The sequence below is a fragment of the Ruminococcus flavefaciens genome (assembly GCF_900143025.1).
Classification (GTDB): domain Bacteria; phylum Bacillota; class Clostridia; order Oscillospirales; family Ruminococcaceae; genus Ruminococcus; species Ruminococcus flavefaciens_I.
The window spans coordinates 1-57,671 of record NZ_FRCT01000011.1 but is presented as its reverse complement, the minus strand read 5'-3'; the positions used below and the strand labels follow the sequence as shown (position 1 = coordinate 57,671).

Annotated in this window: 47 protein-coding genes, 1 pseudogene and 1 riboswitch (1 of these 49 running past the window's edge); of the genes and pseudogenes, 28 read left to right on the top strand and 20 right to left on the bottom strand. The window is 43.5% G+C overall.

Features of this window, described 5'->3' with window-relative positions; genetic code table 11:
• From BUB28_RS11675 to thiD, 3 genes are all read right to left on the bottom strand, one after another.
• Positions 1–920: the 5' portion of an NAD(P)/FAD-dependent oxidoreductase gene (locus tag BUB28_RS11675; protein WP_072951620.1), read on the bottom strand. Its footprint begins 640 nt before the window's first position; 920 of the gene's 1,560 nt are visible here — the first part of the coding sequence; the start codon lies at positions 918–920; its stop codon lies beyond the left edge, outside the window.
• Between the two features lie 825 nt (positions 921–1,745).
• Positions 1,746–3,038 (bottom strand): phosphomethylpyrimidine synthase ThiC, encoded by a 1,293-nt coding sequence (gene thiC, locus BUB28_RS11670; protein ID WP_072951679.1) that lies wholly within the window; start codon positions 3,036–3,038, stop codon positions 1,746–1,748.
• A 112-nt stretch (positions 3,039–3,150) separates the two neighbouring features.
• Positions 3,151–3,957, bottom strand: a complete 807-nt coding sequence (gene thiD / locus BUB28_RS11665) for a bifunctional hydroxymethylpyrimidine kinase/phosphomethylpyrimidine kinase (protein WP_072951618.1) — start codon at positions 3,955–3,957, stop codon at positions 3,151–3,153.
• A 119-nt stretch (positions 3,958–4,076) separates the two neighbouring features.
• A riboswitch (TPP riboswitch) is annotated at positions 4,077–4,180 on the bottom strand.
• A gap of 143 nt (positions 4,181–4,323) precedes the next feature.
• Between thiD and BUB28_RS11660 the strand changes: the two genes are divergently transcribed.
• The 4 genes from BUB28_RS11660 to BUB28_RS11645 all read left to right on the top strand — a co-directional run bounded on the left by BUB28_RS11660 (position 4,324) and on the right by BUB28_RS11645 (position 7,154).
• Positions 4,324–5,103, top strand: a complete 780-nt coding sequence (locus BUB28_RS11660) for a flavin reductase (RefSeq protein WP_072951616.1) — start codon at positions 4,324–4,326, stop codon at positions 5,101–5,103.
• A gap of 45 nt (positions 5,104–5,148) precedes the next feature.
• Positions 5,149–5,901, top strand: a complete 753-nt coding sequence (locus tag BUB28_RS11655) for an EFR1 family ferrodoxin (protein WP_072951615.1) — start codon at positions 5,149–5,151, stop codon at positions 5,899–5,901.
• A gap of 4 nt (positions 5,902–5,905) precedes the next feature.
• The gene (locus tag BUB28_RS11650; RefSeq protein WP_072951613.1) at positions 5,906–6,358 is read left to right on the top strand and encodes a hypothetical protein; all 453 of its coding nucleotides are present in this window, start codon (positions 5,906–5,908) and stop codon (positions 6,356–6,358) included.
• Positions 6,359–6,419: 61 nt separating this feature from the next.
• Positions 6,420–7,154, top strand: a complete 735-nt coding sequence (locus tag BUB28_RS11645) for a TraX family protein (protein ID WP_207647108.1) — start codon at positions 6,420–6,422, stop codon at positions 7,152–7,154.
• Positions 7,155–7,303: 149 nt separating this feature from the next.
• Here BUB28_RS11645 and BUB28_RS11640 read toward each other — a convergent pair whose 3' ends face one another.
• Positions 7,304–9,901, bottom strand: a complete 2,598-nt coding sequence (locus BUB28_RS11640; protein WP_072951609.1) for a discoidin domain-containing protein — start codon at positions 9,899–9,901, stop codon at positions 7,304–7,306.
• A gap of 292 nt (positions 9,902–10,193) precedes the next feature.
• Here BUB28_RS11640 and BUB28_RS11635 point away from each other — a divergent pair, with 292 nt between their 5' ends.
• From BUB28_RS11635 to BUB28_RS11625, 3 genes are all read left to right on the top strand, one after another.
• Positions 10,194–10,898, top strand: a complete 705-nt coding sequence (locus BUB28_RS11635; protein ID WP_072951607.1) for an ABC transporter ATP-binding protein — start codon at positions 10,194–10,196, stop codon at positions 10,896–10,898.
• A 4-nt stretch (positions 10,899–10,902) separates the two neighbouring features.
• Positions 10,903–13,623 (top strand): ABC transporter permease, encoded by a 2,721-nt coding sequence (locus BUB28_RS11630; protein ID WP_072951606.1) that lies wholly within the window; start codon positions 10,903–10,905, stop codon positions 13,621–13,623.
• 216 nt (positions 13,624–13,839) lie between these two features.
• Positions 13,840–14,298: a leucine-rich repeat domain-containing protein gene (locus BUB28_RS11625; protein ID WP_072951604.1), complete on the top strand. Its 459-nt coding sequence runs from the start codon at positions 13,840–13,842 to the stop codon at positions 14,296–14,298.
• A gap of 348 nt (positions 14,299–14,646) precedes the next feature.
• Here the strand turns inward: BUB28_RS11625 and nadE are convergent, their stop codons facing one another.
• From nadE to BUB28_RS11600, 5 genes are all read right to left on the bottom strand, one after another.
• Complete coding sequence (gene nadE, locus BUB28_RS11620; RefSeq protein ID WP_072951603.1) at positions 14,647–15,396, bottom strand: NAD(+) synthase; 750 nt, start codon at positions 15,394–15,396, stop codon at positions 14,647–14,649.
• Between the two features lie 67 nt (positions 15,397–15,463).
• Complete coding sequence (gene thrH, locus BUB28_RS11615; RefSeq protein ID WP_072951601.1) at positions 15,464–16,069, bottom strand: bifunctional phosphoserine phosphatase/homoserine phosphotransferase ThrH; 606 nt, start codon at positions 16,067–16,069, stop codon at positions 15,464–15,466.
• Positions 16,070–16,187: 118 nt separating this feature from the next.
• Entirely contained in the window at positions 16,188–17,879 is a 1,692-nt protein-coding gene (locus BUB28_RS11610) for a dockerin type I domain-containing protein (protein ID WP_072951600.1), read from the bottom strand.
• Positions 17,880–18,073: 194 nt separating this feature from the next.
• Positions 18,074–19,393, bottom strand: a complete 1,320-nt coding sequence (locus BUB28_RS11605) for a penicillin-binding transpeptidase domain-containing protein (RefSeq protein ID WP_242939989.1) — start codon at positions 19,391–19,393, stop codon at positions 18,074–18,076.
• 337 nt (positions 19,394–19,730) lie between these two features.
• Positions 19,731–21,188, bottom strand: a complete 1,458-nt coding sequence (locus BUB28_RS11600; protein WP_072951596.1) for a penicillin-binding transpeptidase domain-containing protein — start codon at positions 21,186–21,188, stop codon at positions 19,731–19,733.
• 188 nt (positions 21,189–21,376) lie between these two features.
• Between BUB28_RS11600 and BUB28_RS11595 the strand changes: the two genes are divergently transcribed.
• The 4 genes from BUB28_RS11595 to BUB28_RS11580 all read left to right on the top strand — a co-directional run bounded on the left by BUB28_RS11595 (position 21,377) and on the right by BUB28_RS11580 (position 23,053).
• Complete coding sequence (locus tag BUB28_RS11595; RefSeq protein ID WP_072951595.1) at positions 21,377–21,853, top strand: COG2426 family protein; 477 nt, start codon at positions 21,377–21,379, stop codon at positions 21,851–21,853.
• Between the two features lie 98 nt (positions 21,854–21,951).
• On the top strand, positions 21,952–22,422 hold the full coding sequence (locus BUB28_RS11590) for a pyridoxamine 5'-phosphate oxidase family protein (protein ID WP_072951593.1): 471 nt from the start codon (positions 21,952–21,954) through the stop codon (positions 22,420–22,422).
• 128 nt (positions 22,423–22,550) lie between these two features.
• Positions 22,551–22,808 (top strand): spore coat associated protein CotJA, encoded by a 258-nt coding sequence (locus tag BUB28_RS11585; protein WP_242939988.1) that lies wholly within the window; start codon positions 22,551–22,553, stop codon positions 22,806–22,808.
• Positions 22,805–23,053 carry a spore coat protein CotJB gene (locus BUB28_RS11580; protein WP_072951592.1) on the top strand — a complete coding sequence of 83 codons (249 nt, stop codon included), beginning with the start codon at positions 22,805–22,807 and terminating at the stop codon, positions 23,051–23,053. The genes BUB28_RS11585 and BUB28_RS11580 overlap by 4 nt, the downstream gene beginning before the upstream one ends.
• A gap of 124 nt (positions 23,054–23,177) precedes the next feature.
• On the opposite strand, the gene BUB28_RS11575 is transcribed toward BUB28_RS11580, so the two are convergent.
• Positions 23,178–23,435: a hypothetical protein gene (locus BUB28_RS11575; protein ID WP_072951590.1), complete on the bottom strand. Its 258-nt coding sequence runs from the start codon at positions 23,433–23,435 to the stop codon at positions 23,178–23,180.
• A gap of 274 nt (positions 23,436–23,709) precedes the next feature.
• Between BUB28_RS11575 and BUB28_RS11570 the strand changes: the two genes are divergently transcribed.
• The 4 genes and pseudogenes from BUB28_RS11570 to BUB28_RS11555 all read left to right on the top strand — a co-directional run.
• A complete protein-coding gene (locus BUB28_RS11570) occupies positions 23,710–24,270 on the top strand; it encodes an RNA polymerase sigma factor (RefSeq protein ID WP_072951588.1) in 561 nt (186 codons plus the stop codon).
• Positions 24,263–26,890, top strand: coding sequence for a dockerin type I repeat-containing protein (locus BUB28_RS11565; protein ID WP_072951587.1), 2,628 nt, complete (start codon positions 24,263–24,265; stop codon positions 26,888–26,890). Before BUB28_RS11570 ends, BUB28_RS11565 begins: the two co-directional genes overlap by 8 nt.
• Positions 26,891–27,283: 393 nt before the next feature.
• Positions 27,284–28,747 (top strand): recombinase family protein, encoded by a 1,464-nt coding sequence (locus BUB28_RS11560; RefSeq protein ID WP_072951585.1) that lies wholly within the window; start codon positions 27,284–27,286, stop codon positions 28,745–28,747.
• Between the two features lie 28 nt (positions 28,748–28,775).
• Positions 28,776–29,336 (top strand): annotated as a pseudogene (locus BUB28_RS11555) (manganese catalase family protein); the annotation flags it as partial.
• Positions 29,337–29,377: 41 nt separating this feature from the next.
• Here the strand turns inward: BUB28_RS11555 and BUB28_RS11550 are convergent.
• From BUB28_RS11550 to BUB28_RS11535, 4 genes are all read right to left on the bottom strand, one after another.
• Complete coding sequence (locus BUB28_RS11550; RefSeq protein WP_072951582.1) at positions 29,378–30,526, bottom strand: leucine-rich repeat domain-containing protein; 1,149 nt, start codon at positions 30,524–30,526, stop codon at positions 29,378–29,380.
• 197 nt (positions 30,527–30,723) lie between these two features.
• Positions 30,724–31,185, bottom strand: a complete 462-nt coding sequence (locus BUB28_RS11545; protein WP_072951580.1) for a flavodoxin — start codon at positions 31,183–31,185, stop codon at positions 30,724–30,726.
• A gap of 128 nt (positions 31,186–31,313) precedes the next feature.
• Entirely contained in the window at positions 31,314–32,603 is a 1,290-nt protein-coding gene (locus tag BUB28_RS11540) for an SGNH/GDSL hydrolase family protein (protein WP_072951579.1), read from the bottom strand.
• Positions 32,600–33,823 (bottom strand): hypothetical protein, encoded by a 1,224-nt coding sequence (locus tag BUB28_RS11535; protein ID WP_072951577.1) that lies wholly within the window; start codon positions 33,821–33,823, stop codon positions 32,600–32,602. The genes BUB28_RS11540 and BUB28_RS11535 overlap by 4 nt, the downstream gene beginning before the upstream one ends.
• A gap of 312 nt (positions 33,824–34,135) precedes the next feature.
• On the opposite strand from BUB28_RS11535, the gene BUB28_RS11530 reads away from it, so the two are divergent.
• Positions 34,136–35,545, top strand: a complete 1,410-nt coding sequence (locus BUB28_RS11530) for a GGDEF domain-containing protein (protein ID WP_072951575.1) — start codon at positions 34,136–34,138, stop codon at positions 35,543–35,545.
• A 94-nt stretch (positions 35,546–35,639) separates the two neighbouring features.
• On the opposite strand, the gene metF is transcribed toward BUB28_RS11530, so the two are convergent.
• From metF to BUB28_RS11515, 3 genes are all read right to left on the bottom strand, one after another.
• The gene (gene metF / locus BUB28_RS11525) at positions 35,640–36,515 is read right to left on the bottom strand and encodes a methylenetetrahydrofolate reductase [NAD(P)H] (protein WP_072951573.1); all 876 of its coding nucleotides are present in this window, start codon (positions 36,513–36,515) and stop codon (positions 35,640–35,642) included.
• Positions 36,502–38,775: a 5-methyltetrahydropteroyltriglutamate--homocysteine S-methyltransferase gene (metE, locus tag BUB28_RS11520; RefSeq protein WP_072951571.1), complete on the bottom strand. Its 2,274-nt coding sequence runs from the start codon at positions 38,773–38,775 to the stop codon at positions 36,502–36,504. The genes metF and metE overlap by 14 nt, the downstream gene beginning before the upstream one ends.
• Before the next feature lie 102 nt (positions 38,776–38,877).
• Positions 38,878–39,789, bottom strand: a complete 912-nt coding sequence (locus BUB28_RS11515) for a LysR family transcriptional regulator (protein ID WP_072951569.1) — start codon at positions 39,787–39,789, stop codon at positions 38,878–38,880.
• Between the two features lie 355 nt (positions 39,790–40,144).
• Between BUB28_RS11515 and BUB28_RS11510 the strand changes: the two genes are divergently transcribed.
• From BUB28_RS11510 to BUB28_RS11500, 3 genes are all read left to right on the top strand, one after another.
• On the top strand, positions 40,145–41,830 hold the full coding sequence (locus BUB28_RS11510; protein WP_072951567.1) for a bifunctional diguanylate cyclase/phosphodiesterase: 1,686 nt from the start codon (positions 40,145–40,147) through the stop codon (positions 41,828–41,830).
• Between the two features lie 298 nt (positions 41,831–42,128).
• Positions 42,129–42,908, top strand: coding sequence for an ABC transporter ATP-binding protein (locus tag BUB28_RS11505; RefSeq protein ID WP_072951566.1), 780 nt, complete (start codon positions 42,129–42,131; stop codon positions 42,906–42,908).
• A gap of 2 nt (positions 42,909–42,910) precedes the next feature.
• The gene (locus BUB28_RS11500) at positions 42,911–44,077 is read left to right on the top strand and encodes an ABC transporter permease (protein ID WP_072951564.1); all 1,167 of its coding nucleotides are present in this window, start codon (positions 42,911–42,913) and stop codon (positions 44,075–44,077) included.
• A gap of 99 nt (positions 44,078–44,176) precedes the next feature.
• Here BUB28_RS11500 and BUB28_RS11495 read toward each other — a convergent pair whose 3' ends face one another.
• Entirely contained in the window at positions 44,177–45,436 is a 1,260-nt protein-coding gene (locus BUB28_RS11495) for a TPM domain-containing protein (RefSeq protein ID WP_072951562.1), read from the bottom strand.
• 633 nt (positions 45,437–46,069) lie between these two features.
• On the opposite strand from BUB28_RS11495, the gene BUB28_RS11490 reads away from it, so the two are divergent.
• Entirely contained in the window at positions 46,070–47,671 is a 1,602-nt protein-coding gene (locus tag BUB28_RS11490; RefSeq protein ID WP_072951561.1) for a tyrosine-protein kinase domain-containing protein, read from the top strand.
• The gene (locus BUB28_RS11485; RefSeq protein WP_242939987.1) at positions 47,671–48,345 is read left to right on the top strand and encodes a CpsB/CapC family capsule biosynthesis tyrosine phosphatase; all 675 of its coding nucleotides are present in this window, start codon (positions 47,671–47,673) and stop codon (positions 48,343–48,345) included. Before BUB28_RS11490 ends, BUB28_RS11485 begins: the two co-directional genes overlap by 1 nt.
• 152 nt (positions 48,346–48,497) lie before the next feature.
• Here BUB28_RS11485 and BUB28_RS11480 read toward each other — a convergent pair whose 3' ends face one another.
• Positions 48,498–50,204, bottom strand: a complete 1,707-nt coding sequence (locus tag BUB28_RS11480) for a glycoside hydrolase family 11 protein (RefSeq protein WP_072951557.1) — start codon at positions 50,202–50,204, stop codon at positions 48,498–48,500.
• Positions 50,205–50,520: 316 nt separating this feature from the next.
• Here BUB28_RS11480 and BUB28_RS11475 point away from each other — a divergent pair, with 316 nt between their 5' ends.
• The 5 genes from BUB28_RS11475 to BUB28_RS11460 all read left to right on the top strand — a co-directional run bounded on the left by BUB28_RS11475 (position 50,521) and on the right by BUB28_RS11460 (position 54,955).
• Complete coding sequence (locus tag BUB28_RS11475; RefSeq protein ID WP_072951556.1) at positions 50,521–52,014, top strand: nucleotide sugar dehydrogenase; 1,494 nt, start codon at positions 50,521–50,523, stop codon at positions 52,012–52,014.
• 3 nt (positions 52,015–52,017) lie between these two features.
• On the top strand, positions 52,018–53,088 hold the full coding sequence (locus BUB28_RS11470; RefSeq protein WP_072951554.1) for an NAD-dependent epimerase/dehydratase family protein: 1,071 nt from the start codon (positions 52,018–52,020) through the stop codon (positions 53,086–53,088).
• An 87-nt stretch (positions 53,089–53,175) separates the two neighbouring features.
• The gene (locus BUB28_RS17090) at positions 53,176–53,352 is read left to right on the top strand and encodes a hypothetical protein (protein WP_175547849.1); all 177 of its coding nucleotides are present in this window, start codon (positions 53,176–53,178) and stop codon (positions 53,350–53,352) included.
• On the top strand, positions 53,349–54,842 hold the full coding sequence (locus tag BUB28_RS11465) for a recombinase family protein (RefSeq protein WP_072951552.1): 1,494 nt from the start codon (positions 53,349–53,351) through the stop codon (positions 54,840–54,842). The genes BUB28_RS17090 and BUB28_RS11465 overlap by 4 nt, the downstream gene beginning before the upstream one ends.
• On the top strand, positions 54,830–54,955 hold the full coding sequence (locus tag BUB28_RS11460) for a hypothetical protein (RefSeq protein ID WP_347497343.1): 126 nt from the start codon (positions 54,830–54,832) through the stop codon (positions 54,953–54,955). The genes BUB28_RS11465 and BUB28_RS11460 overlap by 13 nt, the downstream gene beginning before the upstream one ends.
• 72 nt (positions 54,956–55,027) lie before the next feature.
• On the opposite strand, the gene BUB28_RS11455 is transcribed toward BUB28_RS11460, so the two are convergent.
• Positions 55,028–55,276 carry a heavy-metal-associated domain-containing protein gene (locus tag BUB28_RS11455; protein ID WP_072951550.1) on the bottom strand — a complete coding sequence of 83 codons (249 nt, stop codon included), beginning with the start codon at positions 55,274–55,276 and terminating at the stop codon, positions 55,028–55,030.
• Between the two features lie 285 nt (positions 55,277–55,561).
• Between BUB28_RS11455 and BUB28_RS11450 the strand changes: the two genes are divergently transcribed.
• Both BUB28_RS11450 and BUB28_RS11445 read left to right on the top strand, forming a co-directional pair.
• Positions 55,562–56,875 (top strand): peptidoglycan DD-metalloendopeptidase family protein, encoded by a 1,314-nt coding sequence (locus tag BUB28_RS11450; protein WP_072951549.1) that lies wholly within the window; start codon positions 55,562–55,564, stop codon positions 56,873–56,875.
• A gap of 50 nt (positions 56,876–56,925) precedes the next feature.
• Positions 56,926–57,531 carry a nucleoside/nucleotide kinase family protein gene (locus BUB28_RS11445; RefSeq protein WP_072951547.1) on the top strand — a complete coding sequence of 202 codons (606 nt, stop codon included), beginning with the start codon at positions 56,926–56,928 and terminating at the stop codon, positions 57,529–57,531.
• Positions 57,532–57,671: the final 140 nt, after the last annotated feature.

Here is a 57,671-nt window from a genome sequence, read left to right as displayed (position 1 = left end):
ACGAGATCCTTTACAGGCATTGATGAGATAACAATGTCGCCGCTGAGTTCGATCTCCTGACCGTCCTTGACGTAGGTAACACCTGTAAGGTTGTTGTTTGCGTCCTTGTGGAGCTTCTTAACGCCAGCCTCCATGATGATAGTACCGCCAAGCTTCTTTACCTCGTCGGCAGTTACTTCCCAGAGCTGTCCGGGGCCAAGCTTAGGATACTTGAATTCCTCGATAAGTGAAGTATTTACCTTACGGTTCTTTACTTTGAAGAGCTTGCCGAAGAAGTCCTTGATGATGCCTACGATAGACAGACCCTTTGTACGCTGTGCGCCCCATGAAGCGTCTATCTCGCTTGGGTGTCTGCCCCAGAGGTTCTCGGTGTAGTACTCAAAGAACATTGAGTAGAGCTCCTTACCGAAGCAGTTGATGTAGAAGTTTTCAAGGTTGGTTTCGGGACGCTTGTGTATAGCCGCTTTAAGGTAGCTGAAGCCTACCTTGATAGTTGTGAAGAAGCCGAAATTCTTGATAGTTTCGGGCTTGAGAGAAACAGGGTAATCATAGAACTTATCATTGAAAAGGATACGTGAAACTCTGTGTCTCTTGAGCATTACGCGGTTTTCCTTCTGAGGGTCTGGACCGCCTGCCTCAACGTTTACGTGTCTCTTGAGGTACTTATCGTCAGATGAAGGAGCACCCTGTACAGGGAGCATATTGCTCCACCATGCGTTTACCTCCGGTATTTTTGAGAAGAAGCGGTGACCGCCCATGTCCATGCGGTTGCCCTTGTAATTTACAGTTTTGGAGATACCTCCGATAGCATTTGTTTCTTCGAGGACAGTTACTTCGTACTCTCCAGAGCCGTCTTTAAGCAGCTCATATGCGGCTGTAAGACCCGCAGGGCCTGCACCGATGATTATAACTTTTTTCATGCCTGTATTTCCTTTCCGCGGAGACTGATACTCCGAAATATACTACATAATATAGACGTAAAAGTTTGCAGAAACTCTCACTGAAAATGGCTCTTTCATTACAAACGAGCAGAAAAAGCCCATACTATAAATTACATTATACCACATCTGAAAATAATAATCAAGTAAAAAAGGCATTTTTTCTGCTGTGAAGCTGTTACCAGTGCATATCTGACAAAAACGAACAGAGAAAATTGTGCGTGTATACGAAGTTGAAATAATTTTTTCTGATAATCAATGGTTTTACGTTGAATTTCAAGTGCTTTCAGCCCTATAGTGAAAGGCGTTATGAAAGTCGTTAGCCATTAGCCTTTAGCTGTTCGCCCGCAAAGGGCAAATGCACTTCAAATGACACAATGTAGAGGGCGGCGTTTCGGGGGCTTGAAACGCCTGCATATAACAATAAATCCGTTATTCCTGTTGCAAATAAAACGTTTTTTGTAGGGGACGGCGTCTTCGACGTCTCATTTGATGAAATTATGTGCAACGCTGAACTCTCAACTGGCGGACGGCGAAACGCCGCCCCTACAGCAGCGTGACGCTGCACCCGTCCACGTTGTCGCTTGTTAAACGCGCTCACTTTTTACAAAATCGTTAATTGTACTTCGCTTACGGCACATTTAATTCCGCATTACGAATTAAAATGCGGCTATCGGGCGGACATTGTTCGCCTCTACATTCTTAGTTCTACTCTTTACTCACTTGCGGGCTGTCGAGGATGCCAGCCCCTACAATAAGCACTAACAACTAAAAATAGAAAAGGCGCACCGCAGTGCGCCCATAGTATTACTTTTCTGTGCAGAACTCGACCTTTTCGCCGTTGAGTATCATATTTGTAGTTCTTACAGCACACATTTTGCCGCACATTGAGCAGGTGTGTCTGTCAGCAGGAGGAGTGCTCTCGAAGTAAGCTCTTGCCTTTTCGCCGTCAACAGCTATATCGAACATCTTATCCCAGTCGACCTCGTGGCGGGCTTCAGCCATAGCGTTATCACGGTCTGTAGCGTGAGGGATACCCTTTGCGATATCAGCAGCATGAGCAGCGATAAGGCTTGCGATGATACCTTCCTTAACATCGTTTGTATCGGGAAGTCTCAGGTGCTCGGCAGGAGTTACATAGCAGAGGAAGTCTGCACCGCTTGCAGCAGCGATAGCACCGCCGATAGCAGAAGTGATGTGGTCATAACCGGGGAAGATATCGGTAACGAGAGGTCCGAGAACGTAGAAAGGCGCGTTATGGCAGATACGCTTCTGGAGCTTCATATTTGCAGCTATCTCGTTCATTGCCATATGACCCGGTCCCTCTACCATAACCTGAACGTCCTTAGCCCATGCTCTTTCGGTAAGTGCGCCAAGCTCGATAAGCTCAGCTATCTGACCGCCGTCTGTTGAGTCGTCGATACAGCCTGGACGGAGAGCGTCACCGAGAGAGATAGTACAGTCGTACTCGCGGAGAATGTCAAGGACTTCGTCATAATACTCGTAGAATGGGTTTTCGTTGCCAGTCATCATCATCCATGCAAAAAGGAGTGAGCCGCCGCGTGAAACGATGTTCATTTTTCTCTTGTCTCTGCGGAAAGCTTCTACTGCACGGCGGTTGATGCCTGCGTGTATAGTCATGAAGTCAACGCCCTCCTCTGCGTGAGCACGTACAACTCTGAGAAAGTCCTCGGCTTTTATCTCAAGGAGGTCCTTTTCAAGGTAGCCGATAGCATCGTACATAGGAACAGTACCTATCATAGCAGGCGACTTCTCAACGAGAGCCTTGCGGAAGGTGTTGGTCTTGCCGTAGTTTGAAAGGTCCATGATAGCCTCTGCTCCGAATTTGAGAGCCATATCCACCTTTTCCATTTCGATGTCGTAGTTCTTTGCGTCGCCCGAAATACCGAGATTTACGTTTATCTTGGTACGCATTCTTGTACCGATACCCTCGGGAGATATTGATTTGTGATTGATATTGCAGGGGATACAAACCTCGCCCTTTGCAACGAGTGCGCGGAGCTCCTCTGCGTCTATATATTCCTTTTTAGCGACTATTTCCATTTCGGGAGTTATGATACCCTTTTTAGCCGCTTCCATCTGTGTATAGTAATTCTTCACTTTAGTTTCCTCCGATTTTTTATATCATTTGATTTGCATTAGCAGTTATTAAGTAGGGGACGGCGTCCCTAAACAGATAATTATGAACTGCTTATTCTGCTGATTTTGCAAATTCGCCTGTAAGAGCAAATGCGTGGTTCATAGGACCGCTGCCCTTGCCGAGGTCGAGCATAGCTGCAAGTGCGCCCGAGATGTAGTCCTTAGCTCGTTCAACTGACTTCTCCAATGTGAAGCCCTTTGCAAGATTTGAAGCGATAGCACTTGAAAGTGTACAGCCTGTACCGTGGGTATTGGGATTGTCTATGCGCTTTCCCCTGAACCACGAAGTGCTGCCGTTATTCCAGAGCAGGTCGTTTGCGTCATTGAGACTGTGACCGCCCTTGCACAGTACAGCACAGCCGTATTTCTCGCCGATTACCCTTGCAGCCTTTACCATGTCGTCCTGTGAGGATATCTTCATATCCGCCAGTATCTCCGCTTCGGGGATATTGGGAGTAACGACTGCTGCAATGGGGAGGAGTTCTTTTTTAAGAGTCTCAACAGCCTCGTCTGCGATGAGTTTTGAACCGCTCGTTGCTACCATAACAGGGTCAACAACAATATTTTCAGCCTTGTATCCGCGGAGCTTTTCGGCAATAGTGCGGATAAGCTTGTCGGAGGATACCATGCCTGTTTTTACTGCATCAGGACGAATGTCCGTAAATACAGCGTCGAGCTGCATGGCTAAGAATTCAGGCGATACCTCCATAATACCTGTTACGCCGGTCGTGTTCTGCGCCGTCAGCGCGGTTATCGCGCTCATAGCAAAAACACCATTCATGGTCATGGTCTTCATGTCCGCCTGAATGCCGGCGCCTCCGCAGGAATCGCTTCCTGCGATAGTTAATGCTGTTTTCATTTACATTTCTCCTTTGAATTTATTTGGACTCCGGGTCCCAGCATTAATTTTGTATAGCGAGACAAAGTGGTGCCCCCGATGTCACGCTGCAAAAAAGGTGTGCCCACAGAGAGACACACCTACATTCCATAAGTATTTCCCTACGTTGGCATTATCCAAATCAGGTAAGGTCGGAGTTAACAACTCCCTCTCAGCCTGTTTACAAGCTCCCTTTTTCTTATACATTATATCACATTATCCGAAAATGTCAAGAAGGCAAAATATTAACAAAATATACTTGATTGGTGTTGGAATCTTTGGTAAAATTATTGTAAGATGTGAATTCCATATCACTTTATCAATTATCGAAAAACGGAGGTATCAACTATGGACAAGAAAGCAATGTACAAAATAAGCTACGGACTTTTCGTCGTTACCGCAAACAGTAACGGCAGAGATAACGGCTGTATCACAAATACTCTGGCTCAGGTAACGTCAACTCCCAACAAGGTGAGCCTTACTGTTGCCAAGACTAATCTTACTCACGATATGATAATGGCTACGGGAAAATTCACCGCTTCTGTCATAAGTACGGACGCTGATTTTTCGCTTTTCAAGCGTTTCGGCTTTCAGTCGGGAAGAGATGTTGATAAATTCGCGGACTTTTCCGACTGCAAACGTGCAGAAAACGGCACCCTGATAGTTACAAAGGGGACAAATGCGTATATATCCTGCTCTGTATGGCACAGCATTGACCTTGGCACACATACCATGTTTATTGGCAATGTTACGGACATGGAGGTGCTCAGTGATGCTCCTTCCGCTACATACGAATACTATCAGAGCAATATAAAGCCCAAGCCCGAGGCTGTGGGAACTACCTCTGACGGTCAGACAATATGGAGATGTGTTATCTGCGGATATGAGTACGTAGGAGAGGAAGTCCCCGATGATTTCGTCTGTCCTGTATGCAAGCACGGCAAGGCTGATTTTGAAAAGGTAACAGGCGGCGGACAAGAAGCTGTACCCGTAGGAAAGACCGAAAGCGGCGAGACTATATGGAGATGCATGGTCTGCGGCTATGAATACGTGGGAGAAGAAGTTCCTGCGGATTATGTCTGTCCTATCTGCGGTGTAGGTGCGGATCAGTTCGAGAAGATGAGCTGACAGGCGTTTTTCTGTAACGATAAACTATAAAGGGGAAATGAGGATATGATCGTTTATTTTTCAGCTACAGGCAACAGTAAATATGCCGCAGAGCGTATAGCGGCTGCTCTTGGTGACAGAGCTGTATCCATTGAAGAAAAATGCTATGATATCACTTTGAAGGAGGACGAGTGCTTCGGCATAGTCACTCCAACTCACTGGTGGGCACTGCCTATACCTGTCAGGGCTTTCCTGAGAAATCTCAGGCTTCACAGGAGGGGGAGCCATTATGTCTTTGTGGCTTCTACCTATGGCACCACTCCCGGTTGCAGTGCCGAGGAGACCCGTCATCTGCTGAGAGAAAGGGGCATAAGGCTAAGTGCTGCTTACAATATTAAAATGCCCGATAACTGGACTGTTACATTTGATCTTACCGATCCTGTCAAGGTAGCAAGACAGAACGAAAAGGCTGAGATCAATATCGACAGGACTATCGCAATGATACTTCATAAGAAAAAAGGCAATTTCACAAAGCTCAGGACTCCCTATGCTATATATCCTTTCACTGACAGAGTCTTTGCAAAGGTGAGAAGTACGAAAAATCTTACCGTTGACGATAATTGTAACGGCTGCGGTCTTTGTGCTAAGAAATGTCCCGTGAATGCTATAGAAATGCGCGACGGCAAGCCTGTATGGGTAAGGGACAGATGTGCGCTGTGCTTCCGCTGTCTGCACCACTGTCCGCAGTTCGCTATTCAGTTCTGGAAGGGTGCTACAAGAAAGCACGGTCAGTATACAAATCCCAATGTAAAGGTATGAATATATGCGAAATAAAATAACGGTTCTTATGAGTATTTCGGCTGCACTTGTAATGATAATGACAGGCTGCGGCGGAAAGAAAAAAGTTGAAAAGGAGATAGTTCCTGCTGTAATTAAAAGCTGTACGATGAATGTGAGTTCTCATTACAGCGGCTGGGGCGAGGACGGCGGCTTTCTCGGCGAGGGAGATTTTTCCGAAGATATTACCGTGACTTCAGGGGATATACTTTACGAGACCTATGACGGACACTGGGTAAAAAAACAGAACGACAGATATTCCTATGAAGCCATTGCTGAAATAAAGTCCGTAGACGGCAGTGAGATAGTCTGGAGCTATAACGGCAGCGAGTACCATACAAGATATGACAGATGTTCCGAGGTAAACTCTATGTATACGGTTTGTGACGGCATAAATTTTGATTATAAGGTGACTTTCTCGGATTATTCCGAACAATAATTTCAGAAAAGGTTTTTATATGACAGGAAATACACAAAAATACAAAATATTCAATCGTGACATGATGAAATGTCTTGCTGTATTCATCATGTTCTGGGGACACCTTATAGGTTGGGCAGTGCAGTACAAATACGGCGATGTCAAGGCATTTTACACCTTGCCTATGTGGCAGTATATCGTAATATACACATCACTGTTCTGTCCGCCTGTTATGTTCTTCTTTATCGCTGATGGCTACAAATACACTCGTGACAGGAAAAAGTATGCAAAGAGACTTTTTATCTTTGCCTGTATAACTCAGCCCTTTGACTGGCTGTGCTGTCAGAAGTTCAGCGGCTGGTGGCATACAAATGTTATATTTACGCTGTTTTTCGGACTCCTTGCAATAATGGCGTGGGAGAGCAAATACAAGCTGTGGCAGAGGATACTCCTTGTCATAATCTGTGACGGTGCAACTGCACTTATTATGTCGGACTGGTTGGTATTCGGGGTGCTGTTCATACTTTTCCTGCATATCTTCCGCGATAAGCCGAAGGCACGGTGTATAGCGTTTATGCTTCTTACCTGTCTGCACTTCCTGCCTAATCTGTTCAGCCTCGGCAAGGTACCCACGGACAGGCTTATCATTCAGATAGCAGTAATGATGCTCATGTTCGTGCTGGCTTATCTTTGCATGACAGTATTTTACAACGGCAGAAAGGGCAAGCACCCGATGCTGGCGAAATGGTTCTTTTACGGCTTCTATCCGCTGCATTACCTTATTATCTGGATAGTTGCTGTTGTTATAAGCCGTTAGCCTGTAAGGGCGGATATTATCGCCCGCAAGTGAGTAGTAGGGGCTGGCGTCTTCGACAGCCCGCAAGACTTTTGGGCTGACGGCAAAGGGCTAACGGCAAAATTAATATTTGCGCAAAAAGGCACTCGATTTGAGTGCCTTTTTTATAGTTATTGAGTTATAAGAAGCTTTCTCAGTGCCACAAGGTCAAATACGTCTATCACAGCGTCGCTGTTGATATCTGAATTATCGGCGCTTATTTCCTTTTCAGCTCCGAGGAGATATTTTTGCAGGCGTACAAGGTCGGCAACATTTACCGAGCCGTCGCTGTTCACATCGCCTACAGATGAAGCTCCTGCGGTGCCGTATACAGCTATTTCCGCAACGTTGCAAAGGTACACAGAGTCATTGTTCAGGGGACTTGCTGGTGCGCCTGTGGGGACTTCATATCGGATATATCTTGCTGTGATATTTTCAAGCTCGTCCGTGTAATTCATCTTGAAGGAGGGCTTCTTTTCAACAGTATAGACCTTTTTCCAGTTTGTTCCGTCAGTGGATACGCTGAAATATCCGCCTATCATACGTGCTTCGTAGCCGCTTCTCGGACAGTATCCGATATTGCCGATATTGCATATCTTTCCAAGGTCAAGCTGTACATAGCCGCCTTCCAGACCGTCAAAATAGGTATTGAGGTCGCCGTCATAAGCTTTTTCAAATGTAACGGTGGCTGTATCCTTCCAAGAGCCGCTTCCTGTACCCGAAACGGGTTCGAGCTTGTCATACTTAGGACGAGTAGAGCTCTGTCCGTGAGGGACTCCGAAAAGTGCTATCTCAGCAATATTCGCGCAGTATGCGCTGTCCTTGTTGTACTCGTTCTTAGGTGCGCCCGAGGGTACTTCATAACGGATATAACGGGCTGTTGTATCACCCGAAAGTGCGGTGACGTAGTGCATACCCGATGAGGGCTTGTCCTTGACGGTGTAGATCTCCGACCAGTTCGTACCGTCCTGAGATGCAAGAAACCTGCCGTCTGTCATGCGGTACTCATAGCCGCTTCTCGGAGCATATCCGAGAGCTGTAATGTCGTAAAGTCCGCCCAGATCAGCCTGTACCCAGCCGTCGCTGACACCGTCAAAGTAAGTAGCTGTACTGCCGTCAAATGCCTTTGCATAGGTAGTTGAGGAGTCGCTGTTCCATGAGTCCGAGCCGCTGAGCATAGACGAATTGATCTCTATCTGGTCTGTAAGAGCCTTGCCGCCTGTTACTCCTTCGATTATGTAAGTAGTAACGGACTGCTTTGCAAGAGTAGCTTCAAGTGCGCTGCCTTTGAGGTCGATAGTATTCAGCGACTTCCACGACTCGGAATTGCTCGTGCGTATGGGCTGAGCCTTTGTGCCAACTGTGTCGAAGCCCGAAAGGTCGAATACTATCTGCTTGTCAGATGAACCGTCATTTGTGGCTACGATAACAAGCTTGTCGTTCTTTTGGTCGAAGGCTGCAACGCAGTTATTGCTGGATTTCAGCATGGTCATACCTGGACGGATATAGCGTGAGAACTGTCCCATAGAGTAGTATTTCTTGGTGAGGATAATTTTGTTGTTGTCATGGTCTGCAACAGCAAGTCCCCAGTAGCCGCCCTGGGTATTTACCATACCCTTGTCCTTGTTGCCGTTCATTCCCACCTGTGAGATGTGGTTGTCAATGACCTGCCAGAGTATCCATGCAGATGAGTTGAGCTCGTTCAGGTCAAGGGTTATGCGGTCTGCGAGCCATAGACCAGCGCCCATTTCGCCTGCATTTGTGCCTGCTGTAGAACCGCCGTCAACCTCGCTCATCCAGAGGTTACGGTCTGCCTTTATGGCAGTTTCTTTCAGCTCTGCACGTTTGCTTCCGCCGTAGGTATGAGTGTCGATACGTCCTATGAGAGCTCTTGTGGCTGCGGACATATTGTTCCATGAGGATATCTGTGTATCTATGACGGACTCGTCGTTTGCGCTTATGATTATATCGTTCAGTCCGCGCTTTTTCAGGGACTTTGAAAGCTCCTGATAGATAGTGTCCATAGACTTGCCCTGGTCGAAGTGACAGCCCTCCTGCTTGTTGCTGTATGCGCCCCAGTAGTTGGTATAGGGCTCGTTCATAGGCGTTATGCTCTGTACGTGTATGCCCCAGTCCTTTTCGTAGTGGGCTGTGACCTCTGCAAGGTACTCTGCAAAATCCGTGTACTTGTCATCGCGGAGGTTATTGTTGTTTGAGTCCTTTGCGCCAGAGCTGCAACCGCTGTTTGTCATATAATAGGGGGGAGAGTTTGAGAACATTTCCACTATCATATCATCGCCTGCGGCTTTGATACATCTTTCGAGGACGTTTCTCTGGTTGTGGTCAGCGCTCCAGTCGTAGGTGACATTGCCGTTGTTATACTTTGTATAGCCCGGCATATTTGAGTCTGTACGGGTGATATGGGTGTGTGAAGGATCATCGCCTCCGCCTATGTTGAAGCGGGCAATGTTCAGACCCAGACCCTCGGGACTGAAAAAGGTATCTGCTGCCTGCTGTGCAAGGGTATCAGAGTAGCCCACTCTGTTTGCCCACCAGCAGAGCGAAGTGCCCCAGCCCTCGAACTTTCCGCCGTTTATGTCGTATACATCGTAGGGAGAAACATTTACTATGGTGGCTGCGGCTGCTTCCTGAGCAGGCATGACAGTCATCATCGTCGATAAAATAGCTGCTGCGGCAGCCGTTGAGAATATCCGCTTGAATAGCTTCATATGGATTTACCCCTTTCTGTATTGGTTATCTATCATTATACACAATTATTTTAGAAATGTAAACACAAATTTTTAGGAATATGGTGAATATATGATGTAAATTGTTTTTACGATTACGCAGGCTGCTGCTTGCTTTACAGGAAAGATAAGTTGTGATATAATCAATGTGTATTCAAAAACGCCTTTAGGCGGTTATTGCCCTGAACAAGGTTCAGGGAGCGCAAATTCTTTTATAATTTGATAAGTGAAGCTATAAGGCTGAATAAATACTGTTAACGAAGAAAGGAAAAATATGGGTTCTTACGTTGAGTTTAAAAATGTGAAAAAAACTTACAGGACAGGCGAGGTAGAGATAAACGCTCTCAGTGACGTGAATTTTGAGATAAACAAAGGGGAGTTCTGCGTAATAGTGGGCGCATCGGGTGCAGGAAAGACAACTATCCTGAATATCCTCGGGGGTATGGATACTCTTACCTCGGGAAGCGTTTTCCTTGACGGTACGGAGATATCCTCACTGAGCAAAAAGAAGCTCACTGCCTACAGACGCTACGAAGTGGGATTTGTTTTCCAGTTCTACAACCTTGTGCAGAACCTTACCGCACTTGAAAATGTGGAGCTTGCTGCTCAGATATGCCGCGATCCTCTTGATGCAGGAAAAGTTCTCGAACAGGTGGGACTTGCTGAGCGAAAGGCAAATTTCCCTGCACAGCTTTCGGGCGGTGAGCAGCAGCGAGTGGCTATTGCGCGAGCTCTTGCGAAAAATCCAAAGCTCCTGCTCTGTGACGAGCCTACAGGTGCGCTTGACTACGAGACAGGCAAGGCTGTACTGAAGCTTTTGCAGGATACCTGCCGAAAGAACGGCATGACTGTGGTTGTCATAACTCACAATCAGGCGCTTACTCCCATGGCTGACCGTATAATCAAGGTCAAGAACGGCACGGTATCAAGTGTGCGTATGAACGAGAATATTGTTGATATCGAAGATATAGAGTGGTGACGGTATGGGCTCGGCAGTAAGAAAAACTACTCTCCGCGAGATACGCGGAACATTCGGAAGATTTTTTGCCATAATGGCTATTATTGCACTGGGAGTCGGTTTCTTTACGGGTGTAAGGATAACTACTCCCGCAATGGTCAATACTGTAAACAGTTTCCTTGCAGAAAAGCAGCTCTACGATTACAGACTGCTTTCCACACTGGGCTGGCAGGAGGACGACATTGCGGACTTTAAGAGCCGTCCTGATGTGAGAGCGGCTGAGGGTGCGTACAGCCTTGATATCATGGCCGGGGGCTATGTATTCAGAGCCCATTCACTTACTGATAATATAAACGGTCTCAGGCTTGCGGAGGGACGGCTCCCTCAGGCTCCCGATGAATGTATAATGGAAAAGGGCAAGCTGCCGCTGGGTACGGATATATACCTTTCCGATGAGAACTCCGACAGCGTAAAAAACGCACTGAAAAGCAATAAGTTCACAGTTGTGGGTACGGCGGAGTCCTCAATGTACATCAATTTCGAGAGAGGCACTACATCTGTGGGAAACGGCGAGATAAACGCATTTATCTATCTGCCTGCGGAAGCCTTTGACATTGATGTGTATACTGAGGCTTATATCCGCTTCGATCAGGACTTTGCCATATATTCCGACGAGTATGAGAGCTTCATGGACGGCAGGGACAAGCAGTGGGAGAATATCGCACAGTCCCGTGCAGACCTTAGATATGGCGATATTTACGCAGAAGCCGAAAGTAAGCTGAATGACGGTAAGGCAGAGCTTGAAAAAAATCGGAAAGAGGGTCAGGAAAAACTGGATTCAGCAAAGCTTGAACTCGATAACGCAAAGACACAATTAGACGAACAGCTTGCTCAGCTTGAACAGATAAAGGATATAATGCCTGAGCAGTATGCTTCGGGCATGGAGCAGTACAATGCAGGGCTTGCCGAGTATGAGAGCGGACTTGCTGATTACGAAGCTTCACTTGCAGATTTTGAAAAGCAGATATCCGATGCCGAAAAGGATATACAAAAGGGCGAAAATGATCTTGCAAAGCTGAAAAAGCCCGAGGTATTCGTGCTGGACAGAAATACCAATATCGGTTATGCCTGTTTTGAGAACGATTCCGAGATAGTTGCGCAGGTGGCAAGGATATTCCCTGTATTCTTCATACTGGTCGCAGCTCTGGTATGTATGACTACCATGAGCCGCATGGTGGAGGAACAGCGTACTCAGATAGGCGTATTCAAGGCTCTCGGCTATTCCGAGGGCACTATAATGGGAAAATTCATGTTCTATTCGGGCTTGGCGGCTATAATAGGCTGTGTGCTGGGCTACGGAGCAGGAACATATCTGTTCCCGAAGATAATCTGGAAAACCTATGAGCTAATGTACATTAAACTCCAGATGAGCTATCTTTTCGACAAAAAGCTTGCTCTTATTGCACTTGCTGTTTCGCTTGTATGCTCTGTGGGCACCACATGGTTCAGCTGCCGGATGGAGCTTTCTGAAACTGCGGCAGGACTTATGCGCCCTAAAGCTCCGAAAGCAGGAAAGCGCGTATTCCTCGAATATGTAGGCTTTATCTGGAAGCGTATGAAATTCCTGCATAAGGTGTCTATACGAAATATTTTCAGATACAAGAAGCGTTTCTTTATGATGATACTGGGCATAGGCGGCTGTACGGCACTGCTGGTCACGGGCTTCGGCTTGAAGGACTCCATTGCAGGCTTTGCGGAGATGCAGTATGAGGATATACAGATAGCAGGGGGCTCGGCTTCACTCAGAAATGTAGGCGATGAGGTGCCTGCGGAGCTTGAAAGGGTGCTTGCGGAAAATACTGAGGACTATACTTTGCTCTACACGGGCTCATGGGATCTGCTCTACGGGAAAAAGGTGAAAAGCATTACCGTTAATGCAGCCGACAGCTTTGAGTGTATGGAGAAGTATTTCAAATTCAGAAGCATGGACGGTAGTCAGCTTGCGCCGCCTGCTGAGGGCGAGGCTGTTGTCAGCCACAGTATTTCGGAGCGTTACGGCATAAAAGCAGGGGATATCATGAAGCTCCGCGACGAAAATATGCGTGTGTTGGAAGTAAAGGTCAGCGGAGTCTTTGAGAACCACGTTTACAATTTGGTGTTTATGAGCAGAAGTACTATGGAACAGCAGCTTGGCGAGAAGCTCCCCGTAAACTATTCCTTCATCAACTTCAAGGACGGGGCGGATACGTCAATGGCTTCTGCGGAGCTTTCAAAATGCAATAATATAACCTCTGTCATGGTGTTTGAGACTCTGAAGGAGAGACTGAGCAAGATGATGAGCAGTCTTGATTATATCGTTCTTATCGTTATAGTATGTGCGGCTGGTCTGGCGTTCATAGTGCTGTATAACCTGACGAACATCAATATTACCGAGCGCGTACGTGAGATCGCTACCATAAAGGTACTTGGCTTTTTCAGGCGCGAGACCTCGGCTTATGTGCTCCGCGAAAATCTTGCGCTTACGGCTATAGGCACGGCTATAGGACTTGTGCTTGGTGTGTTCGTTCACGGTTTCGTTATGGCGCAGATAAGAGTGGATATGGTGGATTTCAGTGTGCGGATACTGCCGAAAAGTTTTGTTTACAGCGTAATTCTCACATTTATTTTCACCTTTGCGGTGGATATGTTCATGGAGATAAAATTAGAAAAAATTAATATGGCGGAATCACTTAAATCTATAGAGTGAAACAAATTAAATCATGTTTGAAAAGTGCTTAAACTAATAGTTGAAATTTACTCCCCTCGCAAAGAGGGGATAGTTTTTTTGTACAAACCTACGAAGATAACTATTTGAAACGACAGTATATTGACATTTTGTCGCTTTTGTGCTATAATGATTATGAACTAAAGAGAGTTCAGGGGATTATGGATCGCTGTTAGATTCAATTAAGGAGAAAATTTAATGAATTACAAGATCAAAAGAGGCGTACTTAAAAGGTACAAGGACGAAAAAGGCGTTACTGAGATCTTTATTCCCGATAATGTAGGGATAATCGATGAAGGAGCGTTCTCTGACTGCACAAATCTTGTGAGAATTCTCGTTCCCGATACTGTTCAGGTTATTTCCGATACAGCTTTCAGCGGTTGCGAAAATTTAAGAAGTATTGAAATACCTGAGAGTACCATGCATCTCGGTTGGTATGCTTTCAGGGGCTGTCGAAGTCTCAGTGACCTGACAATCCATTCATCTTTGGAAGAGATAGGCAAGTTCGCTTTTGCAGGCTGTGAAAACCTTTACTGTGTAAATGTAGTACACGGTGATAAGGTTTACAGGATCGGTTTGAAGGGTGAGCTTGACAACGAAAGATGGCAGAAGATACGTCATAAAGTCATCAGCCTCGACAAAACAATAGCTTCGTAATTGTTTTTGTACAATGCTTTCTACATCACCCCCGTCCGTAATAATGGGCGGGGCGTTTTTTTTATTAGTGAGTAGAACTAAGAGCTAAGAATGTAGGGGCGAACAGTGTTCGCCCGATAGCCGCATTTTAATTCGGAATTCGGAATTATTGTGAAAACGCCCCTACAGGCTAATGGCTAACAGCTAACGGCTTATGTAATGCCTTTCACTATAGGGCTGAAATAACTTGAAATTCAACGGAAAACCATTGATTATCAGAAAAAAATATTTGCAGTTCTATGTTTTAAATAAAAATAGCCGCCTGTATTTGTGAGAATTTCACAGTACAGGCGGCTTTTTAGGTATTTATTATGGTTTGAACTCAAATTTCGGCATGAGCTGGAGCTTGTGGAGATTAGCTCTGTGCATTCTGTCGATCTTCTCCTTTATTGCAGGCTCTGAGCTCAGGTCGTCGAGTCCGCGGATATATCTGTCCAGCATAGCGTATGTGAAGCCGAGATTCTCCTCGTCGGTCTTGCCGCAGAGTCCGTCGATAGGCACTTTATGTACCAGTTCATTTGGGAGTCCGAGATATTCGCCTACCTGTAAGACCTCTGTTACCGTAAGGTCTGAAAGTGGAGAGAAGTCTCCTGCGGCATCACCGAATTTTGTGGAATAGCCTACCCAGTCCTCAGACATATTGCAGGTGTTTACAACTCTGCCGTTGTGACAGGCTGCAACTGCGTAGAGAGTTGTCATTCTTATACGTGCAGGAGTGTTTACAACAGCCTGATTTGAAGGCTCCATGTGCTTTTTCAGCTCGCCCATGAATGAGCTTACGGTGTCGCCGATATTGATAGTATAGCTCTTTATGCCAAGTGTATCCACTAAAAGGCGGCTGTATGCGATATCAGCCTGTTCGCCCTGTGGCATGAGAACTCCGATGACCCTGTCCTTGCCGAGAGCCTTTACGCAAACTGCTGCGGCGACGGAGCTGTCCTTACCGCCTGATATACCGATAACGGCATTGGTCTGGGGAGTGGCTGTCTTTTCAAAAAGGTCGCGTACCCACTGTACAACATCATTGGTAACTTTTTCTGCATTAAAGCTGTAGCTCATTTTTATACCTCCGTTTTATCAGTCTGAGACTGTGGTTTACGGGCGGCAGATCCCGCCCTTTTATGCATTAGTCAGCCATTGCCTTCTTTATAGCGTCGAGCAGCTCGTCATATGTCTCGAAAGCAGGAAGCTCGGGGTGATCCTTCTTGATCTGCTCTGTGCTTCTGAACAGGAATCCTGCCTTGCTTGCCTCTATCATGCCGAGGTCATTGTAGCTGTCGCCGCTTGCTATGGTATCATAGCCGATGGACTGAAGTGCTTTTACTGTTGTGAGCTTTGATTTTTCGCAGCGCATCTTGAAGCCTGTTATCTCGCCGTTATCTGCTACTTCAAGGCTGTTGCAGAATATAGTAGGCCAGCCCAGCTTCTTCATCAAAGGTGCGGCAAACTGTGTGAAAGTATCGCTGATGATGATTACCTGACCAAGCTCGCGGAGAGAGTCAAGGAACTCCTTTGCGCCCGGCATTGGGTCTATCTTAGCGATAGTGTCCTGAATTTCCTTGAGACCGAGACCGTGCTCCTTGAGAACACCGATACGCCATTTCATAAGCTTATCGTAATCGGGCTCGTCACGGGTGGTTTTTTTGAGTTCGGGGATACCGCTTGCTTCTGCAAATGCTATCCAAATCTCGGGGACGAGTACGCCTTCAAGGTCAAGACAAGTTATATACATATAAATTCCTCCGTTTATTTAAGATATTACTCTACTATTATACTACGTTTTGATGCTTTTGTAAAGAAAAAACTTTCCCCTTCGGAGTTATAAGCTCCGAAGGGGGAATATCATATATTCATGCTTTTTTATTTTTAAGGAAATCACGCAGAGTACCGCTTCCGCCTGTAGAAACATGGGTGTAGTATGAGAGAATATTTGATGCATCAACTGCGTCAACACTGCCGTTTCCGTCAACGTCCATTTTCTTTATATCTGCCGCGCTGAGCGCATAGTCGTTGGAGGTCTGCACCTTTGCATAGGCAGAAAGAATAATTGAAGCGTCTAAGGAGTCTAATTTGCAGTCGCCGTTAGTATCGCCGAGAAAGCTTATGTAGGGCTTTGCGTCAAAGCCGATCTTCTCGGAATAATTTTCTACATTATAGCCCGTAAATCCGGGGAGTACATCATCGGCGAATACTATAAGCTGTGCATTAAGCTTCGTGTTAGTATTTATGAGACTGTAAGTACCGCCGCTGAATGTATCAATTGGTGATGCCCACATAAACATACTGTCTTTATTAAGCTTGTCAACCACTTTGTTTATCTCTTTTACGTCTGAAAGTCCGTATATGATAAGGTAATTTGTTGCTTTGTCATTCCCGCTGTTCAATACAGCATCTACCTTTACATTATCGCCCAAAACAGGCTTGCCTGAGGTATCTGTTGTGAAGAGCTCTATGAAGCTGTTTTTATCAGTAAATTCTGTCTGCGGAGCAAGGGTCAGGTCGCTGAAAACTGTTATCTGCTTGATGTTTTCGGACTTCTGAGCGATTTTATATTGCTCGTCGCTAAGCTTGCATACTATCGTAGCAGTATAATTTGAGCAGAATACTTCTGTACCCTCAATTCCAAGCTCCTTTACTATCTTTGCAGAAGCTTCCTTATATGCTTCTTTGAGGAGTCCAAGCCTTATTTCCTGAGAATAATCAGCAACCTTCTTTTCGACCTCTGTACTGCCTAAGCCCTGTTCGTACAGCGAATAGGTGTAATCGTGTACCTTTTCGGCAACGGTTTCGTCGATATCTTTTGTGTCGATGTCATTGTAGAATATCCAGTATGACTTATTTTGCGTGTTTTCAGTCGGGGCTGTGGTGGTTGTCTGCGGAGCAGAGGAAGTTGTTACAGTGGTAACAGTTTCAGTATCATTTTTCTTTGCCATTGGAACAACGAGCTTTCCGTCATTGAAAGCAAACTGATACTTATCGCCTGTCTTACAGCCAAACAGAGCAACACCTAAGGTTGAGCCGTAAGAACTGTAACCGTAATAATACTCTTTTCCGTCTGCGTCATTGAGATGAATGCTCCAGTGTCCCGAACCGTCGTACATTGCGCTTGTTACTGTCAGTTCCTTTGAGTCCATAAGATCAGAGCAGTTTCCGACCTTGTTCAGAACTGCTGTGTCATCGAGCTTATAGTAAGATGCCATTGCATAGACAGGATTATCGGGTGCAGAATAAACCAGTGTCTTTTTTTCGTTACCGTCAGATACGAGTACATCTCCGTATGAAAGATCGGCAGGTGCGTTTTCCCATACTATCTTGTCGGCAGAATAACCGGCGTTTGAATTGGGATATACATATTTGAGCTGTGTGTAATTGTTTTCGTAAGTGCCTACGACTACATAGAATTTTTCTGCATCAAGCTTGTTGTCCGATGCCGATGATACTGCGGTTTTGTCCTCCGCAGCAGTGTATATATTTGTAAAAGGCAGTGATGTCAGACAAAGTGCCAGCGCAGAGATAAAGGATAAATATTTCCGTTTATTCATAATAAGACCTCCTTTTATAAGGACGGAGCAGCTTGCAGAGCTGCCTGATTTATGCTTTTCACTTCTTAGACGTTTAAAAATACAAATGCTCTCACTCTTCAGAAAAATATTTATCTTTTTACAGGGGGGTGCAATCATTTAACAAAACAAGCCGTTCTGCATGGTACAGAGCGGCTTGTTTTTGCTGTATTTACTTAGTATGCAAGGACTGTGTTTATAATTCCCTGATAGAGATATCCTGTCTGGCTTGCAAAATCAAATCCGAAAGCCGCAGGGTTCTGGAGCTGCATAACTATTATGTATGAGCCGTTTGGCTTGTATTCCTCATAGTTGGAATAGGTTATCTTTTCGCCTGTGCGGTCGTAGATGTTTTTCAGGCAGCCTGTGATGTAAAGGTAATCGCCTGCACCTGTTTCGGCTGTGCCCGTTTTGGCGTAGAATTCGTAGTTTTCGGGGATATAGAGCCCGAGATTTCCTGCAACTCCGCGCATACCTTCGAGGAGATTGCTGCGGCAGTTCTCGGGGATACTTCCCAATACCTCGTAAGGTGTACTGCCCTTGACTGTCTGGGTGTACGGGTCGTTGGTGTCAACTACCTGCTGCAATACGAAGGGCTTTACCATATCGCCAAATATAGCCTCTCTGCCGAGAGCTGCAAGGTAGATAGGACAGGTGCGCACATAAGCCTGTCCGAAAGCGCTTCTGCGCAGGTCGTCGAGACAGTATATCTCGATGTTGTTCTCAATAGGTCCGAAATCGCACTGTATCGGGGCGCAGAAATGGAATATATCATTAAGGTCTGCAAGCACCTGTTCTGTGCCAAGCTGGTCGAAAGCCTTTGCAAAGAAGATATTGCTGGAATTAACGAATGCAGAAGTAAGTGTCCTTTCGGGAACAGGATAATAGCCTGTATCGTGATCCCAGTTTACTATGGTAGCTCCGCTATCCACCCATGTACCGTCGTCGTAAAGAGAGGTTATACCGTTTTTGTCGGCAATGACCTCAGACATTATCTTGAAGCATGAACCGGGGGAAGCATTCTGGAAAGCCTTGTTTGCAATAGTTCCGCCCATGAGGTTCTCGCCGTATGACGGATCTGCGTCAAAGAGCTCGGGGTCATAATTGGGGTAGGAGACCTCGGCAAGAATAGAGCCGTCAGTCCTCATTACCACAATAGAGCCTGCCATGCCCATATTTGCCATATATGCTGAAAGTGCATTCTGCACGTTTGCGTCTATAGTAAGGCGCAGGGACTGTCCTACATTCGCTTTTCCGTCAACGGGAGAAGGATTGTTTGTCCTGAGCAGGTCGCCGAAAACATCGTCAAAGCCTGCTGACGCTGCACTTATAATATTACTGAATGAATAGCTGTAGCCCTCGCCGTAAAAACGCTGATCCATGTTTTCGTTGGCGTAGGTGCCATATGTCACGAGGTTATAGTTAGTATCGTAAATATTGCCTCTGTAGACCAGTGTTGTTGTAGTTGTGGTCGTTGTAGTTTCCTCTGTTGTCATAGCGGCTTGCGCCCCGTTGTTTTCTTGCTGATCAGAGCTTGAATCTGAGTCGCGGTGGACTGTTACTTGGCCTACTTCCGCTGAACAGGACGGAAACGACAATACCGCAGCTGCTGAAATAAGCAGCGGAATAAGCCATTTACCCCTGAAAATCATTATGATTACCGTCCTTGTACATATTGTATATTTTTTGTGCTTTTTCCACTTTTTACAAGCGGAAAATCTCTCTTTTTTTATTATACATTCTTTTTATGTTTTCGTCAATACGTTTTAACAAAGAATATAAAAAAATTCCCTTCTGCAAGTGCAAAAGGGAAGATTTTACAAAAAAGCGACTTTAATTGCCTGCAATTATGTTGAGAATACCACTGTAAAGTCCTGCTGACTGAGATGCAAATTCAAAGCCGTGAGCCTGTGGATTTTGTATCTCCATTACCAGTACATACGAACCTGTTTCACCGTAGTTATCATAGTTGTCGTAATTCTCCGAGCCTGTACCGTTGTTGTTCTTTGCACAGCCCGTAATATAGAGGTAATCGCCTCTCCACCCCTCGGCAGTACCTGTCTTTGCGTAGAAGCTGTAGTTGCCCTGAGTGTACACTCCTACATCGGAAGCAACATTGTACATACCGTTGAGGAGATTGTTGCGGAGCTCTACAGGTATGGAGGCTATAACATCGTATGCCTTTGAGCCGTCGCCTGTCTTTGTTCTGCCGTCAGCAGGGTCAACGATGCTTTTCAGTACGAATGGAGTGACCATATCTCCGAATACAGCCTCTCTGCCAAGTGCTGCAAGGAAGATAGGGCAGGTGAGCACCTTTGACTGACCGAACGCACTTCTGCGCAGGTCGTCGATATCTTCTATCTCGATATTGTTGCTGAGGTCCCCGAAGTCGCAGTGTATATCGTAAGCATCGTCCTTGCCGAAGTGGAAAATGGTCTGCAAGTCACTGAGGACTGCCTCCTCACCAATAGTATCGAAAGCCTTTGCAAAGAAGATATTACTGGAATTTATGAATGCAGAGCTGAGAGAACGCTGCATAGGATAGCTTGATTTATTGGTCTTGTGATCCCAGTTTACGATAGGGTGATCGTTGCCGAAATCCCATGTGCCGTCGTCCTGTAAGGAGTATACTCCGTGCTTGTCGGATATGACCTCGGACATTATCTTGAAGCATGAACCTGGTTCGTAGTTGCTGAAAGCCTTGTTGCCGTTTTCGCCCCATGCAAGCTCCTCATCGTACTTCTGGTCGGCAATGCTGTTGGGGTCGTAGGACGGATAGTTTACCTGAGCCATTATTGAACCGTCTGTGCGGAGAACAACTGCTGCACCTACCATGTTATTGCTTTCCATGTAGCTGTAAATCTGATTCTGGATATCTCCGTCAAGGGTGAGCTGTATGGACTTGCCCATGTTGCCGTCAGCAGGAGTTGTGAGTATATCCTCAAATGCTGTGTCGTAGCCGTCGGACATTGTTGTAAGGATATTTGCAAAGGACAGAGCATATGCATCAGCGTAAACACGGCGTTTGCCGTCCTCAGCAGTTGAAGCAAGGAGATTGCCCTTGCAGTCGTAGATATTTCCCTTTATTGCAGTACCTGTCGGTGTGGCATCAGTGGCTTTTTCGGCAGGAGATGTTGTGGCTACTTCTGTGGAAGCCTCGGTGGCTGTTGTGGTATCAGCTGTTGCTGTATCGCTTATATTTGCCTGTCCTACGTTAGACGACGAGCAGGAGGCAAATGATGCGGACATTGCTATTGAAGCAGCAAGTGCTGCGATCTTTCTTTTAGTCATTTATTTATCCTCGTTTTATTGTAGATTAGTACGGACTCAGCGTTCCTTACGTTACACTTAATTATTATATCGTATAGAACGGTGTTAGTCAACCGCTTTGAAAAAATCTTTGGAAAATACTTGACTATTTCCCGATAATATGAGATAATAGTAAAAGTGTGTGATTATTAATGAAAGTGAGTATAAATATGAAAAAGTATATCTTTACATTTTTGCTGTCAATGGTGCCTATCTTAGAACTCAGAGGCGGTATCCCGATGGGTGTTGGTATGGGCGTAAAGTGGTATCATGCGGTCATCATCTGTATGATAGGAAATATGATACCTGTACCGTTTATTTACCTCTTTGCAAGAAAGATACTTGAATGGGGCGCAGACAAGCCTGTTATCGGCAAGTTCTTCACATGGTGTCTTGAAAAGGGTCACAGCGGCGGCGAAAAGCTGAAGGAAAAGGCAGGAAAGGGAATTTTCTGGGCGCTTCTCCTCTTTGTCGGAATACCTCTCCCCGGCACAGGTGCATGGACAGGCACTCTTGCAGCAAGCTTCCTTGAGGTTGACTTCAAAAAGACCATTACAGCTGTTACTCTGGGAGTTATACTTGCAGCTATTATCATTACAGCTGCTACCCTTCTCGGTTTCGGAGCATTCACAGCAGTCAAGGGTTAAAAATATGCTGCGGTATTCTGATGAAGTTCAGGGTACTGCGGCTTTTTTGTTACAACTTACAGGACATTAAGATATGATAATGAAAGGGCAGATACGATATGACACATGACGAAATAATGCATCTGATAGACCGTTCTTTGTTTGCAACCATAGGATATGCAGATGAACAGGGCAGACAGAATGTCCGCAGAGTTTTCTGCGTCTGGCATAAAGGAATGGGCAGACATCTTATATCTACAAATACAAGTTCGAGCCATGTAAAAAGTCTCATGCAGCATCCGGAAAGCTGTCTTTATTTTGCCGATGATACTTCATTTGAGGGAATATGTCTGTACGGAAAAACTGTAATCCACTTTGAAAGAGAATATAAAGAGCTGCTCTGGAATGAAGGCGATGAAAAATACTATCCTGGCGGCATAGATGACGAGGATTACTGCATCATGGAATTTATAGCAGACAGCGGAAGATTTTACAGATATGACGGTAAAGGCGATCTTCTGAAAAATGATATTGAGCGTTATGACTGTGGAAAAGAGTTTGAGAACGGGTATTCAAAGTCAGCAAAATAAAAACGTATTATCCTGAGAGCAGAAATGGCTCTCGGGATTTTTTGTAACCTATGGGGACTGAATTTCATATTATAAAATGTGCGGAGGACCTTCGCACGGTTCTCCGCAGCGGAAAGGAGGACTTAGTTATGAATCTCGATCTTTTTGACGACATGGAAGGCATCATACTTCGTGAGCGTGAATCTTCCATGAGCTCTGTAAATATGAGACCTGATATGAACGGAAACAGCGATATCTCGCGCTTTCCGAAAAATACTCCCCTTGCTATGGCGTATGTTCCGCTTCAGCAGTGGGGCGAGACCTATGACGACGACAAGGCACTCAGCAGGGGAACTCTTTTTCCCGATCTTGACCTGCCTTTTTCGGGAGGTGGCGACAGAAAATGAATGAACGCAGAATACTTCTCGGCAAGATAAAAAAGTACGATTTCACACTTAAAGAGCTTGATCTCTATCTCGATACTCACCCGAACTGTAAACGGGCTCTTGCTATGTTCAATAAGTATAAGGAACTGCGGGAAAACGCTGTTAATGAGTACAACAGACGCTTTGGTCCTATAACTCCCGAACAGAACAACGATATGCAGCATTGGGCTTGGATAGATGATCCGTGGCCCTGGGAAAGGAGATAAGATATGTGGCAGTATGAGAAAAAACTGTCATATCCGTGTTGTACATAAAGAGGCAGCTATATGGAAATAGTGCCAAAACAGCCCCGAGGCAGTTCACGGGGCTGGCTTGATATGTAATGGAGCGTTACGGCAGTATCTCCATTCTTTTCATGTGACTTATATCCTGACCTGTGAATGATATCTGCATCAGTGCATAGGCAATGTCAGCTGCGAGCTTTTCTTCTTCCTCTCCGCTGTGTTTAGGGATATGACATATGACCCGAGTGCCGCTGTATTTTGTGCGTAGTACAGCGATAACCTCGGTTTCAGTTTCTGTTTCGCTTATTATTTCGTATTCGGAACGCTCCCACAGAGACAGGAGTTCTTTTTTATTTTTTGCCATGATATTTTGCTCCTTTCGGTCAATTATATGCGGTAAGGCTCGTACCGCTTGACTGTTTATGATTATTAATGTAAAATATCCTTAGATGATGTTTTAATGAAGTGAGCCGCTGTTGGCAGGCTGTTTTATTATAAAAAGGTCCTTATTCTTATACCGCCGGTTACAGGCGGTACTTCATTTTATTGCATATGTGATTTTTTTGAAAAAAAGTGAAATATAATGTTTTGAATGTTGTCTTAATATGCAGAGGACCTCAGGAAAGGAGGCTGACCTTTTGAATGATGCATCAATTATCAAATTACTGTTTGAAAGAAACGAAAAAGCTGTTGAAGAACTGAAACGCAGTTATGAAAATCTGTGCTTCTATATTGCAGGAAATATTCTTTCTCTGAAAGAAGATCAGGAAGAATGCGTGAATTCTGCCTACATGGATGTATGGAGCTCTATCCCGCCCAATAAGCCTGATAATCTGAAAACATATCTTTGCAAGCTTGTGAAAAACTGCGCTTTGAACCGCAAGAAATATAATACAGCTGCAAAAAGAAATCAGAATTTTTCTGTATCTCTTGATGAGCTTTCGGAATGTATACCCGATGGCAAAAGCATTGAACAATCAATATCAGATGAACAGCTCGGCAGGGCAATAAGTGATTTTCTCAGGGCTCAGCCTGAAAAATACAGAAAAGTATTCGTGAGGCGTTACTGGTATTCCGAAACTGTGGAGGATATAGCAGCGTTTTATGATATGAATTCAAAAACTGTGGCTACATATCTTTTCAGAGTCAGGAAAAAATTAAAGGCATTTTTGCAGAAAGAAGGTTTTATTGATGAGTGATCTGAAATTATACAAAGGCATTAATAATATCGACGATGATCTCATCGAAGAGGCAGACTGCCAAAAAAAGCCGATAATACACCACTGCTATGGCATAGCAGCCTCTGCCGCAGCTATTTTTATAGTTGTAGGAGCTTTGGGAATATTCCACACAGCCGGTTCCGTAAGAAAGCCTGTTTTTTCAGAAAACGATGCTATTATTGAGCAAAGCACTGTAGAGGTCACAACTGCGCCGTATGCAATATCCGGGAAGACAACACAGCCCCCTTCTGCGAATACGATCCGGACATCTTCTGTGAAGACAACGCATATGGCTTCTCAATGCACAGCTGCTTCAACTCAGCTCCCTGTTTCTTATTCAAAAACAAGTGTGTTACAAACAAACAGCCAACCCCATACGCAGGTCGTGTCTGCTGTTGCAGAACAGACCGTAACTATCAGCACAGAAACAACAAAGGTTGAAAAAAATGATAGTTCAATTGCTGAGAACTATGACTATGAATTTGAAGGGAGTAAAATTATGAGAAAGTATGCCGCAGCAATAGCTGCACTTCTGGTTGCAAGTAATCCGACCACAGTTGCAAATGCTCAGACCTATGAACCTACAGCCCGTTCGACTTATGATGAAGAAGAGCTGGTGTATTTAAAAGAGCTCGTTGATAAATATGATCTTGACTTGGATATCAACTGCGACGGCAATATTGATATCTTTGATGCATATGCATTTTATCGTGCAGAGAATTCAGGGAATTTCAAAAAATATATCCCTGATTATATAAAGGAAAAATACAATGCTTTCAAAGGAAAGGATCTGTGTGTCGAAAAAGAATCATATGATCCCGAAACAAACGAAAAAACGACGGACAACTATTATTACTCATTTGTATGGTATGATTTTGTACGATACTTGTTTGCTTATTATCCTGTAAGTACGGATTATTACAATCCTAATTACTTTATTGAAAATTGTCCCGATGATTATCATGATACTATTCCGCTTGATATACAAAAGCAAGATATTGATGTATGGGATATCGTATCATTTAAAAAGAATAAGTATTATGTACAGAATGATGACGGAAGCTTCAGAACTGTATGCGCAGACGATTATAAACTATCAAATGGCGAAAATAAGCCTGTCACGTACGATTATTTTCCTGATGAATTGAAATATAAACATGAATATGTAGAGAAATTCGATGAAAATGGCAATGATATTAGTTATTGTCGTTATTATGTATATGATTCTTCCAATGTATATGTGTCACCTATATATGAGTTCATAGATGAAATGCGATATTGGATCCACGGTATAGGACGTGATTACAAAATGGTCAAGGATATTATGGAGGGCGGATATGTTGATGCAGATATCAACTCTGACGGTGTCTTTGATTTTGATGACGTTGTTAAGATCGCTTATGCGTCATATATGATTTTTGACATTGATGATTTTGATTCTTTGTACGTATCTCAGTCTGAATATCCTTTCAATTACCCCACCTTTGATAATTATGATCCTATAACTAAAGAAGAGTATTATAAGGTCCTTGATCTCTGCAAAGTAGCAGCGCATTATTTCTATAATACCCGTTTTGAGTTTATCGGTCAGTATATAACAAAGTATTACCTTACATACAATGAGGTAGACGATAAGTATTTTGATCCTTTATATTATGAAGATCTGGGATATTACGTTCCAAATCCCAATAGTTATACGGATTACGTTTTCGCTAATCTGAGCTATTATGAACAGTTCTCAATAAAATACGGTCCGAATTCATCTCTGAACAGCCCTGAACTATATGAGACACCTGCGCGATACAATTTCACAGCGTCTGAAATAGATGCAGCATTCCCAAAATACTATAAGAATGTCAAAACAGGTGTCCTTCCGAAGCCTGACATTGATCTTGACGGAAAAATAACTGTAGCTGATTATAACATACTATTCAACCTTGATACGGAATACTTTACTCCATATGATATCAGTTATATCGGCACAATGATAAAGAGATATCCCGAACTCAAAGTTAATATCGGTGTTTCACAGGAAGTACGTGATAATTTCGATACAAATTTTGACTTCAACAATAACGGCATAAGCGCAGATGAGCTCGAAGTACAGTGTATGATGATGTATATTCTTCACGACCTTGAAACTCAGTATGATAACGAGGATAAGATGAATAAGGCTCTTGACCTTTTCTATGCTGAACATCCTGAATTACAGTATTATGTGATCTTTAACGATAATATGGAGCATTTCAACCGCAGACACAACAGAGGTTATTCAGGTTACGTTTTTAAGGATGAAGATATACTGAATATTTCAGGTTCTATCGAAACAGTAAAGTACTATAGCAGCTATAGTCAGATATCCTCATTTGATCTCAAAGGAAACGGCGATGCAAACGGTGACGGAACAGTCGATCTTTCCGATGCCGTACTGATAATGCAGTCGCTGGCAAATCCTTCAAGATACGGTGTGAACGGCAGTGATGATAATCATATCACCGAGGAAGGCTGTTATCGTGCAGACGTTGATGGTGACGGTGTTACTAATATGGACGCTCTCACAATACAGAAATATCTGCTCGGGTTATGCAGCATTGAATGATAAGCTCCGAATTAAAAAACAATAACGGCACGGAAATAACCGTGGTACTTATATAGCAGTTTATACTATTTATCGGGGGAAACCTTTCTGAAGAAAGGCTTTCCCCCGAACCCCTTTCCAAAGACTTTTTTAGCTGATTTTTTCTCAGATAGGGCACACCGAAAATAAAAAAGCCCCGCAAGTAATGCAGGGTGTGCCCTATCTGAGAAAAAATAAAACTGAAAGTTTTAGGGAGAGAGTTTGAGAGAAGCCCCTTTTTCAAAAGGGGTTCTCTCAATAAATACTACAAAACTGCTATATGGGTATCGAGGTTATCCGTGTCGTTTCTTTTTGCAGATATGCTGTGCTATACTTTGATAATCGGCAATATACTGAAATGAAAGGAGTGGGAATATGAAGGGATACTGTGTATACCTGAGAAAGTCAAGGGCTGACGTTGAAGCTGAGGCACGGGGCGAGGGAGAAACTCTCTCTCGTCATAGCAATATGCTCATGGAGCTTGCAAAAAAGCAGGATCTCAACGTTGTAAAGATATACAAGGAGATAGTAAGCGGAGACAGTATAGCTGCCCGTCCGCAGATGCAGTCTCTGCTGGCAGATGTTTCCGAGTGCAGATATGCAGGAGTTCTTGTTGCAGAGATAGAGCGCCTTGCCCGCGGTGATACGATAGATCAGGGGATAGTCGCACAGGCTTTCCGCGAGTCCTCGACAAAGATAGTAACTCCCGCAAAGACATACGACCCTGACAATGAATTTGACGAGGAATATTTCGAGTTCTCACTGTTTATGAGCCGCCGTGAGTACAAGACTATAAAGCGGCGTATGCAGGGTGGCAGACTTGCTTCGGTGAAAGAGGGGAACTACATAAGCTCGGCAGCTCCATACGGTTACCGTAAGGTCAACCCTGAGCCGAAAGTGCATACTCTTGAAATAGTTCCCGAGGAAGCTGAGATGATAAGGCTTATGTACAGCCTGTATCTGGAAGGGCACGGAGCGAAGTACATAGCAAACGAGCTTGACCGTATCGGTATCAGTCCGCAGAAAAGCACGTCATGGGAGCCTTCAAGCATAAAGAAGATACTCTCAAATCCTTTATACTGCGGAATGTTGAGCTGGAAAACGAAGTCCGACGGCGACGCGCTCTACAAGGGAAGGCATGAGCCTATAATCACAGAGGAGGTCTTCCTCGCCGTTCAACAGAAAAAACGCACAGATCCGGCTGCTCAGCTCCGCCCGAATGACAAGCTTATGAATTATTACCACAATATTCTGTACTGTCAGAACTGCGGACATCAGATGAAACGTCGTTTCATTGCAGGCAGCGGTCACGAGCATATGCTGTGCGCTTGCAGGGAATGCAGAGGAAAGGTGGTAAGCTCCACTGTTGAAGCGGTAGACGAGGCTGTAATAGCTGCTTTACGCTATCGTATCACGGGGCTTGAAAAGCTCAGATACAGCGGAGCTGACGAGAAAAGAAGCAAGCCCGACAAGAAAGTTCCGCTTATGGCAGAGCTTGAAAAGGCAAAACGTCAGCTTTCAAAACTGTACGACCTGCTGGAAAAGGAAATATACGATACTGACACATTTCTTGAACGCTCAAAGAAAGTGAATGACAAGATAAGGTCGCTTGAAGCTGCTGTCAGGGAAACGGAAATCGAGAAGAAGCCGTCGCAGCTCCCGCCTGACGAGGCTGTAAGACGACTGCAAAATGTCATAGACAGCTTTTCTGATTCAGCTCCTGAAGAAAAAAACAGACTGCTCCATACAGCATTAAGGAGGATATATTACTATAAGACTGAGAGAGCGAGCAGAAGCAACCCGTCCTCAGACCTTTTGCTGAGTGCGGAATTTTTATAATCTCTGTGTACAACAATGATGCCGTAATAAACTTCAATACCCTGTAAATATAAAAACTCCTAACGCTAAGCTTGCTAAGATAATTATTTCACAGCTCGGCGGACCTGACGGAGAATTGTCTGCTTCTCTCAGATATCTCAATCAGAGATATGCAATGCCTTACGGTGAGGTCAAGGGTCTTCTGACTGATATAGGCACCGAAGAACTTGCGCACTTTGAGATGATCTCGGCTATTCTTTATCAGCTTACAAAGGATCTTTCCATTGAGGAGATAAAGGCGAGCGGTTTTGACACTTATTTCGTAGATCATACAACAGGCATATATCCTGTTGCAGCATCGGGAGCGCCTTTTACAGCAGCATATTTCCAGTCCAAGGGAGATATCATCACCGACATTCAGGAGGATATGGCAGCCGAGCAGAAAGCCCGCACCACATACGATAATATACTTCGTCTTGCAGATGACCCCGATGTCCGTGATCCTATCCGTTTTTTGCGTGAGCGTGAGATAGTGCATTACCAGCGGTTTGGTGAACCGTATCGTTCAAAGTGCCGCATAAAAATTCCCCTGATCGTCTGGCGGGAATAGTTCCTAATACCGATCAGGGGGATATTATTCTTTAAAAACGCTCAATAATCCTTATGAGCTTTGCATACAGAGCATACCTTTTCGATAATGCCCTTGAATTCTCCGCCGCAGTATCTGCATCTGCCGTTTTCCATATTTATCGGCTCCTGAGATTTGCAGTATGCGGGAAATGCCCAGTAATGCTTCTGTATCTTGCTGTATGAAACATTCAGGAGTTTAGGACAATTAAAGAAGGTTGCCGGATTTTTACCGTATTTATAAGGGTTGCTGCCCTTGTAAAGCTCTGTATCGCCTGCAAAGGTGACCTGCTCAAGACTTGAGCAGTCTGCAAAAGCAAAAGGATAAATTGCCTTGACACTTTGGGGAATTGATATTTTTTTCATCTTTGAGCAGCCTCTGAATGCCTGATTTCCGATATATTCAAGAGTATCGGGGAGATTTATGCCGCTGAGTGCAGTGCAGTTCTTGAATGCGTTCATTCCTATTCTTTTGATGCCTGTTGCGGTATCGCCGTCCGAATGCATACATTCAAAGTTTACGCTTTCAAGGCTGGTACACTCTGCAAAAGCGAAGTCCTCAATTGTTTTCACTTTTTTCGGTATACTTATGAACTTCAGACTTGTACAGCCCTCGAATATCCTCCACGGGAGAAGCTCGATATTCTTTGGGATATTGATTGATTCAAGACTTGTACAGCCTGTAAAGGCACTTGCTTCCATATTGAGTATGCTGTCTGGGAATTTTATGTCTTTAAGGCTTATACAGCCGTTGAATGCATCTATATCTATAGTTTCGACGCCCTCAGAAATATGGATGGTGTGAAGATTTTTACAGCCCGAAAAAGCTCCGCCGCTTATTACCTCAACGCCCTTTGGGATAAAGACTGTTTCTATATTGTTCATGCCCTGAAAAGCTGCTTCACCGATAACAGATATACCGTCGGGAATTCTTACTTCCTTTTTGGTATAGCCGTTGTAGCGGACGAGAACACTTCTTTCCACCACGAAGTCACTGTCATAAGTGTATGGAGCCTTTGTCATATCAATATCATTGGCGGCATTATCGTTGAAGCTTCTTATAGCCTTTTCTACGATAAAAGCCTTGCCGCAGAACGGGCAGACAGAAGCGTCCTGTGTTTCGTCAACAGCCAGAAATCCGCCGCATTTATAGCATTTGCCCTGTACATACATTATGATCCGCCTTCTTTCACTCATTTATTATCTGCATCGTTACATACTTTTAACTTTATATCATTATATCGCATTTTTATTCATAAGTCAACACAAATTTTGTTAATTAATGACAAATCATATTGTGCTGCAAAGTTTGGCTGGAAATATACAAAAATACTGCCCATACACAAGTATGTATGAGCAGCAAGGGAGACTTACATTTCTGCAAGAGCTTCTATATCCTTAGCCGAAGGATTTACCTTTCCCTCGGTTATCTGCGAATCCGGTGCGCTGACTTTCAGGTTTTCAACAGTTTTGCCGAAGCCGCTGCCGCCTGATGTGGCAAAAAGAATGATCCGCTTTCCCGAAAAATCATAGCTTTCAAGGAAGGTGTTGATTATAGTCGGAGCAATGTACCACCACACAGGGAAGCCAATATATATCGTATCGTGATCCCTGATATCAGCATCGGTATCTGCAAGGGCAGGACGGGAACTGTGGTCGCTCATTTCAATGCTGCTGCGTGACTGCTTATCCATCCAGTTAAGGTCGGCTTTGGTGTATGGAACGGCAGGACGTATCTCGTATATGTCCGCACCTGCGGCAGCAGCAAGCTTTTTTGCAGTTTCAGCAGTCTTGCCGCTTGCCGAAAAATATGCTACCAGTTTTGTGCTCATGTTATATTCCTCCTTAAAGTAATTTTTTGTGTATCTGCTGTGTTTGCGCTCTTTTTCCAAAAAACCGTGCCTTTATATTGTATAAAGGCACAGTTCAAATAATGTCATATTGGTTCTGTTGTATTAAATCAGCCTGCTTCCTCAACGAGGACGTCTTCAGCGATATTTGTTTCGTCTGCGATAACAGTAGTATCCTCAGTCTCAGCAGCAGTTGTTTCTGTCATAGCTATTTGTGCTTCTGTGAAAGTTGTTACGATATCAGTTACAACAGGTGCAGTAACAGTCTCTTCGATGACAGCCTCTTCGATAACAGGTGCAGTATTGAGACTGCGCTTGCTGACAGTATTCTTCTTATTCTTTGCGTTCTCGATCTCTTTGATCTTAGCGTTTACACATCTTGCGTAAGCCTTTGCGCCTTCCTCGTTGGGGTGTACGGAATAAGCGCTTCCCACACCGCTCTGGTCAAGGTCCTCAGACTGCTTGAGGAGGATAATATTGTTTATCCATGCATTGTCTGAATAAGCCTGATGTCCGCCGTCCTTGTCGAATTCAGCTTCAACGTCAACAAAGTGGATATTCATTCCCTGATTTCTGCACTCGTTAACGATGCTCTTGATAGCCTTATTGAACTTTGTTACATTCTGGTTGACGATAGTAGCTTCCTTCTCGCTGATGAGCACACCCTTGCCTTCCTTATCAAGAAGCTTCGGATAGCCTGCAACGATAATGTTTGCCTGAGAGCCTGCCTTGGACTGTATATCGGTGTATACTCCCTTGATATTAGCTCTTGTTGTGTCGAATGATGCCCAGAGATCGTCCATCATTTTCTCTATTTTCAGCTTGTCGCTGCCGAAATGGAGATATGTGCTTCCTGTTGCGCAGGTAGTGATTATATCCTCGAATTTAACGTCGTTTCCGCCGACAGTAAGAGTAACATAATCAACATCTCCGCTGACCTTGTTGAAAACATCGAGCTGTTTAGGCATATAATATGTTGTTTTCAATGTCTTGAACAAGGAGAGCCTTTTATATGTCTTTTTGACCTGACGCTCCTTCTTGAAATGTCTTGTTTCGGCACCTGATACAGCCCCGAAATACCATTTGCACTTATTAGAGTTTGTCTGCTTGATATTGTAGTCTTTCATTTTGCCGCTTATGTTGGGGATTTCTAACATTCCCGGCCAGCTCTTTGTGGAACGGTGTGCAAGCCAGTCCTCGTCGTAGATCTTCTGTTCCCACGACTTGTTCTGTCCGTAGAACTCAGGGATACCTTCACCCGATGAATAAGAGTCGCCGAGAGATACGACGATCATGGTATCGTCATTTGCAGCGGCAGATGCACCTATGGGCAAAACCGAACACATCATAACTGATACCATTGCTGTTGATACAAACCTTTTCAATAGATCTTTTTTCATTGATTGATTACCTCCTCATACGTTAGATCATTAAGTTTTTGGCTTGTTATTTTATCCACGATCTTTAATTTGACCGCGGAGTCTTTCGGTATTGTTTCGTAGAATTTGTTGCCCATTTCCGTGTAGCTTGTAAGTGTATCTGTTTCCGAGACAAGGACCTGTACATCGAGATCGGATTCCAGATTGTAGGAAGCAGGATTTGCGGTTATTGTCCTGCCTACAATGAATACAGACCATACCGCACCGTCCTCGGCTACGAAATATGTCATATACATTGGGTGCTTTGCGTCCGATTCGGGCAAAGCCTCGGTTTCATCGGTATAATTGCCGTCAATATCGTAATCGTAAGTCAGCGGATATTTGGAAAATCCTCTTTCTGACATAAACTTTAAGGCTTCCTTTTCGCTGAAAACTCCGTCATTTTCCTCAACAGTCTCAACTGAAACTATCTCTTCCGAATTTTCTTCGTAGTATTCATCGGCAGCTGCCTGCATATCGGGTTTATCCATAGTATATCTCACCACTGCGGTCAGCTCATATTTCTGCCCTGCAACAGTAATGCTTTCGCTGACCAGTATGTTGTAGTTTTCTGTTTCAATGGCTTTTGCTTTAATATCGGTATTTAAAGAGCTTGCTGCTGTAATGCAGACCAGTATCATAATGCCCTTGTTTTTGCCTTTAAATTTGAATAATACAACAGCTGCGCCTGCAAGGAGAAGTATACCTGTTATAATGAGTGCTGTTTTTACTCCCGAATCCTTTTTGCTGTCCTTGCTTTCAACGGTCTCAGCATTGTTTACAGCGGCATTTTCCGTAAGCACAAGCTCCTGCACTTCATTTTTTTCGGTAACAACAGTCGTGGCTTCTTTGGGCTCAGTCGTTGGGCTTTCCTTCTTATCGGGAACAAAAACAAGCTCAGAGCTCAGGGAATTTCCCGACATTACGTATGTAGTTCTTGTTATAGCCTTGCTTTCCTCAGAAAGATGGTAACTGTCCGGTACACCGCCTTCAAGGGTAACATCTGTTATATCGTTACCGCTGTTGTTTTCGAGGGTGATTTTGGCAGTTATTTTTTCATCTTCTTCATAAGCTGATTTGTCAGCAGATATGACCAGCTTTATGCCGTCCTTTGTTTTTTCTGCCGCATACGCTTTAACTCCCGAAACTCCGAAACAAACAGCAAGTGCAGCAAAAAATGACGAGATATTCTTCAGCTTCAATTTCTTTCTTCCTTTGCAGTTTTATATCAAAACGACTAAAATAATTGTACTTTTTATAAAAAAATCATAATAATACTATATCATATTTGTATACCGTTGTCAAGATTTATTATAAATTTAAAGAAATGTTTTCAATTTCAGAGAGCTGTCGAAAAAATTTTTTGAGCAAAAAAAGCCCTGTAAATAGTCAAACGTTTATTGAAAGGGCAGGTTTATGAACATATTTATTTTTTGCTTCTTGAAATGTTAACAAAAAAATGTTAAAATAGAATAAAACTTGTGCTTTATACAATAAAAAAGGGGGGAGTATATATGGAGTATCTGAAAGGTATTGAAAGTTTTCACGGATTGGCAAGTGTTCATTCCTTTAATATTTTACCCGACGGCAGTTTCGGAGAGCTTCGCATCATGCAGGTGAACCATGCGAACGAAAGCCTGCTTGTGAGCAATCTTGATGCACCTAAGTTTTATCCGGGGATACCGTGGCGTGCATATTATAACGAAATAAACCACGAGAAGATGTGCTACAAATGCGGCAGTGAGAATATTCCTCTTTATTCTTATGTAAATGCCTACGGCCATTGGATAAAAGGGTTCTATTTTCCCATATCAGGACCTTACGGGACTGATGAAAAGCCGGACAAGGACGGTAAAAGAACAGTTTATGTATTGTACATAATGAACCGCTCGGAACAGTTGGATTCTAATGCGATGACTACACGTTCTTCAGGTGTTTTGGAAGCGGTATTGAATATAACGATCAAGCTGCATGAAACGCAGAATTTCATAAAATCACTGGCTGACAGTATCGGAGAGCTGATAAAGCTTTGCGGTTCGAGATTTTGTGCGATGTATATGGTCGATAAAAGAGAGGAAAAGTGTACGTTCATAAACCAAAACGGTGTAAGTACACATATACTTGACGGTATAGCAAAAGGCATGAAGCGTACTCCGTATGAGGTAGCACTCGAATGGGAAAAGGATCTTGCGGGCAGTGACTGTATGATGATAGCCGACCTGAATATACTGAAAGAACGTGATGAACTCTGGTATGAGTCGCTTGCGGCACATAACATAAGCAGCATCATTATGTATGCGATACGTTTTAATTCCAGGCTTGTCGGTTTTATATGGGCGGCTGATTTTGATACTTCCAAGATATTTCACATAAAGGAGATACTTTCTCTGACATCGTTCATGCTTGCAGCAGTTATAGCCAATTACCAGCTTATATCAAAGCTGGAGGAAAAGAGCACTATGGACGGACTTACACAGGTTTATAACAGGAGTGCCATGAATGAGCGCGTGGATAAGATAGTATCCCGCGGAGATAAGCTTCCCGAAACCATAGGCATCGTTTTTGCCGATCTTAACGGTTTGAAAGCGGTAAATGACAACGAGGGACATACCTCGGGGGACAAGCTCCTTAAAAGAGCTGCTGCACTGCTGAAAATAGCTTACGCAGACTATGAAGTATTCCGCGCGGGCGGTGACGAGTTCGTGATACTTTGTCCTGATATAACGGAGGAAAGGCTTGCAAAGCAGACTGCAAAGCTTCGCAAGCTTGCCGAAACATCAGATGTAAGCTTCGCGTTGGGAACAGTCTTCTGCGAGGGCGGATACGATATCATCAAAGCTATGCAGGAGGCAGATGAAAAGATGTATGCGGACAAGAGGGAATACTACTGCAATAATCCCGGGAAGGATACCAGAAGACAATAACAGTATCAAGAAAAAGGCTTGCCGTACGGCAAGCCTTTTTTGCTGAAATGAAGGTAAATTGTATTGTATGTCAGTAAGTATTTATCATGGTTCATCAGCAGAATGAACTGACAGATATAAGCGACTGTACAGCGTCGAAGATCTTGTGTGCGATATAGGAATTATTCATGGTATAGAGGTGTATCCCGTCAACGCCCTCGGCAATAAGCTCGGTTATCTGGTCTATAGCGTAGGCTATGCCTGCGTCGCGGAGAGCTGTTTCGTTGTGCTCGTATTTTTCAAGTACACGGACAAATTTTTGGGGCAGCTCAACACCGCAGAGCTTTACCATGCGCTCGATCTGACGCTTGTTTGTAACAGGCATGATGCCTGCTTCAATAGGAGCATTTATACCTGCGATGCAAGCCTTTTCACGGAAATCAAAGAATCGGTGATTGTCAAGGAAAAGCTGCGATATAAGGTGATCTGCACCGCAGTCTACCTTGTATCTGAGCCATTTCAGGTCATCAACTGCGCTTGTGCTCTCGGGGTGGATCTCGGGATAGCAGGCAGCGATTATATTGAAGTCATAGTTATCCTTAATGAAGTTTATAAGGTCGCTTGCGTGGTGAAAATCCCCATTAGGAGCAGAGTCATCTGTCCTGTCGCCGCGGAGAGCGAGGATATTTTCGATACCGTTTTCCTGCATACTGTCGAGTATCTCCGCAGCCTGCTCCTTTTTAAGGTTTATGCATGGCATATGAGCAACACTTTCAACACCGTATCTGCTCTGGATATCAGATGCTATCTGTATGGTCTTGCAGCCGTTTTTTCCGCCGCCTGCGCCGTAGGTGACGCTTATGAAATCAGGCTGTATATCAGAGAGCTGTTCCAGAGTCTGATATATAACGCTTTCGTCTGCATCGGGCTTTGGAGGGAATACCTCCAGTGAAAAAACGGTTTTCTGTTCAAATAATTCAGCAGTTTTCATTTCTTGCCTCTTTCGCTGCGTTCACGAGATTGATAAGGCTCGGAACTGTTTCGGCGTTTCCTCTTGTTTTGAGTCCGCAGTCTGGGTTCACCCAGAGCTTTTCGGCAGGGATACGCTCCTTCATTTTGCTGATAGCAGCCTTTATCTCTTCCTTTGACGGAACTCGTGGAGAATGGATATCATATACTCCGGGACCTACCTCGGTGCGGAAGTTATTTTCCTTCAGTACATCGAGGATAGTAAGGTCTGAACGTGAAGCCTCAAATGTGATGACATCGGCGTCCATATCGTCGATATCCTTGATAATATCGGCAAATTCGCTGTAGCACATATGTGTGTGTATCTGAGTATCGGGCTTTACACCGCTGTGAACATAGCGGAATGCAGGTATAGCCCAGTCGAGATAGTCCTCGCGCCAGTCAGAGCGGCGGAGCGGGAGCTTCTCGCGGAGAGCAGCTTCATCTACCTGTATGATGCTTATGCCGTTTGATTCAAGATCGAGGACTTCTTCACGTATAGCAAGTGCGATCTGTAAAGCGCTTTCCTTGAGGGAAATATCCTCGCGCGGGAAAGACCAGTTAAGTATAGTAACAGGACCCGTAAGCATACCCTTCATAGGCTTTTTTGTAAGGCTCTGAGCGTAAACGGACCACTTGACAGTCATTGGCTTGGCTCTTGAAATATCGCCCCATACTACAGGCGGCTTAACGCAGCGTGTACCGTAGGACTGTACCCATGCCTTTTCGGTAAAGATATAGCCGTCAAGACACTCGCCGAAATACTCTACCATGTCATTTCTCTCGAATTCGCCGTGAACGAGAACATCGAGACCGATCTCCTCCTGAAGCGAAACACACTCGGCTATCTTTTTCTCAATAAAGAACTCGTACTCGCTGTCGGATATTTCGCCCTTGCGGTGAGCATTACGTGTGGACTTTACCTCAGCAGTCTGTGGGAATGAGCCTATAGTCGTAGTAGGGAACAGAGGAAGCTCAAAACGCTTCTTCTGTATTTTTTCACGCTCAGCAAAAGCAGGAAGTCTGATGAAATCCTTTTCGCATAATTCCGAGACCTTTTTTCTTACGACATCGTTCCTGCCTGATCTCGGTTCGCTGTGAAGAGCGGAATTATTACGATATTCAGCTGTTTCTGTCGGATTATCCGAGCCGAGTATCTTCTTTATATCCGCAAGCTCCGAGAGCTTTTCCTCTGCGTATGCAAAGTGTTTTTTATAGCTGTCGGCGAGCTTTGTCTCGTTTGCGAGAGTGCATGGAACATGGAGAAGAGAGCATGAGGTATTGAGTACGATATCAGATGCCTGTTTTTCAAGCTCCGAAATGATAAGAAGTGTGTTTGCATAGTTGTTGCGCCAGATATTCTTTCCGTTGACAACGCCTGCAAAGAGAGTCTTACCCTTAGGGAAACCGTTGTTTTTAACAAGCTCCAGTGACTTCTTACCCTCGATAAAGTCAAGACCGATACCGTCAAAGTCAAGATTGCAAAGTGAATTGTAGCAGTCGCGGACATCTCCGAAATAGGTCTGTGCAATGACCTTTACTGTGCCCTTGTTAGGGAGTATCTTATTGTAAAGCTCAGTGAAAAGTCTGATATCGTTTTCTGTCATATCCTTGACCAGTGAAGGCTCATCGAACTGCACCCACTCTGCACCAAGTCTGCCGAACTTTGCAAGGAGCTCCGAGTAGGCATCGGCAGTCTGCTGAACGAAATCAGCCGCAGTTTTAGTGCCCTTGTATCTTGCAAGCTTTAAGAATGTATAAGCGCCTATGATAACAGGCTTTGTCTTGACGCCGTTGTCAAGTGCCTCTGTGAATAAGTCGAAAGGCTTTGTGCCCACGAGTTTTATTTCAGCGGCATCATCTATCTCAGGCACCATGTAATGATAATTGGTATTGTACCATTTCTTCATTGCAAATGCCTTGACATCGCCCTTTTCGCCCTGATAGCCTCTTGCGGCTGCAAAGTATGTATCAAGTGTTGAAAGTCCGAGGGAGGTATATCTCTCGGGGATCGTATTCAGCAGGAATGCTGTGTCGAGAACTCCGTCATAGAACGAAAAATCATTTGAAGGTATAATATCAACGCCGCATTTTTTCTGTAAATTCAGGTTGTATAAACGTATAGCCTTTGCTGCTGCTTCAAGTTCTGAAACTGTGATCTCACCGCGGAAGTACTTTTCGCTTGCGAATTTGAGCTCACGAAGACCGCCTATTCTTGGGTATCCTATTATTGTGGTATTCATTTCTTATTCCTCCGATATGTTTTACTGTGACTTTATTATAGCATATCTGGTGGAAATGTGTTAATATCAAAAAGAAATGCAGCACCATAGCTAAAAGCTATATCAGGCAGAATAATTTTCGATGTACTCTCTGAGGTGTTCGAGATATCGGCTCGTGAGCTTGTTCATAGGGCGGTCGGTGGTGATTATGTAGCCGATTTCCATTATCTCATCACTTTCAAGTGGGATAGAAACGATATTGCTGCCGTTGAGATCCGAGCTGAGGACACCCGACGAAATGGTGTAGCCGTCCAGACCGATGAGCAGGTTGAAAAGAGTAGCTCTGTCGGAAACAACGATATTTTTCGGACTTTCAGCTGTTATGTGGAGCTCCTCTGCAAAGTAGAATGAGTTTTTCACTCCCTGATCGTAGGTCAGTCTCGGAAAGTTTTTAAGGTCGTCCAGTGTGACAGACTTTCTGCCCACAAGGGGATTGCTCCTGCTGACAAAAACGTGAGGCTTTGCGGTGAACAGCTTCTCGAACTTTAACTCCTCATTTTGCAGTATATGGCGTATTACCTCGCGGTTGAAATTGCTGAGGAACAGCACACCTATATCGCTTCTGTGAGTTCTTACGTCTTCGATTATCTCAGCGGTTTTAAGTTCGCGCAGAGTAAATTCGTATTTGTCACGTCCGTATTCGCGGACAAGTTCAACAAAGGCGTTTACTACGAAAGCATAGTGCTGAGAGGATACTGCGAACGCGCGGTTAGGCGGCGGAGCTGCCTTGTATTCGCTTTCGAGGAGCTCAGCCTGTTCGACTATCTGCCGTGCATAGGACAGGAATTTCGTTCCTTCCTCGGAGAGATAAACTCCTCTGTTGCTGCGATTGAAAATGGTGATACCCATTTCCTTTTCAAGCTCCGCGACTGATTTTGAAAGGCTTGGCTGTGCAATAAAAAGACGTTCGGCAGCCATTGTTATAGAGCCTGTTTCTGCTATCATAATAATGTATTTCAATTGCTGAAGTGTCATATGGTACCTCCTTTATGCAATAAGATTATATCACATAATTACTTTAAAGACAAGGACTACAGCCGAATACCGTTCATAAACATTTTCGGATAATAAGGAGCAAGGAACTATGGGTATTAATGATGACATAAAATGCAGTTCTGAACGTTTATATAGTACAAAAAAGATTATTCTGAGTTTTGACTGCCAAAAAGGTAAAATAATGATTGTGTTATGCTAAAAAATATCAATAAGTATTTTTTACACCTTTTTTTACAATTTTTCTATTGCATTTTTTGCTGATATAGTATATAATAAAATTAATTAAAGACAAAATTATATTTTTACATAAAAAAACGGAAATGGAGGGGGCGTTATGGATTCAGAGCGCGAACTACGCTTTTACAAGCTATATGAGCAGCTTGCATCTCTTACTCAGATAGTTGAAGAAAAGCCTGATATTCCGCGTATAGAACAAATTCTGAATGAAATAGCTGCAATGTTCCGTCTGTCAAAGGGTGTTACTCATTTTTATCGTGACCCAGGTGCTGAAGAGCGCAATGAGGGTGAAACCATGATAAGCTATGATACAGGCGAGGTGGGAAAGCCTGTTCATACTGTACGCTGTGTCAACAGACTTATGTTAATAACAACTATGACAGTGTATATGACAGAAAATGCTCAGCCGCTTACCGAGGAAGAAATGGCTAAGCTTGATCTTGCAATGCGTACTGCTGTTATTTATATATGCCGCAATCGTTTGCAGGTCATTGCTGAAAAGCTTGCATTTTTTGATGATGTGGGCTATAGAAATATCAGAAGCTTTTTCAGGTACATTACATGGAAGGGACAGCCTGGCGATTTTAACGGCAAAGTTGCCATTAACTATAATCTGAGACATTTTGCTGTCGTAAATGAAAAATACGGCAGAGCAGGCGGAGATACAGTGCTCTTAAATCATTATAAGCATATAGAGAATATTATAGGAGAAGGCGGTATCGTTGCGCGTCTTGGCGGTGATGCGTTTGTTTGTATCTGCGACCAGACCGACCTGCCCGATATTCTTGAATACCTGAATGAGGCGATAGTTGTTGTCGATAATGAGGGCAGAACAGTCCGTGTTTCATGCTGTGCAGGTGTATTCTGTATCCCGGACGGATATGCTGTAAGAGTTCCAAACGATATCATGGGCAAGATAATGCACGCATATCAGGTGGCAAGGAATACAGCACAGGGAAATATCATATTTTTCTCGGATATGCTCATGTCAGACAAGGAAAGATCAAGGCGTATCCAGAGCATATTCCCCGAGGCACTGCTGGATAATGAGTTCAAGGTATTTTATCAGCCTAAGATAAATATAAATACGGGAGAGATATGCGGCGCAGAGGCTCTTTGCCGCTGGTTCCATGACGGAAATATAGTTCCGCCTATGGAATTTATCCCTGTTCTTGAAGAAACAAACGAGATATGCAAGCTTGATTATTATATGCTGGACAAGGTGTGCGGCAATATACGTCAGTGGCTCGATGAGGGCAGGAAGGCTGTACGTGTTTCGGTAAACCTTTCACGCCGTCATATGACAAATCCCGAGCTTCTCAAGGAGCTGATAGAGATAATCGACCGTCATAATGTACCTCACGAGTATATAGAGATAGAGCTTACAGAAACTACTACAGACGTAGAATTCAAGGACCTGAAGCGAGTTGTTGAAGGACTTCAGCAGCAGGATATATGTACATCTGTAGATGATTTTGGTATGGGTTATTCTTCTCTTAACCTTATAAGAGTAGTTCCGTGGAACGTTATCAAGGTCGATAAGATATTCCTTCCGTTGGACGGCGAATCACCTGACAGTACAAGAAGTGTTATGTTCAAGTATGTAGTTGCAATGGCAAACGAGCTTGGACTTGAATGTATCGTTGAGGGCGTAGAGACCGCTTCACAGCTTGAGCTTCTTAGGCAGAACGGCTGTTATCTTGCGCAGGGCTATCTTTTTGATAAGCCTCTCCCTCAGAGTGAATTTGAGAAGAGACTTGATATGGGCAAATACAAAGTATGATCTGAGGATTTAACAGTATTGAAAAGCTTCATTCCGAAAAACAGAGGAAGTGAAGCCTGTATATACGAAAGAAAAAGGTCATGCAGTATTTACAGACTGAATGAAATATTATATGATGCTTTCTGAAACTTATGCCTTTGCATGAGCTTTTGGAAAGCATTTTTATATTTAATAGTATATTATTATGTTTTTTGAGCAAAAAAAGTTGACCAAATGAAATATGTGTGTTATAATAATGAGGTTGGCTTATACGAAATACTTTTTCGTGGAATCAATAAACTATGATAAGGAGAATACAATGGAAGAACTAAAGGTACAAAATCTTGTCAAGACCTTTACGATATCTGAAAAACAGCGTAAAGCTCTTGGAACAAACGAAAAAAAGAAAATAGCAGTAAACGGTATAAGCTTTACTGCAAGATCAGGTGAAGTGTTCGGACTGTTAGGACCGAACGGCGCAGGCAAGACAACAACCATGCGTATGCTTGCAACTCTTATCAAGCCTGACAGCGGAGACGCACTTTATAACGATGTCAGTGCAGTAAAGACTCCTGAAAAGGTACGTTCGGAGCTTGCATTTCTTACTACGGACTTAAAGCCTGATATGAAATCAACACCTAATCTGATGTATGATTTCTTTGCAGAGCTTTACCATGTTCCGAAAGATAAGGCTGAAAAGCGTAAGAAGGAGCTATTTGAAGAGTTCGGTATAAACAAGTATGCCGATACTATGATATCAAAGCTCTCACAGGGACAGAGACAGAAAGTATCACTGGTAATATCGGTTATACATGATCCTAAGTTCATAATTTTCGATGAGCCTACAAACGGACTTGATATCATAGCAGCCAGAGTGGTACGCGAATTCATACTGAATATGAAAAAAGCAGGCAAGTGTTTGATAATATCTACTCATTTGTTTGATCTTGTAGAGAAAGTCTGTGACAGAGCAGCCATGATAATGGACGGCAAGATAGTAGCAGATGACACTCTCGAAAACCTCATGCAGGGACGCTCACTGGAAGATGCGTTCTACGAAATATATACAAGCATTAACGGCGGAAAAGATGAGGTGTGATCATGAGAGATATAATTACAGTTGCAAAAAAAGAACTAAAATCGTTTTTCAGCGATAAAGCAATACTGCTTCAGATGTTCCTGCTTCCATTTATTATTGTTTTCGGTTACGGAATGTTAATGTCAGCAACATGGTCAAATATGGCAGATGATAAGGCACCGAAGAAAAACGAGACTGTCATAGCATACAGTGTAAATGCTCCTGATGAATTCAAGTCTGTACTTGATGAGCTTGGAATAAAGCCTGCACCTGATAACGACATCGAGAAGTACAAGGATAAGGTCAAGAGAAAAGATGCAGACATGATCATGGTATTCCCTGATGATTTTAAAATGGAAGAACCGGGTTCAGCATCACTGTCGAATATAGATATATTCTATAATTCAGACAGAAAATCATCTATGGAGCTGTACTCTAAAACTACCGTAATGTTTACTACGATGCAGCCGAGAATATTTACATTCAATGAATCGGCTGATACAGAGTATGACCTTATAGACAAGGCATCAATGCTGAGAAACCTTCTTGGCGGAATAATCCCGCTCATGGTATTCATGGCAGTATACATGGTATGTATGAACCTTGCAGCAAACTCCATCGCAGGCGACAAGGAAAAGGGCTTCCTCAATACACTGCTGGTAACTCCTATAAAGAGAGAAAGCCTTGCAGCAGGAAAGTCTATATCAATACTTGTGGTAGCAATAATCGCAAGCTGCTCAGCATTCATAGGAATGGCGATCTCACTGCCTAATTTTGCGAAAGCATTAAAGATAACAGAAAACACAAGCTACAGCATAGCAGATTATGGTTTGCTTTTAGGAGCAGTAATAACAGGTGCATTCGTATGTGCAGTAATACTCCTTATCTTCTCTACAATAGCCAAGGATGTAAAGCAGGCAACACAGCTTTCACCGATATTTCTGTTTGTAGTAATGATACCGTCATTACTGTGTTCAACAGAAGGTTTTGCAGCAAAAGTAGAGGATCTTGGCACAACAAACTATGTTATCCCTGTATGGAATTCAGTAAAGCTTCTCCAGGACGGAATAAAGCTTGATTATTCATGGACAAATGCAGGAATAACATTCGGAGTTAATGTTGTTGTAGCATTGGTAGGCATCGTATTTATAGGAAAGCTTTTCAGAAGAGAAAAGATAGTAAACGGCTGATAACCGAAAAAATAAAAGCAGGCTATATGCCTGCTTTTTTTATAATTTTTTTGAAATTGCACTCAGTGCAAAATGCAGAATATTTGTTCGGTTTTGCTTTTACTGCCTTGCGTTGCAGAATGGACATTTGTTGTATTTAGCTGCAAATGTGCTTCCGCAGTACTGACAGGTAACTAAATTGCTGTTCGAGCTGCTTGCTGTGTTGTCATATGAAGCAGAATTGTCGTATGAAGCAGTTGGGGTACTGTCTATTGAAGGCATAGAAGCGCTTTCGTTCTTGTTGTTTTCGTTTATGAGCCGCTTGTACTGGTTGATAAATTTATTGAATTCAGCATCGCGTGCTTTCTTATCAGCCCTGTAGTCGGCAGCCGTATAATTCTTGCCTGAGTTGATTATTCGCTTTCTGCGTTCTGCCTGAGGATCGTATGGCTTGGGAGTATTGATGTTACTTTGAGTGTATGGCGTATTGTTGAAGCTTCTGTTATATGTATTTCCTGTATCGTAGCTGTTCCCAGTGCCGTATGTATTACCGCTGTCAGTATCAAGGGGAGCAAGAGTTGCATTCCTGTACTTTATGGAAGGATATAACATTCCGAATGCATGGAATAACAAAAATACGATCATAAACAAAGGTGTGATCATAAGACTGAACTCAGGCTTCATGGAAATGGTATCCGTAAATTCTGAAAATGCTTTTTTCAGGGAATCGTCAACGCTTTTTCCGCTTTCGAGATAGCTGTATAGTGAGTTGGTGAACCTGTTGGTTTCGGAATATTTCAGTACACTGTCGGTATTATCTCCCTGCATACCCTCCCAGTACCAGTTTATATAATTATCTGAGACCTCGCGCTGCTGAGAATAAACTATCAGCCAGTGACATTCGTCGCTGAATTCCTGCAAATACCTGTCGTATGCGTAATTTTCAAGTGAAGAGTATGAGCTTTGCCAGTCCTCGTTATTGATAGTAATAACTGCGGGAGATACACCTGTCTTTTTTTCAAATGCTTTCAGTTCCTTAATAACTCCATTTTCGTCACTGATAACATTTGCTTCGTCCTTGACAAATATGCTGTGAGTGTAGTTTTGCGGAACGTGCGGTATGACCTTCTTGAACTGCGTAAAGATCATAGCTATGAACGGTATGTATACGATCAGTATCAGCAGCTTTGTCCACTGAAATCCCGGCTTGAAATCGGGACCTGCATAGAAATATCGCGGCTGCCCATTGTGGTGATATACATACCTGCGTGAATTGTGGAACGGTCTGCTGCTTGTCCTCGTTCTGGTACTGCTGCGAGAACCTCCGTGACCGCCGTGTGAGCCTCCGCCGTGGGAGCCTCCTCCTGATGAATGTGGCATAATTTATAAACCCCCTATATCATAGTATAATGCATATATTTTATATCATGGCAGGTCAAAAGTCAAGACTTTTTTATTTCGTATTTATTTCTGGATTTTTAACGCATATCCGACTGAAAATATTTCCATGCTGTTATTTATATGTATTTGAATGATGAAAAATTGCTTGGATTTAAGTGCGAGATCACAGCCTGATTTTGATATCGAGACAAGATATATGAACGAAAATATATTAAATTTTGCTATTTGATACTGTATATTTTTTATTATATATGTATTTTATTAACAGAAAAAGGCGGTTCCAATTGCTGTTTTCACGTATACTGTTCGTATATCTGATATGCGTATATACAAAAGATTATCTATTTATATGAAATATATATAGCAAATGTGCATAATTAAATTGAAATATAGAATAAATTGTTTATGATTAACAAATTTTGCGAACAGTTCTTGTAAATTCGGGAAAAATGTGGTATCATTATATATATCACAGTATATGAAATTTTTATAAAAATTCGATAACTTTACAAATGGTATATAATAATAGACTGTTTACTTATGATTTAACAATGTCGGATTTATGAAAATCTTAAATTTAAGCTGATATGTGGACAGAAAGGAATCTCTGAAATGAACAATAGCTATTCAATTAAGGATATCATCAATCTTCTTTTAAGTAAGCTCTGGCTTCTGATACTTGTGACTATCATCGGAGGCACTGCGGCGTTTTGTTACTCTAAATTCGTTATGCCGCTGAAATACTCGTCGCATATATCCATGTATGTGCAGAGCTACACGGGAATTTCCGAAAACGCAAATCAGCAGAATAATATCAGCAACTCAAAGCAGTTGGTAAATACATATATGGAAGTTCTTAAAGACGATGCGGTAATGAACTCCGTAGGTGAGCTCCTGAAAAAGCAGTTCGATGAGGATACGCTTATAAAGAACTTCGGTATGTCTGAGGGTAGGATATCTCCTTCGGCTATCCGCGACTGCTATAGCATAAGTTCTGTAACCGATACATCGGCTGTAAAGATAGTTGCTACGACAAAGAATGCAGAGGTGGCTGCTGCTCTGTGCAATGACCTTACTGAGGTGGCTCCCGATTATGTGGAGGAAGCAGTTGGCGTAGGTTCGATAAATACGATAGACGTTGCAAAGGTGTACAATAATCCTGTTGCACCTAACATGAAGAAAAATGCTGTTTTAGGCGCTATGGCGGCACTTATGCTCACTTGTATGATAATCTTTCTCGTTGACTTCTTTGACAATACAGTCAGAGATACAGATGCTGTCGGCAAGGAATTCAAGAAGCCTATTATCGGTGAGATAGCTTCCTTTGGTATCGAAAAGAAAAAGAAGGATCAGGACGAGGACGCTCACGTAAAGCTTACTGATAAGAATGTTCCTTTTACAGTTGTTGAAAGCTACAAGTCCATACGTACAAATGTATCCTTTGCGCTTTCAACTGTGGATAAGAAGATATTTGCTGTTTCTTCTTCAAATCCGAGAGAAGGAAAGTCCACAACATCTGCCAATATCGCTATCGCTCTTGCACAGGGCGGAAATAAGATACTCCTTATAGACGCGGATATGCGTAAGGCTGTACAGCACAAGATATTCGGACTGAAAAATAAAAAGGGTCTTTCTTCTGCTATCAGTAAGATGAGCAAGCTTGAGGAATGTATCCAGAAGGACGTTATGGAAAATCTTGACGTAATGACAGCAGGTCCCGTACCGCCTAACCCGTCAGAGCTCCTTGCTTCAGATAATATGGGAGCTATCCTTGAACAGCTCAGTTCGGAGTATTCTATGATACTCATTGATACTCCTCCTGTAAACGTTGTTACGGACGCTATGGAGCTTGCAAAATACATTTCGGGTATTATCGTGGTTCTCAGATACGGAGTTACTACCAATGAAGATGTTGACGCGGCAATTAAGAAGGTAGAGTTCGCTCAGATGAATATGCTCGGCTTTATTATGAATGATGTCAAGATAAAGAAGGCAGGATATTATTCAAAATATAAGAATAAGTACTATTACAAGAAGGGCTACGGCTACGGCGGCTATGGCTATTACGGTTCAAAGCCAGAGACAAGCGACGATGATACAGATGTGGAAGAAAAGGAAGAAACCGTTAAAAAAGAGGCTGCTCCCAAGAAGACTAACAATAATTCCAACAATAAATCCAAGAAAAGCAACGGTAAAAAGAAAGGTAAGAAATAATGACTGAGTATCATTGTCACATACTTCCCGGTATCGACGACGGAGCTAAAGATGTTGAGACCTCTCTTGCCATGATAGAAATGATGAAGGCACAGGGAGTTGACCGCATAATCGCAACCTCTCATTTTTATGCTCACCGTGAAAAATCGGTGGCTGAATTCATGAAAAAGAGACAGGCTGCCTTTGAAAAAATAAAGGACAAGTCTGCTGTCAGAGAGATATATCTCGGGGCAGAGGTGGCAATCGAGAACGGTATTTCCGAGCTTCCAAATATTGAAAAACTGGCTGTCGAGGGCACAAGAATGATACTTCTTGAACTGCCGTACAGTGCATATGCTAAGTGGATGTCAGAGGAAATATATAATATAGGCGTTGAATTCGATTTAAAGGTGATGCTGGCGCACGTTCATCGTTACCTTGAGTATTACAGCAAGGAAGAGATGGAAGGTATTCTTTCGACCAAGGCTGTGATGCAGATAAATAATGAAGCGTTTGCAAGCTGGAAGGAAAAAAAGCTTGTAAAGCGTATCATAGCCGACGGAAAGAGATTTGCGTTCGGAAGTGATGCACATAATATCAATGACCGCAAGCCTAACTGGGACTTGCTGAAAAAGAAAGCTAAGCCTGATGTGATAGGGCTTTCCGATGAGATACTGGATAGATATAAAATTTGATAGGTACTGTATTATTGCCTGACAGAAGCTTTACGGTTCCTGTCAGGTCTTTTATTGCTCAATGCTCTGCAAAATAAAATAACCGATACCAAAAGGTATCGGTTATTTTCATATACAGTCGAAGGCTGGATTTACTGATCTTTGCACAAGATTTATTTTTCCTTTGCAGCGGCAGTTGTTACTGTGGCAGCTGCTGCGGAGACAGTTGATTTTGCAGTAGTTTTTTCTGCTGTGGTCGTACTTGTTGTTTCTGTTGTGGTTGATTCTGCTGTGGTTGTATTTGAAGCAGCTGAGGTAGTTTCTGATACAGCAGCAGAAGTTGATGCAGCAGTGGTATTTGTTGTTGTTACTGTAGTCACAGCCGTGGTGGTTATTTCAGGTTCTATGGTATCTTTTCCGCCGAGAAGATATTTCTGTAGGGAAACAAGATCTGCGATATCAACCTTTCCGTCGTTATTTACATCGGAATTTGTGGGAGGGATATAGTCGCGGCAGCTTGTCATAAGGATAGCTTTTCTAAGCAGCGGGAGATCGAAAATATCGACAGCTCCGTCGCGGTTGATGTCACCGTAATGAAGGGTAAAAGGCACATCATCGCTAAGGCTTGACGGGTTAACATATTCCTGACCTCCGTAGGCGTTGTCAACATAGAAATCACCTGTATAATCGGGGGTATCTATGAAAATTTTTATCTGACTTGCGTCCTTTGGGATAGTATATGAATAATTTGAAAGTTCGGTCCATTTTTGACTTTCTGACTTGGCTTCGGCAATGATGTCATATTGAAATCTGCCGTTTGAGTCCAGATACTGGAGTACAAGTTCAAAATCGACAGATTCTTCACTGTCCTGCATTACAAAAGCACCTAAGCTGTAAGTGTTGTCAGGGAAGAAGTTGATGTTGTTCAGATTTTTGCTTGGACCCTCCCACGGCTTTAAACGCTGAGTCACAAGCATGGAGCTTGGACCTTCGTAGCTTATGTCGCTTTTTTCGATAGACTCAGTTCCGCGCGGCTCCCATTCGTCAAGGAATGAATTGAAACTATACATGAAGAAGCAGCCTTTTTCCCTGTAAAGACTATGACCTTCTTCACTGTATTTATTGTCGTAGACATTGAGGCGCTTGCTGTCATGTCCTTCGCCAAATCTCAATCTTTTCAGTTCTGCACTTCCGTTTGATCTGTATCCCTCAATATTAAATACCACTTCGTAAATCGAACCTGTTACATCAAGTCCGAGAGCATTCCATGAGTCGAAATGCTTTGCAACATCTATGTAGTCCTTTACGTGATTGTCGGTATTTTCCTTGGAACCGCTTGTGGTGCGGATGCTCCAGTACTGGCAGAATGTGGAGGGACCTGAAATGCTGGGCTGATTATAGCGGTTTGTTTTGAATACCTCGTATTCGTGTCCGTTTACAATGGTAGTACCCAGCATCTGACTGTCTGATAATGGGCGCGGTCTGCGGCTGCCCCAGCCGTCAACTATATACCATTCCACAAGGGGATTTCTTGTCCAGCCGTATGCGCCGTAAAATGCGTCGCCGAGAGGTGTGAAGTCGAGATCATAGCTGAAGGACAGATTTGAGATCTCTTTGTAATTCTTTCTGTTGTTGTCATAATTCCTGCCGACATTTGCTATGAAGTTTTCTATGCCGTTCCATGAACAGGTAAAGGCGCCTGCGGCGGGTACGTAATCTATGGTGCCCTGACTGTTCATGTTCCACATTTCGTAGTCATAGCCGTCGATATATCCCTTGACCATCTGATCGATAGCAGAAGCTGTAAAAGGTATCGACGAGGCAATTATTGCTGTGGAAACTGCAATGCCTAAAACGGTTTTTGCTGTTTTGAATTTCAATTGTATCACTCCTCATAAAAAATCAATTTATATCGGTAACTTATTCAGGAACCGAACACATAACTGCTTATACACACATTATACATACATTAAGGAGCTATTTCAAGTCATTAATTGCCATTGAAAGTCATCGTGAACAGAAGTACTTTTGTTGCTGATAATGACGTAAATAATGAATAGAATTTGAATTACTGTAGTATCCGATACTTATTAACAACAAATCCGTTGACATTGATAACGATAAGTGATATAATGATTGCATTGTAAATCAAAGGAGTTTTGTTGCTGAGTGCAACGCGTTTAACAGGAGGTAATTATGAAGCATTTATCATTGGAGCTGCTGGCTCAGACTGTAGCTGACAAGAGAAAGTCCCTCAAACTCTCACAGGCAGCCACAGCAGAAAAGACAGGCATCAACCGTTCGTTGCTTTCAAGACTTGAAGCAGCTGATTACAATCCCTCGGTCGATCAGCTTCTGGCTTTATCGGAGGTCCTCGGCTTTGAATATACCGATCTTTTTGTTGACGATGCAGCTGAGGTAAAGACTGTAAAGCGCAAGAAGATAGCAGTTGCAGGAACAGGCTATGTCGGACTTTCTCTTGCAGTCCTTCTCTCACAGCATAATGACGTTACTGCTGTTGATATCGTTCCCGAGAAGGTGGAAAAGCTGAACAACTGGATATCTCCTATACAGGACGATTACATTGAGAAGTATCTTGCCGAGCATGAGCAGAGAAAGCTGTCTCTCAAAGCAACAACAGATGGTGAGTCGGCTTACAAGAATGCTGATTTTATCATCGTAGCAGCACCTACAAATTACGACCCTAAAACCAATTTCTTTGACTGTTCTGCTGTTGAGTCCGTACTTGAACTCATCAAGAAGGTCACAGCAAATAACAAGAAAAAGCCTACAGTTGTTATAAAGTCAACTATACCTGTTGGCTATACGGTTCAGGTGCGCGAAAAAGTAGGCATGGATAATATCATTTTCAGCCCTGAATTTCTCCGCGAGTCAAAGGCTCTTTACGATAATCTCTATCCGAGCCGTATCATAGTAGGTTCAGATGAAAATAACAAGAAGGCTGCCGAGACTTTTGCGTCATTGCTTCAGCAGGGGGCTATAAAGACTAATATACCTGTGCTTTTCATGGCTACTACAGAGGCAGAGGCTACAAAGCTTTTCGTAAATACATATCTTGCGCTCCGTGTATCTTACTTCAATGAGCTCGATACCTATGCAGAGGTAAAGGAGCTTAACACAGCCAATATAATCAAGGGCGTGTGCCTTGATCCCCGTGTGGGCGATTATTACAACAATCCTTCATTCGGATACGGCGGTTACTGTCTGCCTAAGGATACAAAACAGCTTCTTGCAAACTATCAGAACGTTCCGCAGAATATGATGACCGCTATCGTTGAGAGCAACAGGACGCGTAAGGATTTCATTGCAGACCGTATCCTTGAAATTGCAGGTACTTACGGTAACAGCGAGTCATATTCAAGTGCAAGAGAAAAGAAGCAGAAGGAGATAGTAGTAGGTGTTTACCGCCTTACCATGAAATCAAATTCCGATAACTTCCGTCAGTCATCTATACAGGGCGTTATGAAGCGTATTAAGGCAAAGGGTGCAACTGTTGTTATCTATGAGCCGACACTTGAAAACGGAAGCACTTTCTTCGGTTCGACAGTAGTGAACGATCTGAAGAAGTTCAAGAAGAAGTGCGGCTGTATCGTTGCAAACCGTTATGATTCCATACTTGATGATGTTGCAGAAAAGGTCTATACAAGAGATCTGTTCAGAAGGGACTAAGTTATGAGCAAGACAAGAATTGACCTGAATGGAAAAACCGTACTCGTTACAGGTTCACCCGGTTTTATAGGCGCAAATCTGGTGCTGAGACTGCTTGAAGAAATGACCTCGGGCACTGTTGTTTCGCTGGATAATATGAATGATTACTATGATCCGCAGCTAAAAGAATACCGTCTGGGACTCATCGAAAAGGCTGCGGAAGCATCAGCGGTAAGGCATATATTTGTTAAGGGCACTATAGCTGATAAAGCGCTGGTAGATAAGCTGTTTGAGGAATATAAATTCGACGTTGTTGTAAATCTTGCAGCACAGGCTGGTGTACGATATTCGATCGACCACCCCGATGTATATATCGAGTCGAATATTATCGGTTTCTACAATATACTTGAAGCCTGCCGGCACAATCCTGTGGAGCATCTTGTCTATGCTTCAAGCTCCTCAGTGTATGGCGGAAACAAGAAGGTGCCGTTCAGTACCGAGGATAAAGTGGATAATCCTGTAAGCCTCTACGCAGCTACAAAGAAGTCGAATGAGCTTTTGGCACATTCGTATTCAAAGCTTTACAATATCCCGTCGACAGGACTGCGCTTCTTTACGGTATACGGTCCTGCGGGCAGACCTGATATGTTTTATTTCTCTGCGACAAATACTCTTTCAAAGAACGGCACAATAAAGATTTTCAACTTCGGCAACTGCAAGCGTGATTTCACCTATGTTGACGATATCGTTGAGGGAGTATACAGAGTAATGCAGGGAGCTCCCGAAAAGGTAAACGGCGAGGACGGACTTCCCGTGCCTCCGTATGCTGTGTATAATATCGGCGGCGGCACTCCTGAAAATCTGCTGGACTATATTTCAACATTGCAGGAAGAATTAGTCAGAGCTGGCGTACTGCCTTCCGACTATGATTTTGAAGGACACAGAGAGCTTGTTGGTATGCAGCCCGGTGATGTGCCTGTGACATATGCGGACAGTAAAGCGCTTGAAGCAGATTATGGTTTTACTCCAAAAATAAGTATCCGTGAAGGACTCAGAAAATTTGCGGAATGGTATGCAGAATACTACAAAAAATAAAAATCTGAAGGGCATCGCTGTTTTAGTGGTGCCTTTTTTGTATTCAGACAAGCCTTGCTTAAATAGAATATAACAGAGGTGATCTATATGTTAGTATTAAACAGAGCAGGCTGTCATTCGCAGATAAAAAAAGTTGAATCACGAAAGGGGACTATAGTTGTCGAGAACCTTTTAACTGATAAAACAGATGTCAGAAGGCTGAAGAATGCGGAAACCGAGCTGTACAAGATCTTTGCGAAATACAGGACAAAAAACGGGATATGATAGCGATCTACGCAAGACAGTCTGTTGATCGTGCAGACAGCATATCCATCGAGCAGCAGATAGAGCTGTGCAGATATGAGACACGAGGTGAACCATTCAGGACTTATATCGACCGCGGTTACAGCGGAAAGAATACAAATCGTCCTGAGTTCATGCAGATGATGAACGATATCAGGGAGGGCTTGATAAAAACGGTAATTGTCTACAAGCTTGACCGCATAAGCCGTTCAATACTTGATTTCTCAAACATGATAGAGCTGTTCGGCAAACGAAATGTGAAGTTCATTTCAGCTACCGAGAAGTTCGATACCTCATCGCCTATGGGCAATGCAATGCTGAATATCTGTATAGTGTTCGCTCAGCTCGAACGTGAGACCATACAGAAAAGGGTCGCAGATGCCTATTATTCACGGAGCCGCAGGAGCTTTTACATGGGCGGCAATATCCCGTATGGCTTCAGAAAAGTACCGACAGTCATAGAGGGCGTACATACCTCCATGTATGAGCCTGTCACCGAAGAAGCAAGGGTTGTGGAGAGGATATTTGAGATGTATTCACAGCCCTGTACTTCATACGGAGATATAATTGATGAAATAAACCGGCTCGGGATACAGAAGCGCGGAAAGCCCTGGGTAAGACAGCGGATAAGGGAAATACTGTGCAATCCGATATATGTGAAGGCTGACCTTGACGTATATGATTTTTTCAAGGAGCACGGTGCAGAAGCAGTTGATCCGCCGTCGGACTACATCGGAGAAAACGGCTGCTATTGCTATAAAAAGCGCTCCGAGAAAAAGAAGAGCCTTTCGGATTTGGAGGGGGAGCAGATAGTGCTTGCACCTCACAAGGGTATAGTGTGTTCGTCAGTATGGCTGAAATGCCGTGAAAAATGTATGGGCAGAAAGCAGATGATACCGTCGCAGAAAGCGAAGAACTCATGGCTTTGCGGTAAGATAAAGTGCGGAGAGTGCGGCTGCGCACTTATTGCTAAGGAGTATGATGAGGGGCGTCGCAGATATCTCAGATGCTCAAACAGACTTGATTCCAAGAACTGTAAAGGAGCAGGGACGCTATATACCGATGATGTGGAACGGTTAGTAGGCAATGAGATACGTGAGAAGCTGACAATGTTCGGAAAGCTTTCGTACCATGAGCAGGATATTCGTAATAATGAGCGTATCCGTCTTGAAAGTGAGCTTGCAGAAACAGACAAGGAGATCGAAAGTCTGATAGATAAAGTAGCTGATTCCGATGCGGCGCTTTACCGCTACATAAATGAGCGTATAGCAGCTCTTGATACGAGAAAAAACGAGATAGCTCAGCGTATCGGAAAGCTGATGTGCAGTAAGGATTTCTCAATTGATGAGACAGACTGTCATCTTGACCTGTGGGAGGAGCTTAGCTTTGACGATAAGCGTCAGGTAGCAGATATACTCATCGGCGGGATATATGCAACGAGCGAGAAAATTATCATTCAATGGAGGATATGAGTCGTCTTGAACGATTCGGTGAAGCACTCCGCATAGCACAGGATAATCTTGATTCAAGAAACTTCTACGCCTGCAATCCTTCCTTTGATAAAAACTGCGGCAGAAGAAAATAACCAAAAATATGGCTTCCGATATTTTTCGGAAGCCTTTTTTGTGATATAAGCATTTCCCTGAGCAGCTCACTTTTATCTGCGGAAAAATCCCTTTTTCTCATAGGACTCGGATTTGATATCCAGAACCTTATAGCCTGATTTTTCAATAGCCTCCTTCAGTGATGCACTGTCGGGAGCTTCCTCCGAGATTATCTCGGTCACGCCCTTGCTGTGAGAGGAGGAAACTTTTTTTGCCTTGATCACGGCACGGACTGCATCTGATACGTGAGCCTCGCACATACCGCACATCATACCGTCTACCTTTATCGTTGTTTTTATCATATCTATCAACTCCTTTGTTAGTGTATACTTACAATAATATTCTAAAACATTTTTCTCACGTTGTCAAGCGGCATTAAATATTATTGCCAAAAAAGGTGTGTAAACAGTATTTTAGGTGCTTGATATTATTAAAGAGCAAAAAACAATTATGGTATTATGTACCCTGAAAAGTCTGTTTTACGATGTTCTTTGGTGAAAGTTACGGATTTGGATTGACTTTTTATGAAAAATATGGTAATATATGTATTGTCATATTATTTTTTTACTGCATAAGGAGAAAATATCATGGAAAAAATAATCAGGAAAGCGGCTGCTTTCCTTTTATCAATAGCTGTAATTTTTACCGTTTCTGTGTGCGTGCCTGCCCTCAAGGCAAAGGCTGCGGTATATGCTGTATGGCCTACAGAAGCAAAGTATAAGAATATAACGACTTATTTTGACCCTGCAAGAAATACCTATGACAGTACCGAGCATCATAATGCAATAGATATCGAAGCCGCAGGCGGAAGCAATATCTATGCGGCTTACGGCGGAAAGGTAATTTCTGCCGACTGGAAAGACGCTTATGGTTATATGGTAATACTTTACCATGCCGATCTTGGCGTATATACCTTTTACGCTCATGCTTCACAGCTTGTTGCTACAGCAGGAGCTGAGGTAAAGCAGGGCGATGTTATCGCTAAGGTGGGAAGCACGGGACAGTCCTCGGGAAATCACCTCCATTTCGGAGTATGTGACAAGCTTCTCGGAAATTTCCCTGCACGTACATATTATGATCCGATGAGCTATTTTGTATTCTCTGACAATACAGGCGGCGGGCAGACAAACAGTACTCCCGCAGCTTCCGATTGCGGCTGCTCAGAGGAATATGCAGGACTGTACACCACAAAAAATGTAGTTACCAACCTTAATATCCGCGGCGGACACGGTACTAATTTTGCTGTTACAGGTCAGATACCTGCCAATGCTGAGTTCAAGGTTACAAAGGGCAACGGACAGTGGGCGCACGTTGAGTATAAGGGCGTCAGCGGATATGCTTCAATGGATTATATGCAGCGCAAGGAAGAGCCTAAATCAGGCATGAAGATCGAAAAACAGACAGTCCCCGAGGGAACTATCGAGATAGGAAAGCCGTTCTCGATAAAGGGCGTTATCACTTCAAATCTTAAAATAACGAAGGTTTATGGTGGAGTTTATTTCCGTAACGGAGAAGCAACGAGTCAGTGCGCAGAGGCTGCTCCAAATGCATTGACATACGACCTTTCGTCTTATTTTGATAAGAACATCGAGTTCAACGCACTTTATGACGGCGAGTATACCTACAAGATAGTTGCAGAGGATACAAGCGGACAAGCGTATACACTTGTAACTTCTGATTTCGTTATAAGCAGCGATGTTTACAGCGGAGTTATGGGAGACCTTGACAACAGCGGAAATCTCAACGTTTCCGATATCGTTATACTACAGAATTATATCCTCAATAAGGGTGATGAGTTCAACAAGAGACAGTATCTTGCTTCTGATATCAACAAGGACGGAACAGTTGATGTATTCGATCTGGTCGAACTGAAAAAAGCAGTAATTGCTGTAACTGAATAACAAATAAGGGAGTACCGCTTATGTGGTACTTCTGTTTTTAAGGAGAAGCTATGAAAGCAGAAGCTATAGTAAAGGAACTGAAAAAACAGTATAAAAAAGGGAGTACACTGCTCGTAGGCATTGACGGTCTTGGCGGTGCAGGCAAAAGCACGATAGCAGAGGAAGTGAGCAGACTTCTTGAAGCTGAGGATATACATACCGAGATATTCCATATCGACGATTTTATTCACCCAAAAGCGGTTCGCTATAATGACGATTACCCTCAATGGGAGCAATATTATTATCTGCAATGGCGGTACGAGCATTTTCTGAGCTCTGTTGTGAAGCCTTTGCGTGAGGAGAGAGAAGCTCCGCCTATGGAGCTTTATGACAAGGATAATGACAGCTATATCACGGATATAAGGAGCATACCCAAAGGAAGTATAGTCATCACAGAGGGCATTTTCTTACAGCGTGAGGAGTTGAAAGACACATTCGACTATATGATATACGTAGATGTAGCCGAGAAAGAAAGGCTCAGCCGTGTGCTTCTCAGGGACGGCTATATCGGAGATGAAGCGGATATACGCGAAAAGTACGAAAAACGCTATTTCCCTGCGGAGCATTTCTACGCAGAAAAGTACAGACCTGCTGAAAATGCAGACCTTGTTATATGAAAAAAGCAGCACTCAGTAACCTCGATACCCATATAGCAGTTTTGTAGTATTTATTGAGAGAACCCCTTTTGAAAAAGGGGCTTCTCTCAAACTCTCTCCCGAAAACTTTCAGTTTTATTTTTTCTCAGATAGGGCACACC

Coding starts and splice junctions, on each gene's coding strand:
- thiC (WP_072951679.1), bottom strand. CDS start 3,038: ATGGAAGCGGCTAAAAAGGGTATCATAACTCCCGAAATGGAAATAGTC.
- thiD (WP_072951618.1), bottom strand. CDS start 3,957: ATGAAAACAGCATTAACTATCGCAGGAAGCGATTCCTGCGGAGGCGCC.
- BUB28_RS11660 (WP_072951616.1), top strand. CDS start 4,324: ATGGACAAGAAAGCAATGTACAAAATAAGCTACGGACTTTTCGTCGTT.
- BUB28_RS11655 (WP_072951615.1), top strand. CDS start 5,149: ATGATCGTTTATTTTTCAGCTACAGGCAACAGTAAATATGCCGCAGAG.
- BUB28_RS11650 (WP_072951613.1), top strand. CDS start 5,906: ATGCGAAATAAAATAACGGTTCTTATGAGTATTTCGGCTGCACTTGTA.
- BUB28_RS11645 (WP_207647108.1), top strand. CDS start 6,420: ATGATGAAATGTCTTGCTGTATTCATCATGTTCTGGGGACACCTTATA.
- BUB28_RS11640 (WP_072951609.1), bottom strand. CDS start 9,901: ATGAAGCTATTCAAGCGGATATTCTCAACGGCTGCCGCAGCAGCTATT.
- BUB28_RS11635 (WP_072951607.1), top strand. CDS start 10,194: ATGGGTTCTTACGTTGAGTTTAAAAATGTGAAAAAAACTTACAGGACA.
- BUB28_RS11630 (WP_072951606.1), top strand. CDS start 10,903: ATGGGCTCGGCAGTAAGAAAAACTACTCTCCGCGAGATACGCGGAACA.
- BUB28_RS11625 (WP_072951604.1), top strand. CDS start 13,840: ATGAATTACAAGATCAAAAGAGGCGTACTTAAAAGGTACAAGGACGAA.
- nadE (WP_072951603.1), bottom strand. CDS start 15,396: ATGAGCTACAGCTTTAATGCAGAAAAAGTTACCAATGATGTTGTACAG.
- thrH (WP_072951601.1), bottom strand. CDS start 16,069: ATGTATATAACTTGTCTTGACCTTGAAGGCGTACTCGTCCCCGAGATT.
- BUB28_RS11610 (WP_072951600.1), bottom strand. CDS start 17,879: ATGAATAAACGGAAATATTTATCCTTTATCTCTGCGCTGGCACTTTGT.
- BUB28_RS11605 (WP_242939989.1), bottom strand. CDS start 19,393: ATGACAACAGAGGAAACTACAACGACCACAACTACAACAACACTGGTC.
- BUB28_RS11600 (WP_072951596.1), bottom strand. CDS start 21,188: ATGACTAAAAGAAAGATCGCAGCACTTGCTGCTTCAATAGCAATGTCC.
- BUB28_RS11595 (WP_072951595.1), top strand. CDS start 21,377: ATGAAAAAGTATATCTTTACATTTTTGCTGTCAATGGTGCCTATCTTA.
- BUB28_RS11590 (WP_072951593.1), top strand. CDS start 21,952: ATGACACATGACGAAATAATGCATCTGATAGACCGTTCTTTGTTTGCA.
- BUB28_RS11585 (WP_242939988.1), top strand. CDS start 22,551: ATGAATCTCGATCTTTTTGACGACATGGAAGGCATCATACTTCGTGAG.
- BUB28_RS11580 (WP_072951592.1), top strand. CDS start 22,805: ATGAATGAACGCAGAATACTTCTCGGCAAGATAAAAAAGTACGATTTC.
- BUB28_RS11575 (WP_072951590.1), bottom strand. CDS start 23,435: ATGGCAAAAAATAAAAAAGAACTCCTGTCTCTGTGGGAGCGTTCCGAA.
- BUB28_RS11565 (WP_072951587.1), top strand. CDS start 24,263: ATGAGTGATCTGAAATTATACAAAGGCATTAATAATATCGACGATGAT.
- BUB28_RS11560 (WP_072951585.1), top strand. CDS start 27,284: ATGAAGGGATACTGTGTATACCTGAGAAAGTCAAGGGCTGACGTTGAA.
- BUB28_RS11550 (WP_072951582.1), bottom strand. CDS start 30,526: ATGTATGTACAGGGCAAATGCTATAAATGCGGCGGATTTCTGGCTGTT.
- BUB28_RS11545 (WP_072951580.1), bottom strand. CDS start 31,185: ATGAGCACAAAACTGGTAGCATATTTTTCGGCAAGCGGCAAGACTGCT.
- BUB28_RS11540 (WP_072951579.1), bottom strand. CDS start 32,603: ATGAAAAAAGATCTATTGAAAAGGTTTGTATCAACAGCAATGGTATCA.
- BUB28_RS11530 (WP_072951575.1), top strand. CDS start 34,136: ATGGAGTATCTGAAAGGTATTGAAAGTTTTCACGGATTGGCAAGTGTT.
- metF (WP_072951573.1), bottom strand. CDS start 36,515: ATGAAAACTGCTGAATTATTTGAACAGAAAACCGTTTTTTCACTGGAG.
- metE (WP_072951571.1), bottom strand. CDS start 38,775: ATGAATACCACAATAATAGGATACCCAAGAATAGGCGGTCTTCGTGAG.
- BUB28_RS11515 (WP_072951569.1), bottom strand. CDS start 39,789: ATGACACTTCAGCAATTGAAATACATTATTATGATAGCAGAAACAGGC.
- BUB28_RS11510 (WP_072951567.1), top strand. CDS start 40,145: ATGGATTCAGAGCGCGAACTACGCTTTTACAAGCTATATGAGCAGCTT.
- BUB28_RS11505 (WP_072951566.1), top strand. CDS start 42,129: ATGGAAGAACTAAAGGTACAAAATCTTGTCAAGACCTTTACGATATCT.
- BUB28_RS11500 (WP_072951564.1), top strand. CDS start 42,911: ATGAGAGATATAATTACAGTTGCAAAAAAAGAACTAAAATCGTTTTTC.
- BUB28_RS11495 (WP_072951562.1), bottom strand. CDS start 45,436: ATGCCACATTCATCAGGAGGAGGCTCCCACGGCGGAGGCTCACACGGC.
- BUB28_RS11490 (WP_072951561.1), top strand. CDS start 46,070: ATGAACAATAGCTATTCAATTAAGGATATCATCAATCTTCTTTTAAGT.
- BUB28_RS11485 (WP_242939987.1), top strand. CDS start 47,671: ATGACTGAGTATCATTGTCACATACTTCCCGGTATCGACGACGGAGCT.
- BUB28_RS11475 (WP_072951556.1), top strand. CDS start 50,521: ATGAAGCATTTATCATTGGAGCTGCTGGCTCAGACTGTAGCTGACAAG.
- BUB28_RS11470 (WP_072951554.1), top strand. CDS start 52,018: ATGAGCAAGACAAGAATTGACCTGAATGGAAAAACCGTACTCGTTACA.
- BUB28_RS17090 (WP_175547849.1), top strand. CDS start 53,176: ATGTTAGTATTAAACAGAGCAGGCTGTCATTCGCAGATAAAAAAAGTT.
- BUB28_RS11465 (WP_072951552.1), top strand. CDS start 53,349: ATGATAGCGATCTACGCAAGACAGTCTGTTGATCGTGCAGACAGCATA.
- BUB28_RS11460 (WP_347497343.1), top strand. CDS start 54,830: ATGGAGGATATGAGTCGTCTTGAACGATTCGGTGAAGCACTCCGCATA.
- BUB28_RS11455 (WP_072951550.1), bottom strand. CDS start 55,276: ATGATAAAAACAACGATAAAGGTAGACGGTATGATGTGCGGTATGTGC.
- BUB28_RS11450 (WP_072951549.1), top strand. CDS start 55,562: ATGGAAAAAATAATCAGGAAAGCGGCTGCTTTCCTTTTATCAATAGCT.
- BUB28_RS11445 (WP_072951547.1), top strand. CDS start 56,926: ATGAAAGCAGAAGCTATAGTAAAGGAACTGAAAAAACAGTATAAAAAA.